This window comes from bacterium (genome assembly GCA_028821235.1).
In the GTDB taxonomy this organism is placed as follows: Bacteria; Actinomycetota; Acidimicrobiia; order Spongiisociales; family Spongiisociaceae; genus Spongiisocius.
In genome coordinates this window covers 1-57031 of record JAPPGV010000161.1, presented here as the reverse complement: position 1 = coordinate 57031, position 57031 = coordinate 1, and the positions used below count along the sequence as shown (strand labels likewise).

Genomic DNA, 57031 nt, shown 5'->3' with positions numbered 1-57031 from the left:
CGTCGGCGTTGACCACCAGGTAGGACGGGCGGGCCGGCGCCAGGAAACTCCACTTGACACCTGCCGGGAACCCGGCCCCGCCCCGGCCCCGCAACATGGAGGCCTTGATGTCGTCGGTGATCTCGGCAGGGGTCATGCCAGGGTCGCCGAGCACCCTGCGGAGCGCGGAGTAACCCCCGGTGGCCTCGTAGGTGGACAGCGCGTGGCTGTTGAGCGGGTGGCGGTTCATCCGGTCGGTGAGGATCATCGGGAGGTCGCCGTTCCCCACCGTGCTCGACGTGTCCAGGTCGGGAACGTGACCGTTGGACGGAACCGCCGTTCCCAGGGACGCGCAGGCCGGAACCGGTCCGGCGACACCCGCCGGTTCGGGTATGGCCCAGGGGAACGCAGTCCGCCCGCCGAACCTGTCCTGGAGCTCGTCGCCGGTCACCGCCTCGGGCTCCTCGGACCGGAGCCAGCGCACCATCTCCCTCGCCTTGGCAGGCGTGACCCCCTCCACGAACTCGTAGTTGACCTGGACCGCGGGAGCCCCTCCGCAGGCGCCGATGCACTCGACGTGCTCGGGGGTGATGGCTCCGTCGCGGTCGGTATGGCCGGACGGGACCCCGGCCTCGGACTCGACCGCATGGAGCACCGCGTCGGCGCCGTCGAGCCAGCACGAGATAGACGTGCAGACCGATACCAGGTACTTGCCGACCCGGTCCCGCTTGTACATCGTGTAGAAGCTGGCCACCGCCACCACCTGGGCGGGGGTCACGCCCACCAACTCCGCCACCCGGCGCATGCCGTCCTCGGTGAGCCGGTCCGCGCCCCGGTCCAGATCCTCCTTCATGGCGATGTAGAGAAGAGGCATGATCGCGGAGCGGCGCCGGGGGTAGCGTGCGATGACCTGCCGGGCCCGTTCCTCGGCGGCTTCCGACCAGGCGTAAGTCATCTCCGCCTACCGGTCCACATCGCCCATCACCGGGTCGAGCGACGCTATGCAGGCCACGGTGTCGGCCACCAACGAGTCCGCCATCATGATCGGAAGAGCCTGGAGGTTGGAGAAGGAGGGCGCCCGCGTGTGCATGCGCAACGGCGCGCCGCTTCCGTCGGACACCAGGTAGCAGCCCAGTTCCCCCCTCGGCGCCTCGATCGCCACATAGGTCTCCCCGGCGGGGACCTTGAACCCTTCGGTGTATATCTTGAAGTGATGGATGAGGGCCTCCATCGACTCGTCGATGCGCTGCCTCGGAGGGGGTGACACCTTGCGGTCGGCGGTCTTGTAGTCACCGCGGGGCATGGTGTCCACCACCTGTTCGATGATGCGCAACGACTGGTGCATCTCACCGATCCGGACCCGGTAGCGGTCGTAGACATCCCCGCGGCTCCCGGTCACCACGTCGAACTCGTAGGCTTCGATGCCCGAATAGGGCTGGGACTTGCGCAGATCCCACGGCACTCCCGCCGCCCGTAGGGTCGGGCCGGTGACGCCGTAGGCCAGGCACTCGTCCACCGTGATTATCCCGACTCCGCGGGTACGGCCCAACCAGATGGGGTTCTCCTTCAGGAGGTCCTCGTAGTCCCGCATGGCCAGCGGGATCCTCTCCAGGATCTCGGCCACGTCCTCCTCCCACCCGTCCGGCAGGTCGGCCGCCACGCCGCCCGGACGGATGTAGTTGTGGTTCATCCGCAGGCCGGTGGTCTTCTCGAAGAAGGCCAGGATCAACTCCCGTTCCCGGAAGCCGTACATCATCATCGAGAGCGCGCCGATGTCCATACCGTTGGTGGCGGTGGCGACCAGGTGTGAGGACACCCGGTTCAGCTCGGTCATCAGGATCCGGATGGCCTGGGCGCGCGGCGGGATCTCCACGCCCAGCAGCTTCTCTGTCGCCAGCGAGTAGCAGAGCTCGTTGTGGAGAGGCGCCAGATAGTCCATGCGGGTGACGTTGGTGCCGCCCTGGAGGAAGGTCAGGGTCTCGGCGGTCTTCTCCATACCGGTGTGGAGGTAGCCGATGATCGGCTTGACCCTGCGGACGATCTCACCTTCCAGTTCGATATTGAGCCTCAGCACCCCGTGGGTGGAAGGGTGCTGGGGTCCCATGTTGACGATCATCCGCTCGTCGTCGTCAACGGTGTCGTCGACCACCCAGTCGTCGACGACGCGGGAGCCCCGCTGCTCGACGCTCCTCTCGACCGTCTCGTCGCGCTCCATCTCCTGAGCGCCCTCGTCGGTCCCGGCCACCATCCACTCCGAGACCTCGGGGGCTTCGGTGCCGGACACCCAGATGTCGGTGGTGGCGGTCGGCTCAGCCATCATGTCACCCGGGGCGAGGCTTTGAACTGGACGGGGACGGCGCCCACCTCGAAGTCGCGGCGGAGAGGATGGCCCATCCAGTCGTCGGGCATCAGGATGCGGGTGAGATCGGGATGGCCGGCGAAGCGGATGCCGAACATGTCGTACGCCTCACGCTCGAGGAAGTTAGCGCCGGGATAGACCGGAACCAGGGACGGCACTTCGGGATCACCTTCCGGGACCGGCACGAGTATGCGGAGGCGGCGGTTGTGCCGCACGGACAGCAGGTTGACCACCACCTCGAACCGGACCCTCCGCTTTCCCAGATAATCGACCACGGTGATGTCCGAACACATCTCGAATCCGTGGTCGCGGGCCGCCCCGGCGAGCCTGGCCAGATCCTCGGCCGGCACGCGGATGACATGATCGCCCACGGAGTGGCCGGCCTCGGCGGAGGGAACCGCTTCGCTGAGGCTCGCCAACACCTCGTCGGCGGCGGCCGGAGGACCGGGCGAGCTGTCGCCGGACATCAACGAGCCAACTCCCCCGACACCACCTTGTCCTGCAGGGTGAGTATCCCGTGCATCAGCGACTGGGGGCCCGGCGGGCATCCCGGTACGTACACGTCGACGGGGACGATCTGATCGACGCCCTGGACCAGGGCATAGTTGTTGAACATGCCTCCGGTCGAGGCGCAGGCACCCATCGAGATCACCCATTTGGGATCCGCCATCTGGTCGTACACCTGGCGCAGGACCGGGGCCATCTTCTGCGACACGCGGCCGGCCACCACCATCAGGTCGGCCTGGCGGGGAGACGCCCGGAACACCTCCATGCCGAATCGGGCCAGGTCGTTGTGGGCGGTGCCGGTGGCCATCATCTCGATGGCGCAGCAGGCCAGGCCGAACGTGGCGGGCCACATCGACTGCTGCTGAGACCACCGCATGGCCTTCCCCAGCGTGGTGGTCAGGATCTGCGGAGGAGAGGTCAGTTGAGCCATCAGGCCGCCGGCTCGCCCACCGGGGCATCCGCGGACGGCCGGTACCGGGCGCGCCGCGAGACGTTCCAGTCCAGCGCGCCGCGCTTCCACACGTAGCCGAGGGTCTCGACTATCAGCAGGGTGAAGATGGCGATCGCGGCCACCCCGCCCCAGCCCAGCGTCCCGAACACCGACGCCCAGGCGAACAGGAAGATTATCTCGACATCGAAGATGACGAAGAGGATGGCTACGAGGTAGAACTTGACCGGGAAGCGCTGGATCGGCTCGGCCTCGGTGATGATGCCGCACTCGTAGGGCTCGAGCTTCTCAGCAGTCGGGCGCTTGTACGAGATGAGGTAGGAGACGATCAGTGACACGCCGGCGAACAGCAGCGCCAGCACCAGCATGAGTGCTATTGGGAGATAATCGGAAAGATCCACGCCACCTCCGCGAGAAGCCAATCCTACGAACAGCCGCGATGATCGCCAAAACGGAGCCGCCATACCGCAGCCGAGCGAACGGCCGACGCACCGCAGCGGTGACCTGGCGGCGTCTGATGCCCGTCCGTGTCATCCGGGAACATGGAGAACCGGCTCAAATACCGGGTTCTGTCACAGGCTCGTGGCACGATGGTGGTGATGTGCGGTACCCATGACACCACCCCGGTGATCCGCCACGGCGTGGCGGTCGCCACCTGCCGGAAATGCGGGACGGTGACCTTCCGCAACCGGGACTCCTTCGGGGGCATGGCGGCGCTCTTCGCCGACTACCGCCTGGTCGGCCGGGTGGAGGCGATCGGCGCCCCGGCCGGCGAGGTCATGGCCTTCCGGCCCCCCGACTCCTCCGACCGATCCACTATGGACGCCATACCGCCGCACCGCTGGTTCAGGGCGAACGAGCACCTGTGGGTGTGCCAGGACGGCTCGGTCCTGCTTCTCGCCCACCGTTTCCCGCTGGTGTCTCGAATGCTGGGGGCCTGACCCGCCCCGGTCCCTTGCCGCGGAACTGGGTGCGGTACATCCGGGCGTAGAGGCCGTCCTCCTCCAGCAGGACCTCGTGGGTGCCCTGCTCGACCAACCGGCCACCGTCGAGCACCAGGATCCGGTCGGCGGCGCGGATCGTCGACAGGCGGTGGGCGATGACGAGCGAGGTGCGGCCCACCATCACCCGCTCCAGAGCCTCCTGGATCAGGGCCTCGGACTCCGAGTCGAGATGAGCGGTGGCTTCGTCGAGGATCAGGATGCGCGGGTCCTCGAGTATCACCCTTGCCAGGGCGATCCGTTGCTTCTCCCCGCCGGAGAGCCGGTAGCCACGCTCCCCCACGACCGTCTCGTAGCCATCCGGCAAGCCGGCCACGAAGTCGTGGATGTTGGCGGCCCGGGCCGCCGTTACAAGTTCTTCCTCCGTGGCGTCCGGCTTGGCATACCTCAGGTTGGCTGCGATCGAGTCGTGGAACAGGAAGGTCTCCTGGGTGACCACGCCCACGGAGCGCTCGAGCGACTCGGTGGTGGCGTCCCTAACGTCCACCCCGTCGATGCGTACCGAGCCCCTGCTCACGTCGTAGAGCCGGGGGATGAGGTAGCTGACCGTGGTCTTTCCGGCCCCCGACGGCCCGACCAGGGCCGCCACCTCGCCCGCCTCGATCCGGAAGTCGGCATTCTCCAGCGCCCAGCGCCGGGTGGGAGGCTGCTGGGACGGGGGAGGCTCGTCCGGCTGGCCGGGCCTTGCTATAGCCGTCAACCCGACCGGTTCCGTCTCCAGGTACCGGAAGGACACCCCGTCGAACTCCACCGTCCCGCTCACGGGCCGGAGGTCGGTGGCGTCCCGACGCTCCACTATCTCCTGGCGGAGGTCCAGCACCTCGAAGACCCGCTCGAACGACACCAGGGAGGTGGCGAACTCCACCCGGGCGTTGGACATGGCCGACAGGGGCCCGTACAGCTGCACCAGGAGGCTCGAGAACATGATGACCGTCCCGAGGCTCATGGAGCCCTGGATGACCAGGTACCCGCCTACCCAGAACACGGCCGCGGTACCGATGGCGCCGACCAGCCCGAGCGCGGCGAAGAACCACCTCCCCACCACCGCGGACCGGACGCCGAGGTCGCGGACCATCCCGGCCTCGGCGGAGAAGCGGGCCATCTCCTCGTTGCGGCGCCCGAACAGCTTGACCAGCAGGGCGCCGCTCACGTTGAAGGTCTCGTTGAGGATGGCCGCCATCGCCCCGTTGTGCCGCATCTGGCGCCGGGTGATGGCGCGGAGCATCTGCCCGACCCGCCGGGCCGGGTAGACGAACAGCGGCAGTGCGGCCACCGCCAGGAGGGTGAGGCGCCACTCCGCCTGGAGCATCACCGCCAGGATGGCCACCACGGAGACCACGTTCGACACGATGGTGACGAACGTGCCGGTGATGGCGGTCTGGGCGCCTACCACGTCGTTGTTGAGGCGGGACACCAGCTCGCCGGTCTTGGTCTCGGTGAAGAACCGCAGCGACATGCCCTGGAGGTGGGTGTACAGGGCCCGGCGCAGGTCGTAGATGATCCCCTCCCCCGCCTTCGCGCTCATCCACCGCTGGAGCGCGCCCACCGACACGCTGATGAGCGGCACCACCACCATGGCCACGCCCAGGAGGGTCAGCCGCCGCACATCGGCGGCCGGAATGGCGTTGTCGACCAGGTCCCGGATCAGGAGCGGCGGCACCACCGTGAGGCCCGATACCACGAGGATGGTGACCAGGACCCCGGCCAGCAACATCCGGTAGGGCTGACCGTAGGCGAAGACACGTCGTAGTAGCGCCCGATCGATCTCGGGACCGCGCTGGTCCCGGTCGTGGCGCACGTACGACCACCATCCCCCACCGAAGTCGTGAAAGATCGGGACCTCCTGCTGTACACGTCGATCTTAAGAGCGACGCCGATCTAACGTGCTGAGCCGCTCACTTCCCCCCTCACATCCGCTGTGGAACTCAGACGCGTATAGCCTGATTACCGAGAGCCGGCGGGGTCAGGCGCGGGCGTCGATGACCCGCAAGGGGCCGTTCCAGGCAATCATTTCCCGGTCCATCGTGATGAGGTCGCATCCGGCGAGTATCGCTGTGGCGACGATCATGCGGTCGGCGGGGTCGCGGCCTGCATATCCCTCTCCTGACAATTGCCCGGCGCGCATGGCCATACGTGCGTCCAGCGGGATCACCCGGATTCCGTTCTGAATGACATACCGGTACAACTCTTCGGCGTCAACGCTGATTCTGCCTTTCTCTGCGAGCGTGGCGACTTCCAAGAAGGTTATGGAACTGAGGGCTGCCTCTCCATTAGCGGCGGCGGCGTCAATCAGCTTTGTTGCTGCCCGGCTCACCTCGTGCTTACGATGCTGGTCCGATCGCAGGACAACGTTGGTGTCCAGCAGCAGGCCCGGCATCAGCCGGTCACCTCATGGGTGGGGCACCAATCGGCACCCCATTCTGCTTCGCCTATGTTGTCGATATCTGCGCCCGGCTCTACTTTGACGATCTCACCAAGCCGGTCCCAAAAGCTCGTAGGCTGCTTCGGGCAGGGCGTTATCGAGGCCACCGGACGTCCGTTCTTTGTGACGGTGATGGGGTTGCCGGTTTCCTCTACTTGGTCCAAGATGCGAGAGCAGTTCGCCCGAAACTCCGAGAATGGGATCGAATCGGGCACCGCTGAGGACTTGGCGGCGGTTGACACGGGACGCCTCCCTGCTGATCTGTACTACTCGATTGTACTATATCGGCAGGGTCGGGCTAGCCGGATTCGAACCGGCGGCCTCCTGCTCCCAAAGCAGGCGCGCGGACCGAACTGCGCCACAGGACCTCAAGTCCATCAGGGCCGAGAACCGGGTCGGCTCAGCGCCGCCTTCGAGGTGTCGTCACTCGAATAGCCAGCGAGGGCATCGCTCCGGTCGCGGCTCTCGGTCGGACCGCACCGGGTCCCATCACTACTGTTCGGCGAGTGCGGCTTCGAGGATCTTGGCTTTGTCCAGGCTGCCCTGTTCCCCGACGGTGACGGAGACTCCGTCTATCCGCCCGGTGAAGGCGAACGGGGCTACGTAGTCCGGGCAGACCGACAGGCCTCTGTCCAAGCCGCAGTTGAGACTGCCGTGGGCGGGGAAGACCCAGGGGATGGTCATGCCGATGCGTCCCTTGACGGGTTCGGCCTCCCCGACGATCAACCGCACGTTGCCTCGATGGTCCGCTTCTCTCCTGTAGATGACCGACACCCTCACCGGGCCATCGCCCTCCGGCAGGGGGGCGGTCACCCGGTATTCCCGAATGCCGCACAGGTTGTAGACGAAACGCGCCTCTCCGTCCTTGACGAAGAGGGTATAGCCGCCGAATCGGTTGCCGTGGGCGAAGATGACGCCCTCGGTCACTCCGGAGGGGCAGGGAGAAACCGTGGTGACGATGTCAAAGTCCCGGTTGAGGGTGTTGACCGCTCCCCGCGCGAAGACTGGTTGGGTGTTGGGCAGGTACTCGAATGTGTCCCGGTCGGGGCCGACTGAGGGTCGGGGATCGGGCCAGCGCTCGTGACCGCGGTCGTCGATGGGGAGAACGTTGTACCGGCCGGCCTCCACCCACCAGCGGTCAACCAGATCCTGGACCATGTCAGGATGCTCAGCGGACAGATCATTGGTCTCGTTGGGGTCGGCCTCCATGTCGTAGAGGAACCAGCGGTCCTGGTCGAAGTCGCCCCGGCTGCTCATGGGAGGATGATCGGCCACCGCCTTCCAGCCGTCGTAATAGATGGCGCGATGTCCCAGCATCTCGTAGTACTGCACCCGCTTGCGGGACCGGGCGTCGGGCTCCAGGACGCTGTACCACATGCTCACGCCCTCGATCTCGGATTGGGGTACGCCATCGATACTTGACGGAGGCTCGATGTCGAGTGCCTCGAGGATGGTGGGCATCACGTCGGTTACGTGGTGGTACTGGCGCCGGATCTCACCGGCGGTCCGGATCCGGTCCGGCCACCGGACGATGAGGGGATCGGCGATCCCACCCTGCCATACGGACCGTTTCCACTCCCGGAAGGGTGTGTTGCCGGCCATCGACCAGCCCCGGGGGTAGTGATTCATGTAACCGGGCCCGCCGATCCGGTCGATGTGCTCCAGGAGCTCGGGGAACTCCGGGGACAAGGCGTTGTACATGGCGTACTCGTTGATGATCCCGTGCTCCTGGCCCTCGAGGCTGGCGCCGTTGTCGGACAGGAACACGATCATCGTGTCGTCAAGCCGGCCGATGCGGCGCAGGAACTCCACCACCCGCCCGATCTGCTCATCGGTGTGCGTGACGAAACCGGCGTAGACCTCCTGCATCCGGGTGTACAGTCGTTTGTGGTCGTCCGACAGCGTATCCCAGGCCGCCACTCCCCAGTTTCGCTCCGGGAGCTCCACCGATTCCGCCATCAGCCCCAGCTCCTTCTGGCGGTCCAGCACCCGCTGCCGTTCCAGGTCCCAGCCGTCGTCGAAGACACCCCGGTAGGCGTCGGCGTACTCCAGCGGTACGTGGTGGGGAGAGTGGCCCGCCCCGTAGGCCAGGTACAGGAAGAACGGCTTGGCGGGGTTGGCCGAGTGGGCGCCCGCCAAGTAGTCGATCGCCCGGTCGGTCAGGTCGACGCTCAGGTGGTAGCCGTTTCCGCCGGGACGGTCGACGAACTGGTTGTCCTGGGCGAGGGCGCCCGGGTGCCAGTGGTCGATCATCCCCATCAGGAACCCGTAGAAACGCTCGAATCCCCGCCCGAGGGGCCAGCGGTCGAACGGGCCGGCCGCCGTCTGCTCGTAGTCAGGCGTCAGGTGCCACTTGCCAACCGCGAAGGTGTTGTATCCGCGATCCCGCAGGATCTCCGAGAGCATCCCGTGCGTGGGGGGCATCACCGCGTTGTGGCCGGGATACCCCAAGGCCAGCTGCGGGATGCTGGCCATGCCGCAGCTGTGATGGTTCCGCCCGGTCAGCAACGCCGCCCGCGTCGGTGAGCACAGGGCGGTGGTGTGGAAAGCCGAGTAGCGGATCCCGTCGGCCGCCAGCGCGTCAATGTTGGGTGTGCGGATCGACGACCCGTAGCACCCGATCTGTCCGAAGCCGACGTCGTCCAGGAGGATCACCACCACGTTGGTCCGGCCGTCGGCAACGGGCGAGGATTGCGGCCAGCGAACCTCGGACTCTTCTCTCGTCTTTCCGACTCTCTGAGGACCGCCCATCACCTGCTCCAATCAAGCCTCGCCGGGGTCGGGGGGCTCCTACCGGCCGTCCTGGGCTGCCGAGTCATCTTCGAGTATCCAGATGTGCTCCTTGGGCAACTCGACGAACACCTGGTCGCCCGTGTTGAGAGTGACGGACGGCGGGGCGTGGACCGTCCATGTGGTGTCCGCCAGCTGCACGAAGACCTGGGTATGGGTACCCATGTATATCGCCGAGGTCACCGTCGCCGGAAGGTTGTTCTCCCCGCCCGGCCGGTTCGACAGCTCCAGGGTCTCCGGCCGCGCCGTGACGACGACCGGCCCATCGCCGGTGGCGGCCACGTTGTGGCCCACTGCGAGGTCGCCCGCGCCTGTGCTGACCACGTCGCCGTGGCGAGTCCCAGGCAGGAAGTTCTGGCTGCGGAAGAAGCTGGCGATGCCGGCCGTGCGGGGATGGCGATAGAACTCGTCCGGCCTGCCGACCTGCTGCAGGGTCCCGTCGAACATCAGGGCGATCCGGTCGGCGAGCATGACCGCCTCCTCCTGGTCGTGGGTAACGAAGATGGCGGTGATCCCGAGATCTCGTTGGATCGAGCGGATCAGGTGGCGCATGGTGATGCGCAGGTTCGCGTCGAGGTTGGCGAGCGGCTCGTCGAGCAACAGGACCTTGGGATGGGTGACCAGGCCTCTGGCCAGCGCCACCCGCTGCTGCTGGCCTCCGGACAGTTGGTGCGCCTTGCGGGTGCCGAAGCCGGACAACTCGACCCGTTCCAGCATTTCCTCCACCCTCCGGTTGATCTCGTCCTTGCCCATGCCGGCCATCTTGAGGCCGAAGCCGACGTTCTGGGCCACGGTCATGGTGGGGAACAGGAGATGCTGCTGGAAGATGAGCACCGCACCTCGCCGTTCGGTTGGGACCTCCACCACCGATGACCCGTCGAACAGCACATCCCCCGTGGTAGGGCGGGCCAGCCCGGTGATCATTCGCAGGGTGGTGGTCTTGCCACACCCGGAAGGACCGAGCAGGGCAACCATCTCCCCCGAGGCGATTTCCAGGTTCAGGTCCTTGACCGCCCACTTGTCACCGAAGGCCCGTCCGAGATGGACGAGAGACACATCCGTCATACCTTGCCGAAACCTCCCATCACGGTCGAGCCGCGCCCCAACGACCTAGAGGTCAGGATCAACACCATGACCGCGGGTGCGACGAAGATCAATGTAATCGAGGCCGCCACCGCGGCATTGCCCTGCCCGAGGAACGGGAAGAGCACCATCGGCAGGGTGATCAGAATTCCGCTGCCGATCAGAACCGTGGTCACGTACTGCGACCACGAGATCAGGAACGTGAAGAGGCAGGCCACGAGCAGTCCCGACGAGATGGCGGGCAGGGTGACGTACCGGAACACCCGTATCTTGTTGGCGCCGAGGGTCCGGGCCGTCTCCTCCAGGGCCGGGCTGTAGTTGGCGAACACGCTGGACATCACCAGGACGAAATACGGTGTGGCCGGTATCAAGTGGACCAGCGACACGCCCAGGACGGTCGCGGTGAGGCCCAGCCTGATGAACACGATGTGGATCCCCATGGCGGCTACCAGCGCAGGCACGATGATCGGCATCATCAGGATCCACTCCACTACCCGCTTGCCGCGGAACTGGTGCTGGCCCAGGGCTCGGGCTGCGGGCATACCGACCAGGAGCGCCAGAGTGGTGGTCAGCAGCGCGATGCGTAGGCTGTTTCCGAGCGATTCGAACACACGTGACGTGTCGTCGATGGTGTAGGTCCAGGCGTCCAAGCCCCACTCACCGGGAACAACGTCGGGATAGTGCCAGCGGAAGGCGAAGGACCTCAGCAGCAGCGACACACCCGGCAGCACCACCGACACCACGATGACGGTTACGGTGGCCCAACGCAACCAGTTGATCTGCCGCCGCCCGGGCATCCGTCGTTCGCTCACTGCCTGGTCCGGACCCGGGGCAGGCCCGGGAGCATCTGGCGAGGTCATCGGATCCCCACCGCCCGTTTCACGTCGACCTCGAGTAGCGGGCCAGCCGCCTGTATGCGATCAGCAGGAGGACCGTGATGACGGCCAACACGATGGCAATGGCCATCCCCTTGGGCCGCGATGTCAGTTCGGGACGCTGAAACTCCCGGAAGGCTTGAACCGGAAGGGTGGTCGGGAAGCTCTGTCCGAGCAGGAGCGGGATCTCGAAGTTCGCGAACGTGAAGGCGAACACGATGATCCACGTGGAGACCACCCCGGGCATGATGAGAGGCAGCAAGACGTGTACGAGCCGTTGCCGCTTGGTAGCTCCCAGGGTCTGGGCCAACTCCTCGTACTGGGGACCGACGCTCTGGAGGATGGCGAGCACCACCAGGCCTACGAACGGTATCTCCTTCCACATGAACGACAGCATCACTCCGATGCTGGCGTTGTCGTACAGGATCGCCGGGAAGTCGCCCGGAGCGTTGATCAGTCCCAGTGCAGCTCCTATGCGAGACAGGAGACCACTCTGGGCGAACAGCAGGATGACGGCGCTGGCGGCCACCAGGTGGGGTACGGGGAGAGGAATCTGGAATAGGAACGTCGCCAGACGGCTACCCGGGAAGCGCTGCCTAAGGACGAGAGCCGCGCCGACGGCGAAGACGGTCGACAGCAGCGTGACCGAGAAGGCGATGCGGAACGTGGTCCACAGCGAGACGAGGAAGTTCCGGTCGGTGACCGCGTCCACGTAGTGGCGGAAGGTGAACTCGGTGAGGCCGGCGGCCGGGAAGTAGCCGAGGCTCTGCATGAGACCCGCGACCAGCCCCCCGAGGAACAGCAGGAGGATCACCGCCATCGCCGGCGTCAGCATCAGCGGGATCTTCAGCCGCTCCCTCAGGGGCGTCTGGCGTCGTTCAAGCGTCATGGGACCGAGCTCGGTCCCCGACGGAGGTGGCGTGGGGCCGGTTGCCTGAGCGGGCGCCGGCCCCACCGTGCTGCTCACCTCTTGACTAGGCCTCGAGGACGTTCTCGATCCAGCCCGCCTCCATCTGCGTTGGCCAGGAGGCGTGCGGCTCGGGCAATCCGGCCGCGGCTAGGACGTCGAAGGGAAGGGTTGCCACTCCCCGGTCGTACGAGTTGAGGATGTCACGCTCTTCCTGTGTCCAGGTCGTGGTGTCTGTCGGGAGCCCCCATCCCCACTGCTCCGGGTTGGCCTGGATCAGCTGGTTCTCGGTGCTGAGTATGTGGTTGGCGACGATCATCGCGCCCGCCGGGTTTGAGGCGTTCTTCGGGATCGTCACGTAGTTCTTGTTGGTGAGCGTCCCCGTGTCCATCACCCAGGTGCGGATGGTGTCCGGATACGTGCCGTTGTTGATCAGGGTTGACGGCCGCCGCGGGTTTAGCGACATGCCGAAGTAGACCTCGCTGTTAGCCAGCAGGTCCTGCAGGGCCCCGATACTGGTCGGATAGGTGTCGCCGCCGCGCCACAAGTCGGGCTCGATGTCGTTCAGGTACTCCCACACCTTCGGCGCGATGCTGTCGAACACCGCCTGGTCGAAGGGTTGCTGGAACACCGAGTAGTCGTCGGCCGCCCAGTAGAACATGTGCTTCACAAAGCTCAGGCCGTGGAAGTCCGGCGGGGCCATGTAGGTGAACAGGCCCGGGTTGGCGTGAACCCACTCCGCCAGTGCCTCGAAGGTCCTGGGCGGTTCCGGCACGTAGGCCGAGTTGTACACGAAGACCATCTGCGCCGATCCCCACGGCGATTCGAGGCCATCGACCGAGACGCCGAAGTCGTAGGCGATCGAAGGGTCGTCCCAGTTGACATGCGCCGCGTTGGGGATCCCCTCCGACCACGGTCCGAACAGGAGCTCAGCTTCCTTCAGGGTCTTGAAGTTGTCACCGTTGATCCAGATCATGTCGACGCTGCCGCCTTCGGTCACCCCGGCCTGGTGCTCGTTGAGGACCAGGTTGACGGCTTCGACGGTGTCGCCGAGCGGGACCCGGTTGAGCGTGACGTTGTAGCGCTCCTTCACGACATCGCCGATATACGTGTCGACCCAGGAGTTGAGGTTTTCGTTGCCGCCCCACATGTGCCAGTTGACCGTGGTGCCGTCGGCAGCAGCGAGTACGTCATCCCAAGTGTCGTACATGGGAACGTCAGCCATGGTTCCCATCATCTCTTCTTCCATCGCCTCGGTGGTGGTCGGAGCTTCCTCTTCCATCGCCTCGGTGGTGGCGGGAGCCTCTTCCATCGCTTCGGTGGTGGTCGGAGCTTCCTCCGCCATGGCTGCCGTGGTGGTTGTCGCTTGGGTCGCGGCGGCCGTAGCCGGTGTGCTGTCTTCGTCGGACCCGCACGCGGCCGCTACTAGCGCCAAGACTGTGAAAAGTAGTAGAACGGAAAGGTGTTTCCGGTTTCGGGCAATCATCAGATCCTCCCTCCGAAGTGATTGCACATGGGTGCAAGCCTGAGCGGGGATCCAGACCCCCTGAGCCTGTCCCCAAGGACCGTAGATACACCTGTCATGGGTGTCAAAGGGGCGGCGACCAGATGACGACCTCTCGGCTCGGGATTGCCCACCGAGGGAGGAGGTCTTGAGTCCGCGAGCCCTGAGCTGAGCGTGCGCCATGCGCGGGCGGCGGAGTAGGCTCGCCGAGTAATGGACGGCGGTGGAACAGAACGGAAGCCGCGCACGGGCGGTGCGACCGAAGGTAACGGCCGCAGGCCGGACGTGCTGCTCATCATGTTCGACGACATCGGCTTCTCGGACCTGGGGTGCTACGGATCCGAGATCGCCACGCCCAACCTCGACGCACTGGCCGCGGGCGGCCACCGCTACAACAACTTCCACGCCACCACGCTGTGCTCGCCGTCGCGAGCCTGCCTGCTGAGCGGCCGAAACCACCATGCGGTGGGCATGCGGATGCTCACCGGGACCCGTTACGACTACCCCAGCGGCCAGGAGCGGGTCACCAGGAGGGCGGCACTCGTCTCCGAGGTGCTGCGCGAGTCCGGGTGGAACACATTTGCGGCCGGGAAGTGGCACCTGCTCCCGGCCGACAGCCAGGGACCGGCAGGGCCCTACGGCGACTGGCCGCTGGCCCGGGGTTTCAACGGTTTCTACGGGTTTCTGGGGGGCGCGGCCGACCACTACTACCCCGAACTGGTGCGCGACAACCACCACATCGAGCCTCCGGCCAGGCCGGAGGACGGATACCACCTGACCGATGACCTGATAGACCGTTCCTCACGGTTCGTCTCCGACCATATCGCCCACCGCCCTTGGGACCCGTTGTTTCTCTACCTTCCTCTCGGCGCTGCCCACGCACCGCACCATGCGCCCCCCGAGTACATGGAGAGGGTCCGCGGGCGATTCGACGCCGGCTGGGACCGGATCCGTGAGGACAGGTACGAGCGGCAGTTGGAAGCAGGCATCATCCCGCCCGGTACCGAGCTGCCCCCGAGCAATCCCGATGTTCGCCCGTGGGCGAGCCTCACCGCGGAGGAGCGTCTGGTGTCGGCGCGCCTCCAGGAGGCCTACGCCGCCTTCATCGAGCACACCGACGCAGCGCTCGGACGCCTGTTCGACCACCTGAAGCGGGTGGGCCGCTGGGACAACACGCTCATCTTCGTGTGCTCCGACAACGGGGCGGCCATGGACGGCCGGGACATCGGGGCCTTCGGGCGCATCCACTTCTTCAACGACATCGAGCCCGGGGCAGCGGACATCATCGATCGGATCGACGAGATCGGAGGTCCCACCGCCGACTCGCAGTACGCAAGGGGCTGGGCACAAGCCTCCAACACGCCTCTCAAGTGGTACAAGCGCTACACCCACGGCGGAGGCATCAGGGTTCCGTTGATAGTCCGGTGGGGGGACCGTATGGCCTCCCCCGGCGCCGTGCTTGATCAGTTCCACCACATGATCGACATCGCACCCACCATCTACGAGGTGGCGGGAGTGGAGCCGCCCGCCGAGTACCTGGGGCGTTCCCAGTTGCCGATCCACGGCAAGAGCATGGCCTACACGTTCGGTGATCCGACCGTGCCAAGCCGCAAGGGCCCGCAGTACTTCGAGATGACCGGTCACCGGGGGATCTGGGCGGACGGATGGAAGGCGGTCACTCGCCACACGCCCGGCGATCCCTATGCGACGGAGGAGTGGGAGCTCTACCACCTTGACGAGGACTTCTCCGAGTCCAATGACCTCGCCGCCTCCGAGCCCGAGAGGCTGGCTGAACTGGACCGCCTGTTCTGGCACGAGGCGGAGGCGAACGATGTGCTGCCGCTGGACGACCGCTACATGGAGCTGTTCTGGTCCTACAGCATGGACGAGCGCTCTCCGCTCTACCGGCGGCGGGTCGACTACTACCCACCCCTCAGCCACGTCGAGCGGGCCGCCACACCCCCGATCGAGCATTGTTCCTACCAGATCGAGGCTGTCGCTTCCGGTGAGATGGAGGGTGTGATCGTCGCCTACGGCCACCCGACATCCGGCTTCGTGCTGTACATGAAGGACGGGCGCCTCCACTACGAGTACAACGCGGCGGGGCCGGTCATAGCCCACAGCATCTCCGTGCCGGACGGCGACCCCCTGACGTTAGGGTTCGACTTCGACCTTGTCGGCGAGAGGGCCGGCCGGGGTCGTCTGACCGCCGGTGACCACCAAGGCGAGTGGTTCGACTTCGACCGCGTACTGATCTGGATCTCCCTGGCCGGTATGGACGTGGGCCGTGACGAGTACGGTCCCATCAGCACTCGCTACGAAGCGCCATTCCCGTTCCAGGGTGAGCTCCGGCGCGTGACCTTCCACCTCGGAAGCGAGATCAACGCACCCCGCCGGCGCGACGACTACTAGCGACCCACCCGGACTCAGGGGACAGGGTTCCCCGGCCGGTAGGCATCGAGGAAGACCTCCCTCCCCAGCCGGGAGGACTCGTAGATGGCCGCGATTATGGCCAGAGACACCCGGGCGTCCTCACCGGTGAGCACCGGATCACGATCCTCGCGGATGGAGGTTGCCGGAGGAGTCCATGGGTAGCATAGAGATACCGACAGGGCCGCTCGCGAGGGCACGATGACGATGGCGTACACCGACTACGAGATTCGGCGCCAACTTCGCCTCGGCGAGGACAGCGCTTGGGAATTCAAAGATGTTGATTTTCGCGCCAGCGACCCCGCGCGGCACCATCGCGACAGTTGGGCCGACGAGATCGCCGCTTTCGCGAATGCCAGGGGCGGCGTCCTTCTGCTCGGCGTCACCGACGCGGGCGATGTGCCAGGAATGTCCCGCTACCAACTGGACAAACTCGAGGGCCTGGTCAGGGAGATCTGCACGGACTCCATCAAGCCACCGGTCAGGATCGAGACGTTCCGAAGGGAGCTGGATGAACGGCCGTTCCTCCTTGTCTCCATACCGGAAGGGGACGCGCAATACGACAGCCCTGGGGGCAGCTTCGTGCGCGTGGGCAGTGCCAAGCAGCCCATGTCGCCCGACGAGCGGATGCGCCTGGCGCAAAGGCGCGGCCAGGCTCGGTTCACCGGTTTCGACGAGCAGATGGTCGCTGGCACGGGCTTCTCAACCCTCGACAAGGACCTGTGGAAGCCCTTGCTCAGCGCTGAGGGCTTGCGCGACCCCCGGTTGGGGCTCGAGAAGCTCGGACTATTGCGTACCGACAGCCACGGCGCGGTTCTGGCCACCGTGGCGGGCATTCTGGCGTGCACCCGGCAGCCCCGAGAGTTCGTTCCGGGCGCGGAGGTCACGGCCGTTCGCTACAAGGGCGTTGACCGCTCATCTGCGCAGATCGACGCACAGGACATCGTCGGTCCGATCAATAAGCAGATCACCCAGGCACTCGCGTTCGTCATGCGAAACATGCGTGTCGGTGCGCGCAAGGACCCCGCTCGGGTGAACCTGCCCCAATACAGCTCGCGAGCGGTCTTTGAGGCTCTGGTGAATGCGGTCGTGCACCGTGACTACTCGATCCGAGGCAGCAGAATCCGGTTGTCGGTCTTTTCTGATCGCCTTGAGTTGAGATCTCCGGGCGGACTTCCCAACAATCTGACCGTCGAGAGCATGATGGAGCGACAGGTGACTCGTAACCAGGTACTCGCCTCAATCCTGGGCCGCATGAGCGTCGGTGGGGTCGAGGGTACCGGAGGCCGGCAACACTTCATGGAGCGCCGTGGCGACGGTGTTTCTATCATCAGCCGCGAGACCAGCGAGTTATCCGGGAAGGACGCACAGTTCCGGCTCATCGATAATTCGGAGTTGTGCATTACTCTCCCCGCCGCCGAGGTTCACGCGGACCCGGCCACTGTGGTGGTCACGGTGCGTAGCGGCGGATCACCGCTCGCCGGCGCGGATGTGCTGGCACTGTTCCCGAACAACACCTGGAAGCGGGACCGCACTGACGCTGAGGGCGAGGCGCGCCTTGACCTGCACTCCGTTCACCTGCCAATGACGGTGTTCGTGGCTCGAAAGGGCTACGCGGCACATGTCGAACGAGGCTGGTTGCCGATGGAGCGAGCGCTCGCAGTCGAGTTGACCCCCAATGCGGATGGCGGTTCCGTCGTGTTCGCAGAGTCGACCGGTCACGTACCGGGTCTAGCCGGCCGGCTCAATCCGATTCTCGACGCCAGCTACCGGACGTACCTCTATGCCTCCAACATCGCCATCAACGGCGGACAGCAGCAGCCGGTCCCTTTCGTCCCCGGAGATGAAGATCTGCACTTGATGGACGCGGACGGCAAGTCGTTGCTCGTGCGGGTCGTGGCCATCGCAGGACGGTCGTCGGTCCTCGATTACGGCCCCGTCTGAGACTCAGGGGACGGGGTTCCCCGGCCGGTAGGCATCGAGGAAGACCTCCCTCCCCAGCCGGGAGGACTCGTAGATGGCCGCGATTATGGCCAGAGACACCCGGGCGTCCTCACCGGTGAGCACCGGATCACGATCCTCTCGGATGGCGTCGACCATGTCCTGGAGCTGGATCCGGTGGCGGGTCTGCGGGTAGGCCCAGGGATCGTCGATGTCGGTCAACCCGAAGTCCGGGTCCACCTCCACCCGATCCTCGTCACCCTCTACATCCCAGACAAGGAACCTGTCGTACTGGGCGTTGGCGACCACGGTGCCCAGCTCGCCGTGCAGCTCGATCCGGGACTTGAGAGCGGTCCGGACCGAGGAAGTGCTCTCGATGATCCCCATAGCGCCGTTGGTGAAACTGACCACCGCGGTAGCGGTGTCCTCCACCTCGATGTCGTGGAACTGGGTAGCCACCCGGCCCATCACAGACCGCACCGGTCCCATCAGATGCTGCAGGAGGTCGATTATGTGGATGGACTGGGTCATCAGACAGCCCCCGCCCTCGAGCGCCTCGGTTCCCCGCCAGGCGGCAGAGTCGTAATAGGCAGCCGTCCGGCTCGACTTGTCAACCGCGTCGCTCAGGAACACCCGCCCCAGACGACCCGAGTCGACCGCCTCCTTGAGGGTGCGGGCCACCACACCGAAACGCATCTGGAAGACCACCCCGAGCTTGGTGTTGTTCGCCCGGCAGACGGCGATCATCCGATCAGCCCTCTCCAGCGTGGTGTCAAGGGGCTTCTCCACCAAGGCATGCTTGCCGGAGTTCGAGGCGGCGATCGCCACCTCGGCGTGCAGACCGGTGGGAACCGAGACGACCACCACATCGACATCATCGTGTTCCACCAACCGCCGGTAATCGGTGAACCAGTGCCTGGCGTCGTGGGCCTCGGCGAATCCCCGGACGTTGGACTCGTTCCGGCTGCACACCGCCACCAGCTCGGCGCCGTCGACGAAGTCGAGCTCCTTGGCCATGAAGCCACCCGACATACCGGTCCCGACCAGGCCGAAGCCTATGTTGCCGTCTCTCACCGCATCGCCTTCCCGGCCCGAGTGTACCGGCCGGGCCGTACCGCTCCCGGTCGGCCGGGTGGTGTGGTGATCACCCGCCCCGCGGCGTCGGGGGACTAATCATCCCAACTGGCGCCCAGACCCGCCTACGCTCTGGTAACCATGCGAATCCTCTTGCTGAACGGCCCCAACCTCAACCTCCTGGGCACGCGCGCCCCGGAGGTCTACGGCTCGGACACGCTCGAAGACGTGGCCGAGCAGTGCCACGCGCACGCGGCCCGGCTCGGTCATCGCCTCGAGGACTTCCAGTCCAATCACGAGGGAGAGTTGATCGACGCCATTCACGCCGCGCGGGAGACCGCTGACGGGATCGTTTTCAACCCCGGCGCCTTCTCCCACACCAGCTATGCCCTCCACGACGCCATAGAGGCGGTCGGGATCCCCACCGTAGAGATCCATATCTCCAATGTTCGGGAACGCGAGCCATGGCGGCGCATCTCCGTGACCGAGCCGGCCTGCGCGTACCAGATCTTCGGCCGGGGCGTCACCGGCTACCTGGACGCCATTTCCCATCTCCACTACCGGGCGGCCCATCCCCCTCTCATCCTGGCCTACGGGCCGCACCCCGACCAGGTGGCCGATCTGCGGCTTCCCGATGCTCCCGGACCCCACCCGGTGGCGATCCTGGTCCACGGTGGCGGATGGGCGGACCCCTACACCCGTGACCTGATGGACGGGGCCGCGGTCGACCTGGCCGCGAGGGGAACGGCCACCTGGAATATCGAGTACCGGCGGATCCCACCGGTGGGCGGTTGGCGGGACTCCATGGCGGACGTTACCGCCGCGGTCGGCGCCCTGTCCTCCATCTCCGGCGACCATCGCCTCGACCTGGACCGGGTGACGGTGATCGGGCACTCCGCCGGCGCCCAACTGGGATTCTTCGCCGCCAAGACCGCCTCCGTGCGTCCGGCCGGCTTCGTCACGCTGGCGGGAATGCTCGACCTGGAGAACGTCGGTTCCGGTTTCGACGGGCTCATCTCGGCCTTCCTGGGCGACGACCGCCACGCTCGCCTCCCGGCGGTCGACCCCATCCGTGCCCTTCCCTCCGGTGTCCCGACGGTGGCGGTGCACGGCCTCATGGACCGGTCGGTAGCGCCGGAGCAGAGCCGCCGCTTCGTCAAGGCGGCCTTGGCGGCCGGCGACCGATCCCACCTGGTCGAGGTACTGGAGGCCGACCACATGGACGTGATCTCGCCCCTCGCCGCCGGATGGGAGGAGGTGGCGCACGCCTGCCTGGGCGCCTAGCCGGCGCCCTAGGCGAGGGCCGCCTCCCCGAAGATGCCCCTCACCTCGGCGTAGAGCGAGGACGACAGTTCCACTTTCTCGTCGAGCTGGAAGACCTTCCGACTCTCCCCGGCGGTGAGGTCGATGTAGACCGGCGCCGGCCCCGGATGGTTGGACACCACCTGCTTGAGCTCGCGCAGCGACTCCATGAAGGCATCCTGATCCGTTAGCGCCCGGCGGGGCTCCAGGCGCAGCCTGAGGTCGCTGTCGGGGACGAGCTTGGGTCTGGTGATTCGGAAGGCCCGGACCTTCACCTCATCCCGGTTGCTCAGCCTGCCCTCCACCACCATGATGGCGTCCTCCTCCAGAATCTCGTCGGCCGAGGCCAGGGTCTTCGCAAACACCACCACCTCGACCGAGCTGTCGAGGTCCTCGATGTTGAAGTAGGCCATCTGCTCCCCCGAGCTGGTGTAGCGGCGGGTGATTCCGCTGACGATCCCGCCGACCCTCACCCGCTCCCCGTCCGCCAGCGCCGCCAGCCCGGACACGGTCGCGTTGGTGTGCTGCGCCAGGGCCCGGCCCAGACCGTTCAGCGGATGGTCCGATACGTAGAGGCCCAGCATCTCCTTCTCGTGGGCCAGCAGGACGAACTTGTTCCACTCATCCTCCGGAATCGCCACCTCGTCGAACTCCGGAACCTCGGCTTCCCCGCCGAACAAGCTGAACTGACCCGCCTCCTCGTGCCGCCTCCGCGCCAGCGTACGCTCGATCATCAACTCCGCCACCTCGTTCAGGCCTCTTCGGGTGTGCCCCAGGTCTTCGAAGGCGCCCGCCCTGATCAGCGAGGCCACCACCCGCTTGTTGAGGGCCGTGGCCTCCACCCGGTTGGCGAAGTCCTGGAAGTCCGCGAAGGCGCCCCCGGCGTGGCGGGCCTCGATGATCTTCTCCACCACCGCCGACCCGACGTTCCGCACCCCGGAGAGTCCGAACACGATCCTGCCGTCCCGGACGGTGAAGTCGCTCTCGGAGGCGTTGACCGACGGCGCCGACACCTCCAGCCCCATCACTCGGCACTCGCTCAGGTACAGGCGGTTACGGTCCTTCTCCCGGTGCGACGACGTGAGCAGGGCGGCCATGTATTCGGCCGGGAAGCGAACCTTGAGGTAGGCGGTCTGGTAGGCCAGCAGGCCGTAGGCGGCGCTGTGCGACTTGTTGAAGCCATAACCGGCGAAGCCCTCGATCGAGTCGAACAGCTCTCCCCCGAACTCCGGCGTGTTGCCGCCCGCCACCACGCCGGCCACGAACTTGTCCCGTTCCTGCTCCATGATGGCGGGGATCTTCTTGCCCATGGCCTTGCGGAGGGCGTCGGCGTCGGCCATGGAGTACCCCGCGATGTCGCGGGCGATCTGCATGACCTGTTCCTGGTAGATCATGAGGCCGTAGGTCTCGCTCAGCACGCCCTCGGTGGCCGGATGGGGATAATCCACCTTGCTGCGCCGGTTCTTGCGGTTGGCGTAGGCGTGGTGCCAGTCGTTCGACATCGGGCCGGGCCGGTACAGGGCCACGAGGGCGATCATGTCCTGGAATCGGTCCGGCCGTAGGCTCCTGATCAGGGAGCGCATGGCGGTACCTTCCAGCTGGAAGACACCGATGGTGTCGCCTCTGCAGAGCATCTCGTAGGTGTCGGCATCGTCCAGGGGGACCCGGTCGATGTCGGGCCGGTCCCCGGTGCTCCGTTCGATCAGGTCCAGCGTCCGGTCGATGGTCGACAGCGTGCGCAGGCCGAGAATGTCCATCTTGAGCAGGCCCAGCTTCTCGATGGCATGCATCTCGTACTGGGTGACCACCTCGGCGTCCTCGCCCTTGCGCTGCACCGGCACCAGGTCGGTGAGCGGCCGGGGAGCGATCACCACCGCCGCGGCGTGGATCGAGTCCTGGCGGCGGAGCCCTTCCAGACCCCGCGCGGTGTCCAGGACCAGGCGGGCGTCCTCCTTGTCCCGGTAGTCCTCCCGCAGCCCGGCGGCGTTGGCATACCACTCCTTGGTGATCCCATCGGCATCGTGGGCCGGGGGGTTGAAGCAGATGTCGAGCGATGCCTCCCGTCCCAGGACCGGATCCGGCATCAGCTTGGCCAGGCGGTCCCCCATCGCGTACGGGAAACCCTGGACCCGGGCCGAGTCACGAATAGCCTGCTTCCCCTTGATCGTGGAGAAGGTGACGATCTGGGCCACGTGATCGGATCCGTACTTGTCGGCCGCGTACCGGATGATGTCGCCCCGGAAACGCTCGTCGAAGTCCATGTCGATGTCCGGCATCTCGCGCCGGCCGGGGTTGAGGAAGCGCTCGAAGATCAGGCCGTACCCGATCGGGTCCAGATCGGTGATACCCAGCGAGTAGGCCACGATCGACCCGGCCGCCGAGCCCCGCCCCGGGCCGACCCTGATCAGGCGCGACCTCGCGTAGCGCACCAGGTCCCACACGATCAGGAAGTAGTCGGGGAAGCCCATGTCCTCGATGATCCGCATCTCGTGCTCTATGCGCTGCCCGACCTCGCCGCCGGTCCGGCCCTCGTAGCGGCGGCGAGCGCCCTCGGTCACCAACTCCCGCAGGTAGGACATGGCCGTGTGGCCGTCCGGGACCGGAAAGTGGGGCAGGAGCAACTGGTCGAAGTCCAGATCCACGTTCACGCGCTCGGCGATCAGGAGCGTGTTGTCGCACGCATCGGGATAAGTGTCCTCCGGGAACCGGTCCCGCATCTCCCGAGGGGTCTTCAGATAGAACTCCTCGCCCTCGAAACGGAGGCTCCGGTCCGGGTCCCCCATGGTCGACCCCGTCTGGATGCAGAGCAGGACATCGTGGGCGGCCGCCTCGTCCTGGCGGGTGTAGTGGGCATCGTTGGTGGCCAGGAGCGGAGCGCCGACCCGCTGCGAGATCTCCACCAGGTCGGGGAGGATGCGCTGCTGGCTCTCCAGGCCGAGGTCGTGGAGCTCGATGAAGAACCGGTCCCGGCCGAAGATGTCCTGGTAGAGGCCGGCTGCCTCCACGGCTTTCTCCAAGTCCCGCCGGCCGCCACCGTACCCGTCCTCTCGCGGCGCGTCCGGGGCCAGCAGCGTCGGCACATGACCGGACAGGCAGCCACTGGTGGCGATGATGCCCTCGGCATACTCGGCCAGCAGCTCGTGGTCCATGCGGGGCTTGTAGTAGTAACCCTCCAGGAAGGCCCTGCTGACCAGCTTGACCAGGTTGGAGTAGCCGGTCTGCGTCTCGGCCAGCAGGGTGATGTGATGGCGGACGTTGTCGGGCCCGGTGGGCCGATCGAAGCGGGAGCCGGTGGTCAGGTAGCCCTCCACGCCGAGAATCGGCTTGATGCCTGCCGCGGTGGCGGCCCGGTAGAAGTCGACCGCGCCGTAGAGCACGCCGTGATCAGTCAGGCCCAGCGCCGGCTGGCCGTCTGATACGACCGCCGCTACGGCGTCTTCGATCCGCGCTGCGCCGTCGAGCATCGAGAACTCGCTGTGCACGTGGAGGTGGACGAAACCGTTACTCGCCATGCCCCATCCTTGACCGCTATCCGTCGACCGGTCAGGGGCACCCAGCGATCCGAAACACTAGCGAACTCCGGCGCGTCAACCTGGCTTGTTCGGGATTATTCCCGCGGCACCTCTCCCTCGGCGGGCCTACCGAGGGCTTCGAGGCTCGACCGGAGATCGGAGGTAAGGGGCACCTCCACGTCGAGGTCCTGGCGGGTGACCGGGTGGACGAGACCGAGCCGGTGGGCATGGAGCCATACGCGCCCCGGATCGACGCCGGCCCGGGCGGGCCGCCCGTAGACCCGATCCCCCACCACCGGCCGGTCGATCGAGCCCAGATGCACCCGGATCTGGTGGGTACGCCCCGTCTCGAGAGTCACCTCCAGCAGGCTCAGCACGGGACGGTCCCACGTGGCCAGCCAGCGGTAGTGCGTGACGGCGGGCTTGCCGCCGGGACCCACGAACCGTCTCGTCCGCCGCCGATCGATCGGCGCCTCGATCGTCCCGGAGGCGACGGCGAAGCCGCCGTGGGTGAGCGTGAGGTAGCGGCGGCGCACCTCCCTGGCGGCCATCGCCTCGGTCAGGCGACGGTGCGCGAGCGGGTGCCGGGCGATGAGGATGGCCCCCGAGGTGTCCATGTCAAGGCGGTGAACTATCCCCCACCGCGGGTACTCACCAACCCCCTCGACCTCAGGCCACCGATGGAGAAGCGCCGAGACCAGCGTCGCCTCGACGTGTCCGGGCCCCGGATGGGTGACCATCCCCGCGGGCTTGCCGATCACCGCCAGGTAGCGGTCCTCGTAGCGGACGTCCAACTCGACGGGATACGGTCGCAACGGGGCGGTCTCGGGAGGCACGAACCAGAGGCCGTCACCGGCGCCGAGCCGGGTGCTGGGCCGGCCTCCACTGTCCGGCCCGGCTGCTGTCAGCCCCGCTCCGCCGGACTCGATCATCCGCCTGGCTCTCGCCCTGCTCACCCCGGCCAGCCGGGCCAGGATCAGGTCGAAGCGGGCGCCGTCCAGGGATTCGGGGACGGTCAGATGCGTCTGGCCGCCCATACGAGGATCACCACGCCCACCGTGATGGAGGAGTCGGCAACGTTGAAGGTGGGCCAGAAGCTGAAGTCGATGAAGTCTGTGACCGCGCCGGACATCCATGGTCCGCCCAGGAGCCGATCGACGAGGTTTCCGATCGCCCCGCCGAGCACCAGACCCAACCCCACCAACTCGGTGGTGCTCCTGGTGCGCTCCACCATTACCAGGATCAGGAACGCCACCACGACGGCGGCCAACCCCAACCAGGACCCGTAACCCTGGAACAGGGAGAAGGCCGCCCCCGAGTTCTCGGTGACCGCGAGCCGGAACCAGCCGGGAATGATCACGAGGTTCTGGTCGGCCAGCGCCGTTCGCGCCCAGAGCTTGCTGATCTGATCGGCTACCAGAACGGCCCCGCCCAGGAGGCCGGCATTGATGCGTCGGCTGCTCAGCGCCGCCGCGACGCGCACTTCACGCACAGGCTGGTCTGCGGAAGGGCCCGCAGGCGCGCCACCGGGATGGTGCCTCCACAGACTCGACACTCGCCGTAGGTACCGTCCTCCAGTGCCTGCAGCGCGCTGCGGACCTGGCCGAGCAGGTCACGGCTGTTGCGGTCCACCGACAACTCCTTCTCGAACTCGAAGGCCATCGAGCCGCCATCGGCCGAGTCCGGATCGGGTCTGCGCTCGGCCGCGGTCTCGGCCATCCTGACCTCGCTCCGCTCGGCTTCGTGGTCGGCGATCACCGAGACGAGGCTCCGCTCCTTCTCCTCGAGGAGCCTCTTGAAACGTGCGAGTGTGGACTCGGCCAGCTTGCGGCGAGATGCCATACCGCTCTTCCTCCGGGCGCGACTGTGGGGCCGACTGAAGGTAGCAGGTCCGTGACCCAGCCGCAGGCATCGCTCCGGCCCGCCGGCCGGGTTCCGTCACCACCAGCAGCTACGGGTACGATGGCGCCCGCCAGCTATTCCCAGGATCATGCCAGGTAGCCAACCCGACTCCCCGCCGGTCTCCGACTTCACCCGGGTGCCTCCCGGTCTCGACCTCCCGGCACTCGACGCGCGCATCCTGGAGCGTTGGGACGAGACCGGCGCCTTCCACGCCTCCGTAGAGATGCGACCGCGCGAGCACGAGTACACGTTCTACGACGGACCCCCGTTCGCCTCCGGGAGCCCCCATTACGGCCACATCCTGGCCGGGATCATCAAGGACATCGTCCCTCGCTACTGGACCATGCGAGGGCACCGGGTGGAGCGCCGCTTCGGCTGGGACACCCACGGCCTGCCGGTCGAGATGGAGGTCGAGCAGCAACTCGGCATCTCGGGCCCCCGCCAGATCGAGGATCTCGGCGTGACCGTCTTCAACGACGCCTGCCGCCGGATGGTCGAGGTCACCACCGCTGACTGGGAGGGCATAACCCGCCGCATCGGCCGCTGGGTCGACTTCAGGAACGACTACAAGACCATGGACCCCGAGTTCATGGAGAGCGTCTGGTGGGTATTCCGGGCCCTGTGGGACAAGGGCCTGGTCTACCGGGCCTTCAAGGTACTTCCCTACTCGTGGGCCGCCGGGACCACCCTGTCCAACTTCGAGGTGAGCCTGGGCGGCTATCGCGACCACCCCGATCCCGCCATCACGGTCCGCCTGGAGATCCTCGAGGCCCCTGACCCGAGCGGGCCGGCCCGCCCCGGCGACTACCTGACCATCTGGACCACCACTCCCTGGACGCTTCCCGGCAACCTGGCGGTCGCGGTCGGCCCGGATATCGAGTACGTGGCGGTCGAGGACCGCGGTGACCGCCACTGGGTGGCTGCCCGCCGGGTGGAGGAGGTCTTCGGCGAGGCCCGCCGGCCGGCTGCGGTCGCCTCCGGCACCGAGCTGCTCGGCGTGCGTTACCGGCCGCCCTTCGCCTACTTCGAGGATCGGCACACCCGCGGGGCCTTCCGGGTTATTCGCAGCCCCTCGGTGACCACCGACGAGGGGACCGGCCTGGTCCACATGGCGCCCGCCTACGGCGAGGAGGACCTCTACGCGCTGGCGGACGCAGACCTGGATGTGATCGTCGATCCCGTCGACCTCGAGGCGAGGTTCACCGCCGCCACCCCCGACCTGGCCGGGGTCCATGTGTTCGAAGCGGCCGACGCCATCATCGGCCTGCTTCAGGAATCGGGAGCGCTGCTGAAGAACGAGCGGATCGTCCACTCCTACCCCTTCTGCTACCGCACCGATCAGCCGCTCATCTACAAGGCCATCCCGACCTGGTTCGTGCGCGTCGAGGCGATCCGCGACCGGATGGTGGAGCTGAACGGGTCGATCCACTGGGTGCCGGGGCCGGTGGGGGCCAACCGGTTCGGGAACTGGCTGGAGGACGCCCGGGACTGGGCGGTCTCCCGCAACCGGTTCTGGGGGAGCTGCATCCCGGTGTGGGAATGCGATTCCTGCGGCCATCAGGAATGCATGGGTAGCCGGGAAGATCTGGCCGAACGGACCGGCGTCTGGTTGGAGGACCTCCACAAGCACGTGGTGGATGAGGTGACCTATCCGTGCCCGTCATGCTCGAACGGGGGCGTCATGGTCCGCGTGCCCGAAGTGCTGGACTGCTGGTTCGAGTCCGGGTCGATGCCTTACGCCCAGTATCACTACCCCTTCGAGAACGAGGAACGCTTCCCGCGGACCTTCCCAGCCGACTTCATCGCCGAGGGTCTCGACCAGACGCGGGGATGGTTCTACACCCTTCACGTGCTGGCCGCCGCCCTGTTCGACGAGGTGGCTTTCCGCAACTGCGTTGTCAACGGCATGATCCTGGCCGAGGACGGGCGCAAGATGTCGAAGCGCCTGAAGAACTACCCCGAGCCCTCCGCGGTTCTGGACCGGTACGGGGGAGACGCCGTCCGGGCCTACCTGATCGACTCGCCGGTGCTCCGCGCCGAGCCACTCCGCTTCTCCGAGGCGGGGGTACGCGAGGTGGTGCGGACCGTGATACTGCCGTTCTGGAACGCCTATTCCTTCTTCACCACCTATGCCGAGGCGGACGGTATCCGGTTCCAAGACCTCCGGTCGGCGCCCGCCCCCGCCGACCGGCCCGAGATCGACCGCTGGATACTGAGCGTCCTGCAGTCGCTGATCCGGCGGACCAACGAGTTGATGGAGGGCTACTACCTGTACGCCGTGGTGGGCCCTGCGCTCGGCTTCGTCAACGACCTGACCAACTGGTACGTCCGAAGGTCCAGGCGCCGGTTCTGGCGGGCTCGTGAGGGCAACGAGGCCGACAAGCAAGCCGCCTTCGCCACCCTCTACGAGGTGCTGGTGACCTTCAGCCGCCTGCTGGCGCCCGTCCTGCCCTTCATAACCGAGGAGATCCACGCCGGCCTGGTCCCGGAAGCCTCCAGCGTCCATCACACCGACTACCCGGTGGTGGACGAGGGCGCGATCGACGAGGACCTCGAACGGACGATGGACGTGGCCCGCACGGTGGTGACGCTCGGGCGGTCGCTCCGTTCGGATCACTCGATCGGCGTTCGCCAGCCGCTGGCGCGGCTGGCGGTCATCACGCGCGATCCGGAGGTGACGGCCGCGGTTCGTCGTCACGGCGCGGTGATCGCCGAGGAGTTGAACGTCAAGGAGATCGGCACCCGTGATGACGAGCTGTCGGTGGTCGAGTTGGCGGCCAAGGCCAACTACAAGCGCCTCGGTCCCCGCCTCGGCGCCGCGGTCCGGGAGGTCGCCGCCGCGCTGGCCGCCCTGCCCTCGGAACAGGTGGCGTCCCTGCTCGAGGCCGGCGGGATGACCGTCGCCGGGCACGAGTTGAGCGCCGACGACGTGGTCATCACCAGGAACCCCCGTCCGGGATTGGCGGTGGCATCGGATGGCTCGCTGTCGGTGGCGCTCGACACGGTGCTGACCGGCGAGCTACGGAGCGAGGGCCTGGCCCGCGAGGTGGTGTCACGGATCCAGCGCGCCCGACGCGACCTCGGGCTCGAGGTGACCGACCGGATCCGGCTCCGGTACCACACCGAGGACGACCTCCTCTACGAGGCCATCGACACCCATGCCGACTTCATCGCCGGCGAGGTGCTGGCGGTGGCGATCCTCTCCGGACCCATGGAGGGCGGGACCAGATTCGAGATCGGCCAGAGCACCCTGTCGGTGCGCCTCGAGAAGGCCGGCTAGCCCTCTAGCCGAATCGGCGGGGCGAGAAAGGATCCAGCTCGAGGTCGGTGGGTCGGTCGCAGACGGTCTGGGCCACCAGCCGGCCGGTCACCGGCCCGAGCGACAGGCCGAGCTTGCCGTGCCCGACGGCGTAGGTGACGTTGCGCCAGCCGGGCGACCGACCGATTATGGGAAGCCCGTCGGGCGTAACCGGTCGCAGACCGGCCCATCTCTCCAGCACGGTGAGCTCGGGATCGAGCCGCACGCGGGATCGGACGTTCGCCTCGATCTGCGCCAGCCGCCGGAGCGAGGGCCGGGTATCGAGGCGCCCCAGTTCCAGCCAGCCGCTCATCCTCAGCAGGTCTCCCATCGGGTTCACCGCCACCCACCTGTCTCCTATCAGGAGGTTGGTGCGAGGGCCCCGGCGAGGCGCCGCCACCGTCATGCTGTATCCCTTGCCGGCCTGTATGGGTACCGACTCGCCGAGCAGCGTGGCCACCCCGGGGGTCCACGCGCCGGTGGCTATCACGACCTCGTCAGCCGCCAGGTCGCCCCGCGAGGTCACCAGCCTGTCCACCGCGCCGTCCGAGGTCCGGAAGTCCAGCAACGTCGTCCGGGGGACGAACACCACCCCGCGTCCCGACAGCACCGACACGATTCCGGCCATGAAGCGGGCGGGATCCAGACCGGCGTCGTCCACGCACCGGAACCCCCCGATGATGCCCTCGTCCAGCGCCGGCTCCCGCTCGCGGAGTTCGGCGGCGCCGTATCTCTCGATGGCCACGCCGTGACGCTCCATCGTGTCGGCCTCGTGCCGCGCCGCGGCGAAGGCCCCGGGGTCTCCGTAGACGTGATAGAGCCCGAGCCGGCGGTAGCCGCACTCGATCCCGTCCCGTTCGATCCACTCCACCGCCAGGTCAGCGCTCAAGAACCCGAGGGCGCGCAGGGCGACAGCCCCGGCCTCGGCTGCACGGGAAGTGCATTTGAGCGCGAACCGGACCATCCAGCGCAGGTACGACGGGTCGACGGACGGACGCACCGTCACCGGCCCGGTGCGCCGGATCATCCCCCGCACCACACCGGACAGCACGCCGGGGGCGGCCATGGGGATCAGATGACTCGGGGTGATCAGCCCGGCGTTGCCCGCGGCGCTACCGCGTGCGATCGGTCCCCCGTCGATCACGACCACCTGGCGGCCGTGCGCCGCCAACTCGTACGCTACGCACAACCCGACCACGCCGCCCCCGATCACCGCCACGTCGGCGCGCCGGGGCAGGGATGTCACGGGAGGCGACCCCTCGGAGGACGGAAGCGGCATCTGGAACCCCTCGGCGGACCGCTGTTCAACGCGGGACGGGACCGTCCTGCTGCGCTCCGGGGGTCATCGCGGCGCGGAATTGGTCCAGCAGGTGTTCACCCGCCTCCAGCACGTTCTCGACCATCTGCTCCGATGTCCGGGCGGCCTCGTCGATCATGTCCCGAACCCGGGCCACCGCCTCATCGGCCTGGACGGTCACCACGGTCCGGGCCTTGCCGGAACCCTCGGCGATCCGGTTCTCCCGGCATTCGTCGAGCGCCGTCCGCAACCGGCCGACCTCACGCTGCAGCCGATCATGTTGGCCCTCGTACTCGGAGATCGTCTTGACCACGATCTCGAGAAAGGCGTCCACCTCGTCCGCGGCGTATCCGCGCAGGGCGACCGAGAACTTGACCGCCTGGACCTCGTTCGAAGTTATCCGCATACCAGCCTCGTCATCCGCATATGATCCTCGCCACGATCATTATCGCCACTATCAGGATGATCGGGGACAGGTCCAGCCTGACCCCACCCACAGGAATGGCGGGAAGGGACCGCCGGAGCGGCCGGAGCGGCGGATCCACGATCCGCGAGAGCACCGCCACCGCGCGGCCGACCGGGTGATCCCCGGGAACCTCGACCCAACTCAGCACGGCCCGGGCGACGATCGCAACCACGTAGAGCTGCAGCAGATTGCAGATCAGCCGGATCAAGCCCGCCTCAGACGTCGATGTCGTACAGGCCCAGGGAGGCCAGGCGCTGTAGCTCCTGCCGGGTGATCGTCACCCTCGGAGGGCGCACCAGCAAGACTCCCGCGGCCGGTTTCTGGATCGTCCCCTCCAGCGCGTACACCAGTCCGCACAGGAAGTCGACCAACCTCCGTACCGTCGGAGGATCGAGGCTCTTCAGGTTCACCACCACCGGAACCTGTTCCCGGAGCACGTCGGCGACCTTCCTCACGTCATCGAAGCCGCGGGCCTCGAGTATCTCGGTGTAGCTGGCCGAGATGACGGCCGCCTCCGGACCCCGCACGATGACATCCGAGTCACCCCGGGCGGAAACCACCGCAGGCCGCTGGTAGGGGGGGACCGGCTCGGCGATCCGTGAGCTCCGGTCTCCCGATGTGGGTGGCTGGTCGTCCACTATGCGGAACTGGCTCCGCGGCGGAGGCCGGCGGCTGGGCATATCGGGCCTGGTTCCATAACCAGGGTTCAGGGCGGGCTCTCCTTCGTCCACGAGACCCATCCATGTCAGCAGTTTGTTCATGGCGCTCATTTCTGTACCGCGACGGCTCAGACCCCAAAGATAGCCCGTCCGATGCGGACGATGGTGGATCCTTCCTCGATCGCCACCTCGAAATCGTCCGTCATCCCCATGCTAAGGGCCATCGGCCGCTCCAACCGGGCGGACAACTCGTCCCTGATCTCACGCATACGGACGAAGTAGGGCCGGGAATCCTCGGGTATGGCGCCCATCGGAGGTATCGCCATCACCCCGGTCAGCGGGACCCCCGCCGACTCCCACCGCTCGAAAGTCTCGACCACGAGTCGGGGGTCGACTCCAGACTTCTGGGGCTCCTGCCCGATATTGACCTGGAGCAGGGTCGGTGGGGGCCGGTCCTCTCCCCGCAGCCACGGCTTCACCAGCCGGTCCCGGTCGAAGGAATGCAAGAGCGACACCAAGGGCCGGACGATGCGCACCTTGTTGGTCTGGAGCGGACCCACGAAGTGCCACTCGAGGTTGCTCGGGAGCCGGCCGGCCTTCGACGCCAACTCCTGCCCCCGGTTCTCCCCGAACACCCGATGTCCGGCGGCGACGGCTTCCTCCAGTACGGCGGGTGGGCGGCCCTTGCCGATCGCCACGATCTTCACGTCGTCGCGGTCCCGGCCCGAGCGGCGCGCAGCCTCATCGACGCGCCGGACGACCTCGCGGAGACGGGCGGCAACGCTCACGGTATCCATCCCAGGGCCGCCAGCCGGTGCTCGGTGCGGTCGGCCCGGAACGAGAACCAGCCCTCCTCGCAGCGAGTACACGCCTCGACCGACCACCATTCGGCCTCCGGGACCTGTTCCCGGACGGCGGTCGCCAGATCCACCGTCGTCATGCCGCCGATGGACTTGACGTGGCGGTCATGGAACAACCCGGCGACCTCCGGCCCGACCTCGAAACAGCATGGCCCGATCAGCGGGCCCGTGGCCGCCCTCAGCACCGGGCCTGGCCGCCTGCCCAGGCCCTCCAGACGGCGGGCTGCCGCAGCCACCACGCCTGCCACCACCCCCCTCCATCCGGCGTGAGCGACACCCACGGCATCCTCGGTCTCGAGGACCACGCCCACGCAGTCGGCGGTCATCACCGCCAGCGGGAGATCCCGGATGCCGGAGACCAGGGCATCGCCCGGGCCGGCGCGGCCCGGTTCGGTAGCGGTCAGGACGTCCGATCCATGAACCTGCCGGAGCGAAGCCCATTCCGCCCGGATCCCGAGCGTCCCTGACACTTCCCCGCGATCGCCGGACAACATGTCGCCCGCCGCGGCCGTGGTGAAAGCGGCGCCGCGGAACCCGGGAGGCCGGATCAGCATGGTCAACCCGCCGGGGTCTCCCGGCGTCTCCGGGTGCCCTCTATTCCCGGAGCCAGTCGGGGATGTCCAGCGGATCATCCTCGTCCGAGCGGAAGACGGTCTCCGATCGGTCGGAGTAACGGGAGCGCGCGCCCGGCCCGGACGGACCGGCGGAAGGCGACCCCACGCCGGCGGCGATGACGGTGACACGTACCTCCTGGCCGACCGACTCGTCGGACGTGGCCCCGAAGATGATCTGGGCGTCGGACTCGGCGTGCTCCTGAACGGCCATGGCCGCCTCGCTCACCTCCGCCAGGGTCATGTCGGGCGGGCCGCAGATCGAGAGCAGGACGCCCTTGGCCCCGTCCATCGTGGTTTCGAGCAGGGGGCTGGACATCGCCTGCTGGGCTGCCTGCAGCGCCCGGCTCTCGCCCGATGCCCGTCCGATGCCGAGCACGGCAGCACCTGCTCCGCCGAGAACCGTCTTGACATCCGCGAAGTCCACGTTGATGAGGCCCGGCGTGGTGATTATCTGGGCGATGCCGTTCACCCCGTCCGTTAACACCTGGTCGGCCATCGCGAAGGCCTCCATCATCGTGGTGGAGCGATCGGCCTCCTCGAGCAGGTTGTCGTTCGGGATGACGATCATGGCGTCAACCGCCTCCCTGAGCGCGGCGATGCCCTGCTCGGCCAGCTTGGAACGGCGATGGCCCTCGAACCCGAAGGGCCTGGTGACGACCGCGACGGTCAACGCATCGAGGTCGCGGGCGATGTCGGCCACCACGGGAGCAGCGCCCGTTCCGGTCCCCCCGCCCTCGCCGGCGGTCACGAATACGAGATCCGAGCCGGCCAGCGCCTCCTCGATCTGTTCCCTGTTGTCCTCGGCGGCGGTCTTCCCCACCGACGGGTCCGCGCCGGCGCCGAGTCCCTTCGTGAGCTCGCCACCGATGTTGAGCTTCACATCGGCGTCCGACATGAGCAGCGCCTGGGCGTCCGTGTTCACGGCTATGAACTCCACTCCCCGGATTCCGGCCTCGATCATCCGGTTGACGGCGTTCGTACCGCCGCCACCTACCCCGACCACCTTGATGACAGCCACGTAGCTACGGAGGGGGCTTTCGTTGATAACGGTCATTGGGTGCGTCGTTCCTTCCATTCACCGCTTCGGCATTGGCAGTCCGCTCCGGACGGACCCAATCCTACAGGCAAAGTTTCGCGTTCTAGTGGAGACTCGGAAGCATACGCCATCCGATTCCTTAAGGTTCTAGATAAATCTCTGCTTCTAGTTGAGATTTAAGGTATTCGAGTCCGGGCAGGGTATTACCGACCGACTTCCAGGGCCGGACTGCAGGACGGCTCGGGGCTGTGACATCGATGAGGCCGACCGGGGCGGTGTCGAGGATCGTGAGTAGCGAGGTCGCCTTCGCCGCCATGTCGCTCGGCAGGCCGAGCCGGGCTATCCGATTACCCACCCAGACCCAGAGTTCGCCATCGCTGGCCTCGAAGAGGCTCCGCTCGGCCAGGTGACCGGGCAGGGCTGCGATGAAGTCCAGCGCTCCGCTCACCTCCGGGGCTTCGATCCTGACGCCCAGGCCGGGGTCATCGGTGACCACCCGTATCTGCGGGAGCCTGGTGGTGGGCGTGGACGCATATGCGAGCACCACTCCATCGTCGGCCAGAACGCCCCACCTGTCCCCCAAGTCGATCCAGGCGGTGTCCACCCGCTCTCGCAACACCACTTCGACGCGGGTGGGGAACACGAGCTTCACGGAGGCGGCTGCGATCCTGGGGTCCTCCATGAGGTCCGATTCCACCGTGGATGCCCGGATGGTGACCAGCGGCCTGCCTTCGACCACCCCGCTCCGGTGGAGTATCTCCTCGACCGGCACCCGCACCGCGCCGCTGACTGCCACTTCCTCGACACTCATGAACGGGGACACCAGGAACCACGCCACACCACCGGCACAGGCCATGATTACCAGCATCCAGATGGACCTCCGGATGCGAGCCCGAGCCTGCTGTTCGGCGACCTCCTGGCGCCGACGTTTGATGCGGGGCTCGATGGTCAATCCCGGTTTCCTCTAGGCCTTGCCCCATCCTGCGGAAACCCGATGAACCTCACCTCCGGTTCCAGCAGGATTCCCGTCCTGTCGAGTACCAGTTGCCTCACGTCCCGGACCAGGCCGAATACATCCTGCGCCGTGCCCCCCGGATCCACGACGAAGAAGTTGGCGTGCTTCGGCGAGACATGTGCGCCACCACGGCGCATTCCCTTCAGCCCCAGCGCGTCGATGATCCGGCCGGCGCTGTCACCCGGTGGGTTGCGGAACACGCTACCGGCGTTGAGGGTTCCGCCGGGCTGATGATCGCGCCGCCAACGGATCGCCTGCCGCATCAGCGCCGCGATCCGCTCCCGATCCCCGTCACGCACCGAGAAGGAAGCATCCAGCACGACTTCATCGGGGCCCAGATTGCTGGTCCGGTAGCCAAGCCCGAGCCCGCCGGCCTCCCGTTCGATCACCGACCCCGAACCGGCATCCAGGATCGACGCCGACCTGATCACGTCAACGGTCTCCACGCCGAAGAATCCGGCGTTCATGCGAACCGCCCCTCCCACCGAACCGGGAATGCCGACGTAGAACTCCAGCCCGGCCAGGGACTCGTCCGCCATCCGCCGAGCCAGCACGGGCAGGCTGACGGCCGCACCCGCCCTGACGATCCGCGCCTCCCGATCCACCGCCACCTGCCTGAACCCTGCGCCCAGCCGGATCACCAGACCGGGGAATCCCTCGTCGGACACCACCAGGTTGCTTCCCCGTCCCATGACGACCATCTCGATCCCGCGCGCCCGGGCCGCGAGCGACACCGACCGCAACTCCTCCACCGAACCGGGATCGCAGAACCAGCGGGCCGGCCCGCCCAGCTTGTACGTGGTGAGCCGGGACAGCTCCACCTCCGCCCGGACACGGCCTCCGGCGACGAGTCCATCCCAGCCCTCCATCAGCGCGCCGCCAGCCGGTCGACCAGGCGGTCCGGCAGCGTGGTGATGTCACCGGCGCCCAACGTGAGGACCAAATCATGCGGCCGGACCTCCCCGGCGACCAGATCCGCCGCCTCCTCCAGGCCAGGGACGTAGCTCACGGCCCGGTGCCGGTCATCGACCGAGTCGGCCACCAACTCGCCGGTGACTCCCGGCCGGGGCGCCTCACGGGCCCCGTAGATGTCGGTCACCACCACCCGGTCCGCCCCGGCGAGCGCTTCCCCGAACTCGGAAGCCAACGCCGCCGTCCTCGAGTAGAGATGGGGTTGGAACACCACCCAGAGCCGGTTCCGATCCACCGGGGCAAGGGCCTGGATGTCTGCCTTCACCTCGGCGGGATGGTGGGCGTAGCTGTCGATGATGGTCACCCCGCCCACCGTGGCCCGATGTTCGAGCCGGCGGCGCACCCCCTCGAAGCGCGGCAGGCTCTCGATGGCAGCTGCCAGGTCATAGTCGAGCTCGGACAGCAGAGCGAGCACGCCACAGGCGTTGCGGGCGGTATGCAGGCCGGGCCTGCCCACCGTCACCGATCCGGGAGGGAACCGGCCGCCGAGCCGGAAGGACACGGACCCGGGACCGGGCTCGACATCCGAGATCCTCCAGACCGCATCGGGGGACGTGCCGTACCCGGGCCGCCCGGTCCGCTCAGCCAGGCGTCGTCCGCCCGGGTCGTCCACCCCTACCACCACGGGACCGTCGACTCGGTCGACTACATCCCGGAAGGCATCCTCCAGGTGCTCCTGCGTCCCGAAGTGGTCCAGGTGGTCGGAGTCGACATTGGTGACCACAAGCCCGGCCAGGACCAGATGGGCGAAGGTTCCGAACGCCTCGTCGGCCTCGAGAATCAGGAGGTCCGCCTCGCCGAGGTGGGCGTTGTCACCGGAACCCCCCAGGTCACCGCCCACGATGAAGGACGCGTCTATCCCCAGGGCTCTCGTCGCTGTCACCGCCAGGGCCGTGGAGGTGGTCTTGCCGTGCGTGCCGGTGAAACCGAGGGTCGGAATCCGACCGGTCATCTCGTGGAGCAGGCGCGGACGATCCCACACCGTGACCCCGGCCTCTCCCGCTGCCACCAACTCCGGGTCCGTAACGGGAACGGCCGATGAGGCCACTACCAGGTGGCACTCCGCCATCCGGTCGGGACGGCTCCCGACCCAGGTCTCCACGCGGTGCTCGTCCAACCCTTCGAGGCCGGCACCCCCGACCAGGTCGGATCCCGACACGACGTGACCCATGGCCGACAGCAACTTGGCGAGCGGGCCGATCCCGGCGCCGCCCGCCCCCACTAGGTGGACTCGTATGACCTCATCGAGCCGCGACATCCGCGCCATCCATCATCATGGTGGCAATGGTGGCAGCAGCACCCGGCCTGGCTGCGTCAATTGCGGCCCGGCGCATCCGGTCACGCCGCTCGGGGTCGGCCAGCAAGTCCTCCAGAATCCCGCCCACCGAACCCAACTCGGCATCGTCCACCAGCACCGCGGCGCCGGCTTCGACCATGGATCGGGCGTTGGCGAGCTGGTGGCGACCGGCGAACGAACCGGGTACGAGGACGCTGGGGGTGCCGGTGACGGCCGCCTCCATCACGCCTCCCCCGGCCCGGGCGATCACCACGTCCGAGACGCCGTAGAAGAGGTCCATCCGGTCCTCGAAGCCCAGCACCCGCCTCGTCACCGAGGGCGAGTCCCCGGCGGTGGATACCTGATCCTGGTTCCGCGCGCCCGCGAGGTGAACGATCTGGATGGGTTCCCCCTTCCAGTTCGCGGACAGGGCGGTGACCGCTTCGTTGATGGAGCCGGCGCCGAGGCTCCCTCCCATCACCCCGACCGTGTCCACGCCGGAAACCAGTCCGTAGCGCGCCAGCGCCTCGGCCCGGACGGAAGCCTTGTCGAGCGTGGTGAGCGCTGACCTCAGCGGGTATCCGACCACCTCCCCGGCCAATCCTCTCGTGTCGGGAAACGAGACCAGGGATCGGTCTGCCCAGCGGCCGGCGAGGCGATTCGCCAGCCCGGCCCCGGCGTTCTGCTCGTGGACGTAGAGCGGCACACCGGTTCGCCGGGCCGCAATGGCGACCGGCACCGTGACGTAGCTTCCCATGCACAGCACGGCCCCCACCTTGCGGTCCCCGAGCTCCCTCGCCACGGTCCGGGCAGCCTCCCACACGAGCCGCGGGATGCGGAGGTTGCGGAGCGACATGCGCCGCTCCAGGCCGTGTATACGTACCCGCAGCAGGGGGTAACCCGCCTTCGGGACCAGGTCCACCTCCATCCGGTCCCCTCCGATGAACAGCACGTTCTCCCGGCCGACTCCCGCGGCGACCAGCTGCTCGGCCACCGCCAGGCCCGGAAAGATGTGCCCACCGGTGCCCGCCGCGGCGATGGCGAACGTCACCGTTTTCGCCGTTCCTGCACCGGATCGGGTACGTGAGGGGCGTTGCGCGCCACGTTCACCAGGATCCCGACCCCGGCCATGGCCACCAGCATCGCGCTGCCGCCGACCGACACCAGGGGCAGGGCCAGGCCGGTGACGGGAATGGCGCCCACCGCACCCCCCACGTTGACCAGCGACTGCACCCCGAGCCAGGCGGTGATGCCGCTGGCGAGGAGTCGGGCGAACATGTCGCTGGTCCGGTAGGCCACCCAGACGCCGACCAGTGACAGGCCGGCCAGGGCCACCAGCAGGGCTGTCGCCCCGATGAAACCGGTCTCCTCACCGATGATGGTGAAGATGAAGTCGGTGTAGGGATTGGGCAGGTATGACCAGCGGGACCGGGAGGCGCCCAACCCGACACCCAGCCAGTGGCCGCTTCCGAGGGCGATGAGGCTCTGGATCATCTGGAAACAGGCGTCGCTCGGGTCGGACAGCGGGTCCAGGAAGCACAGGAATCGCTGGCGGCGGTATTGGAGCGAGTACGTGGCGTACCCGATCACCGCCAGTCCCGTGGCTCCGATGCCGGCGATGTACCGGAACGGCACCCCGGCCGCGATCATCATGACCCCGGCCGCGCCCGCCACGATGATGGCGGTCCCCAGGTCGGGCTGCCAGACGATCAGGGCACAGGTACCGCCCACCGCGAACACCATCGGACCCATCCACTGGCTCGCCTCGTCGAGGCGATCTCTTCGCCGGGCGAGAACGGCGGCCAGGAACACGATCACGGCCAGCTTGGAGAACTCGGAGACCTGGACGGTCAGGTCGCCGAACTCCAGCCACCGGTTGGCGCCTCCCCTCCTCACGCCGACCATCAGGGTCACCACGAGGCCTGAGAACGAGAGGCCCAGGGCATACGGGGCGATCCGCCGGTACCAGTTGTAGGGGACCATGGCCATGATCACCATGGCGCAGACCCCGACGGCCACCCACTGCGCCTGCCGCCTGAAGACCGCCAAGCGATCCGACTCCTGGATGATCCCGGACGCCGATGAGGCCGACAGGGTGGCTCCCAGCCCGATCACCAGCAAACAGGCGGCCAGTACCAGGACGAACACCACCACCCTGGTTCGGGACAGAGCGATCTCGTCCCGGCGGCGCGCCCAGGCGCGGAGGTCCGCGATCGACGACAGCCGGTTGCTCATTCAGCCACCCCCGCGGATGCCGGCGCCCGCCGGTCCCGCCCGGCGCGGACCCGACCCAGGTACTCGTCTACGTGCTGGATGAAGACGTTCCCCCGGTGCTCGTAGCAGGTGAACATGTCGAAACCGGTGGTGCCCGGCGAGAGCAGGACGGTATCCCCGGCCCGGGCCTGGTCGGAGGCCATCCGGACCGCCTCCTCCATGGATCCGGCCAGGGCGGTGGGCAGATCCGCGGCCATCTCCACCAGGTCGGGACCGCACTCCCCGATCGCCACCATGTAGCGGACGTTGGGCGCCCGGACGAGCGGGGAGAGGTCCAGGCCCTTCCGCACTCCGCCTGCGATGAGCACCACCGACGGATAGGAGCGGATGGCCGCCATGGCCGCGTGCGGGTTGGTGGCCTTGGAGTCGTCCACCCATGTCACGTCGCCGAGCGAGCCCACCACTGTCCGCCGGTGGTGCCGGTGGCGGAAGCGGGACGCCACCCTGGCCACCGCCGCCGGGTCGGCGCCCAGTTCGACGGCGGCCACGGCCGAGGCTGCCAGGTTCACCCGGAAGGAGTAGTCGAGGTCGGGAATCTCCCGGATCGGCGCCGGGCCGCCGGGAAGCATCAGGCCACCGGCGGCGAACCCGAACGGCCCTTCGGGACCCGGGCCGGGCTCCGCACCGGTCACCGGCGCCTTGCGGCCGGGCGCCCCCAACGCATGGGCGACCGCGCCCGCATCCCCGATGTCGTACACCAGGAGGTCCTCGTCGGTGAGATGGCGGGAGATGCGGCCCTTGGCCAGCCGGTACGCGACCAGCGATCGGTGCCAGTCCACATGGTCGTCCGCCACGTTCATGAACACCGAGACCCGCGGCGCCAGGGAGTAGGTGTACTCGAGCTGGAAGCTGGAGATCTCGAGGACCGCCACCTCGCAGGTTCCAGGTAGGACATCGCTGATCGGGACTCCTATGTTGCCGGCCGCCACCGCCCGGATGCCCGACGCGGCCAGCATCTCGGTGGTCTGGCGGCACACGGTCGTCTTGCCGTTGGTGCCGGTGATGGCGATCACCGGACAGTCGAGATGCCGCACGGCCAACTCGACCTCGCTCCAGATCGGTATCCCCGCCGCGCGGACATCCGTCAGCGGCGCCAGATGAGGCATGAACCCGGGGCTGGCCACCACCAGCGAGACGCCCGCCAGCATGGAGGGGTCCCACTCCCCGGTGGCAATCTCCACGCCCGGTGGAGCGTCATCGAGAGCGTCGGCGCGCCGGTCGTAGACGCGGTGCCCCATCCCGAGCCGAGTCAGCAGGCGCGACGCGGCCTGCCCCGAGATGCCCGCACCCAACACCAGCGTGCGCATCAGGAACCTCCCACCGGTCCCACGGCGAGGAAGTCCCCGTAGAAGATCCCCAGGCCGAGGGCCACGCCGATGGCGGCGACTATCCAGAATCGGGTGATGATGGTGGTCTCCGGCCAGTCCTTCATCTCGAAGTGATGGTGGATGGGCGCCATCCGGAACACCCGCCGTCCCCCGAACCACCGGAACCCCGCCACCTGGATGATCACCGATAGGGCTTCGATCACGAACAGGCCGCCCAGGATCACGAGGAGCAGGTGGGTATTCGTCAGCAACGCTATGGCCGTGATCCCGCCCCCGAGGGCCTGGGACCCGACATCCCCCATGATTATCCGGGCGGGACAGGCGTTCCACCAGAGAAATCCGAGGGAGGCGCCCATGATTGCGGACGCCACGGTCGCCAGACCCAGGCTCCCCTCCACGTTGTAGATCTCGGGGTGCCGGAATATCCAGAAGGCGATGATCATGTACGAAGCCGCTACCAGCGCCACCGATCCGGATGCCAGCCCGTCCAGGCCGTCGGTGAAGTTGACCGCGTTGGCGAAGCCGGTGAGCAGCAGGAGAACCCAGATGGCAAACGCCGCCGCTCCCAGATCGAGGGCCGTGGGCCGGGTGAAGGCGAGGGCCGTGGAGGCCCCGCTTGCCACCGCACCCCACGTGAAGAGCCCGGCCACCGCCAGCTGCCCGATCAGCTTGGCCGTGATGCCCAGACCCTTGTTGCGGAACCTGGAGAGCTTCTGGTAGTCGTCGATGAAGCCGACCACGCCCATGCCGACGATGGCGCCGATCACGAGCAGTCCGGAGGTTTCGAAGCCGGTATTGACCAAATCGACTCCCCGGTCGTCGAACCGGACCCGGAACTGCGACACCGCATAGCCGCACAGGATGGCGGCGATGATGACGATGCCGCCCATCGTGGGCGTGCCCGACTTGTGCATGTGGCCTTCCAGCTCCTGCTGGATGAACTGGCCGATGTTCAGCGCCCGGAACAGGCGGATTGCGTAGGCGGTGCCGAAGATGGCCACCCCGAAGGCCACCGTGCCGGCGGTGAGCATGGCGATCATCGGAAGCCGCCCGTGAGACCGTCCGCAAGCATGACCGCTATCCCGACCGGACCGCTAGCCAGGAAGCAGCGACTTCCCGGTCATCGAACGGAACCACCCGCGCACCGAAGTCCTGGTACGTCTCGTGGCCCTTACCCAGGATCAGCACCACGTCGCCGGGAGAGGCATGGTCGATCGCCAGCCGGATGGCCACGTGCCGGTCCACCTCCGCCAGCACGCGGGCCCGACCGTCCCGGGTTCCCGCCACCACCTGCTCGACCAGCGAGGCAGGATCCTCGCTACGAGGATTGTCGGAGGTGATCACGGCCAGGTCGGCCCGGGCCGCAGCCGCGCCCAGCAGGGGGCGCTTCGTGGCGTCCCGATCTCCGGCGCCCCCGACCACCACGATCACCGAACCGCTGCTGTGGGCGCGGGCGGTTCGTACCACGGACTCGACCGCCTCGGGGCTGTGGGCATAGTCGACCAGCACCTGGAAGGGCTGACCCATGTCCACCGGATCGAGCCGGCCCCTGACGCCGGCCATGGCGGCAAGACCTGCTCTGATAGGGCCGAAGCCGATACCCACCTGGTGGGCGCACGCCGCCGCCAGGGCCGCGTTGTGGATGTTGTGAAGACCTCCGGGACGCACCTTCAGCGCCACCTCCCGACCTCCGATCCCGCAGCGGAAGCGGGCTCGGGACAGGTCCGGGTCAGGAGAGTTGATCGACACATCGTGGCCGGGCCCGCGGCCGACCGTGACCACGGGCCGGGTAGCCGAGCCGGCCAGACGCTGCCCGGCGGCGGTGGTCACATCGATGACGTGAACCGCGGCGCGCCCGTCGAACAGGCGGGCTTTGGCCCGGTAGTAGTCCTCCATGTCTCCGTGGAAGTCGAGATGGTCCTGGGACAGGTTTGTGAACGCGGCAACCCTGAAAATGGTCCCCTCGACCCGGCTGAGGGCCAGGGCATGCGAGGACACCTCCATCGCCACCGTGGAGACCCCGCTGTTCACCATTCTTCGAAAGAGACGTTGCAAGTCGGCGCCCTCCGGTGTCGTGTGCGAGAGGACCTCGTCGACCCCCTCCACCGTAACCCCCAGCGTTCCTATCCTCCCGAACGATCGACCCGCGGCGCGGGCGATCGCCTCCAGCATCACCGTAACCGTGGTCTTGCCGTTGGTGCCGGTCACGCCGATGATCTCCAAGCCGCGGGAGGGCTCACCATGCACCATGGAGGCGGCCACGCCGAGCACCCGGCGGGTATCGGGGACGCGGATCTGGGGAATCGCGACCGGCGGTATCCAATCCTGCACCAGGGCGGCGGCCGCTCCCCGCCGGGTTGCATCCTCCACGAATCGGTGCCCGTCCACGACCCGGCCGGGGACCGCCACGAACAGGAACCCGGGGCCGGCCCTGCGGCTGTCGTGGGTCACGTCATCGATCAGGATCGATCGGTCGCCCCTCAGGTCACCGCCGATGCGGGCTGCCAGGTCGGCAAGCGTGAGCCGGTCATCAGGCATCCGGTCGCACTCCCATCTGGTGGAGAGACGCCTCCATGATCCGGGAGAAGGCCGGAGCGGCCACCGCGCCGCCGGTCCGTTCGGCAACGGTCGAACCCACTTGAGGCGAGTCGACCACGACCACTATCACCAGGCGCGGGTCGTCGACCGGCGCCATCCCAACGAAGCTGGAGACGTAGTCGGCGGTATACGCCCCGACGTCGAAGTCGAACCTCCGCGTGGTACCGGTCTTCCCGGCCACCGTGTACCCGGGCACGGCCGCATTGGTACCGGTGCCGCTGTCCACCACGGACTTGAGCAGGAGGCGCACCGTCCGGGCCGTGTCCTCCGTTATCACCCTGGTCCCGGGTGCCGGCTCGGTCTCCTGCAGGCCGTCTCCATCCGCCCAACCGATCATCAGGCGGGGTCCCAGGCGTACGCCCCCGTTGGCGATGGTGCTGTAGACCGAGGCCATCTGCAGGGCGGTGACCGAGAGCGAATACCCGATGGAGGCGGACGCCGGGCAGGTCGGGCAGCCGTGCGGGAGGTTGACGGCTCCACCGGCTTCGCCCGGGTAGTCGATGCCTGTGACCTGTCCGTACCCGAACGCCTCCAGGTACGACCGCAGGTTGTCCACGCCGAGATCACGGCCGATCTTCACCATGCATACGTTCGAGGACAGGCGGACGCAGTCCCTGACCGTCATCACCATCGGTTCATGGGGGCTGAAATCCCGGTAGCAGCCGAACTCCTGCTCACCATCGCCGTCACAGGTGCCCTCGACCACCTCGAACTCATCCTGCACCAGGTACTGGGTGTCCCAGGCCACCACTCCCTCATTGAGGGCGGCCGCCACCGTCACCGCCTTCTGGGTGGAGCCGGGCTCGTAGACGGAACGGATGGCCATGTTGACGAGCCGGCCCGACTCGATATCGTCCTGGGTCCTGGTGGTGGGGTCGAACGCCGGCGCCACCGCCATGGCCAGCACCTCGAAGGTGGCGGGGTCCATGGCCACTGCGATACACCGCTCGGCCTGGGCAACCGCCAACGTCTCCACGCACTCCCGGTAGGCCATGAACTGGATCTCCCGGTCGATCGCCAGAACCAGGTCGGCGCCCGCCACGGCGGGCTCTATCTCGGTACGGCCCTGCGGGATCAGCTGCCCTCTCGCCGCCCGTTCGGCGAGCACCCGTCCGGGAATGCCCGTCAGCAGGTCGTCGTACTCGGCTTCGACACCCTCGATGCCCTCCGAGTCTATGTTGACGAACCCCACCACATGGGCAGCGAGCGGTCCGTAGGGGTATACCCGCTTGGGCTCGGGCAGGAGGTGGATCCCCGGGAGCTCGAGATCCTCCACCTGGGCTGCGGTGTCGGTATCGACCTGGCGGGCGAGGAACTGGAAGGTGGTGTCCGAGTACAGCTTGTCCCGGAGCGCGTGGATGTCGATGTCGAGAAGCTTGCTCAATACGGAGGCCGTGCCCGCCGGGTCGTCGATCTGGCGCGGGTCCGCATAGATGGAGCGGGACTGGGAAGTGATGGCCAGCTCCCGATTCTGCCGGTCGAAGATGGTGCCCCGTACCGCCGCGGTCTCCTCGACCCGGATGAGTTGCCGGTCGGCAGCCTCCCGGTACACGGCCGCGTCCACGACTTGAACCTGGTACAGCTGGTAGCCGATGAACACCCAGCAACCGACGAAGATGAGAGCTATCGACAACAAGCGCACGTCGGTCGACTGCTTGACGAGCCTCCGCGGCTTGTTGGTCGCCATCGGCTCAGCCTTCGCCGATCCGGGTCGAGCCTCCGCTGTCTTCGATCGGAGCAGTCTCTGCCGCGGACACCGGGATCACGTCTTCGGGCAGCACCATTCCGAGCATTCTCTCTGCGATCGGCACGATCTCCCACGGAGACTGGAGCGCTCTCTTCTCCTCCTCCAGGTGCGCCTTACGTTCCAGCTCCACCTGTATCTGCGCCTGCGTATTGCTGATGTCGTACATCACCTCGTCGACCGCGGTCCGCAGGAAGATGAACGCCAGGAACGCCGCCACCGCCACCACCGTGTAGATCACCCAGGTGAGCGGGCGCCACCACGTCGCTCCTCCCCCGGACAGGACCCGGAGACCCGCCGGAGCGGGTGCGGCGACCGGATGCCGGCGTGCGGTCACGCCACCTTCTCCACAGCGCGGAGACGGGCGCTCCGGGCCCTCGGATTGCGGAGCACCTCTGCCTCACCGGGCTTGACGGCTCGGCGCGCTAGAGCCGTCAACTCGACCGGCGGGGCGACAGGAAGCACCGGGCCGGGTTCCCGGCCCTCCCCCCGCCGGAACCGGCGCTTGACGATCCGATCCTCGAGCGAGTGATAGGCAATCGCCACGCATCTACCCCCCGGGCGGAGTGCTTCGATACCGGAGTCCAGCCCTGCTGACAGTGCGCCCAACTCCTCGTTCACGGCCATCCGCACCGCCTGGAAGGTCCGGCGCGCCGGATGCCCGCCCGATCGCCGGGTGGCCGCGGGGATGGCCCGCCGGACCACCTCCGCCAGCCGGGCGGTCGTCTCGATGGGCCGATGCGCGACGATCGCTCCGGCGATACGCCTGGCGAAACGCTCCTCTCCCAGCGAGCGGATGATCCTCCCGAGCTCGGCCGGAGAGGCCTGGTTGACGATCTCATGGGCTGTGCGAGCGGCATCCGGACCCATTCGCATGTCGAGCGGACCCTCATGGCGGTACGAGAAGCCACGCCTGCCCTCGTCGAGTTGATGGCTCGAGACACCGAGATCGAGCAGGACTCCGGCTATCTCGTCCAGACCCTGGCTCGCCAGGATCCGGTCCAGTTGTCCGAAGTTGCCCACTACGAGCCTGAGCCGGCCGTGCTCAAACATGCGGTCGACGGCGGCAGGATCGCGATCGATGCCGAGAATGCTGACCGAGTCGTCGAGCCTGGCGAGAAGAGCAGCCGTGTGACCTCCTCCGCCGAGGGTCGCATCGACGATCACCCCATCCTTTATGGGCGAGAACAAGCTCACAACCTCCTCCAGCATCACGGGTACATGGAACGGCCTACCGCTCACCGGCTTCTTTCCTGGTTCCTGACCCATTGCCAGCCCTCCGATGCTTTCTTACCTAAGGGACTGCGGGCGGAGTAGGGACAATCCAATGGGTGTCCGGAGGGCTGGCAATGAGCAGGTCATCGTGCCGGTGGGGGTTGTCTCGTGTCAGTCGTCGATCTGTGGTGATTCCTCCTGTCCTCCGGAATAGGCCGCCATGGCCGATGGCTGGTAGCGGGCCCACGCCTCCGCGGCCCAAATCTCGGCGTACTCGCCCGCGCCTACGAAGATCACATCCTGCGAGAGCCCGGCATACTCGCGCAACCGCATCGAGAGCTGTACCCGACCGGCCGAATCCAGGTCGGGCCGGGTGGCGCCCGAGAAGAAGGCCCTGACCTCTGCCCGACCCGCGGCACTGGCCTCGTCGAGCTCCCCGAGTGCTCTCTTTCTCTTCTGCCACACCTCCCACGGAAACACGTACAGGCAGCGGTCTCGACCCCTGGTCACGTAGAAGTCGCCGTCGAGCAAATCGCGGTATTCGGCCGGGAGCACCACGCGACCCTTGCCGTCGACCTTCCGCGACAACTCGCCTAGAAACTCCTGGCGTCGTTCCTTCATCGCTCCGCTCGTAGTACCGTCCGCTGTCGATCAGGGGAACTGGGATCCGAAGTCTACCACTTCCTCCCACTCGACGACACTATTCTTACACAAATTGACACCAGCCGGAAATCGGTGGGTCATGCACGTCCGGATCGGCCGGGCGTACCGCCCGGCCGGCGTGGAGAAGGTGCCCGGGAAGGGCCGAAGCCCGGCGGGCTAGGATGAGAACCGGTGTCAAGATACGCGGAACGGCAACGGTCGCTCCGGCCTGGCACCACCCGAGAGAACCGGCCGGCTAATCCCCTGAGGACCCCATGGCGACCTCACAGATCGAGCAACAGGTGATGTTGCGTCTCAATTCGGCCGAGGTTCGCTATACCAAGGGACGGCGTCTCCTCGTCCAGGCCTTGCAGCAATCCGACGGCCCACGCTCGGCCCGGGATCTGCACGGGGACCTGGAGGAAGCGGTGCCCATGTCCTCCATATACCGCACCTTGACGACCATGTCCGACCTCGGCATCCTGGTCCCCCACCATGGCAGGGGCGGGAACATCCGCTACGAACTGGCGGAGTGGCTGATGGGGCATCACCACCACCTGATATGCAGGTCATGTGGAACCATCGACGACATCGAGTTGACCGAGCACACCGAGTCGATAATCGACTCGCTGGTGTCGGCGGCGACCGAGGAGAAGGGATTCACGGCCGCCGGCCATTCCTTCGAGATCGATGGCGTTTGCGCCTCCTGCGCCGGGTCCGGTTAGCAACACCGGATAGCCGGGGCGGGCGTTCCGAGCCGCCCTCCCGGACACGTCCCGCGGGCCCGAAAGCAGCCCCGCCGGCTTGGTATGGTTACCCCGAGCTGAAGAGGTATCCGGTTGGCAGAGCGAGCACTGGTTCTGAACGCAACTTACGAGCCGCTCTCCATCGTGAGCGCCCGGCGCGCCATAGTGCTGGTACTGCGCTCCAAGGCGGACACCGTGGCCGCAACCAACCTGGTATGGAGGAGCGCGGACCACAAGTTCGAGGTCCCCTCCGTGGTCCGGCTGCGCGACTACGTGAAGGTCCCCTACCACCGCCGCGTCCCGCTCACGAGGACTGCGGTCTTTGCCCGGGACCACCACCGGTGCCAGTACTGCCGCTCGCCCGCCGAGAGCCTCGATCACGTGGTGCCCAAGGCCCGGGGCGGCAAGCATACGTGGGAGAACGTGGTGGCCTGCTGCCGGCGCTGCAATGTCCGGAAGGGAAGCCGGCTGCCCGAGCAGGCCGGCCTCAAGCTAACCCGGACCCCGGTCACACCCAGCTACCAGGGATGGCTGTACGCCGCCCTGAGCAAGTCCAGGGACCCGCAGTGGGTCCCTTACCTCCTGGCCGAGCCGGCCTGACGGCGCCGGAGACGGTCGGCGCCCGTGATAACCTTGCCGACCTCTTGAGATCGAGGTAACCGACATGCCCGCAGCAACATCCGCGATGCTCGCGCTGGGAACCCCGGCGCCCGGCTTCGACCTTCCGGACACGGTGAGCGGCGACCGGCTCAGCCTCCATGACGTTGCCGGTAGCAAGGCGCTGGTGGTCATGTTCATCTGTAACCACTGCCCGTACGTGGTCCACATCCAGCAGGGTCTCGCCGAGTTCGGCCGGGACTACGCCGAAGCCGACGTGGCCATCGTCGGTATCAGCGCCAACGACGCCGAGAACTATCCGGACGACGCGCCCGACCTGCTCGGGAGGGTGGCGCGCCGGCGCGGCTACCGGTTCCCGGTGCTGTATGACGAGACCCAGGAAGTGGCCAAGAGCTACACGGCGACCTGCACTCCGGACTTCTTCCTCTTCGGCCCGGAGCGGACCCTCGTCTATCGAGGACAGTTCGACCGATCACGGCCGGGGTCGGGTGTACCGGTTACCGGGGAGGACTTGCGAGCCGCCCTTGACGCCGTCCTCGAGGAGCGGCAGTTAACCGAGAAGCAGTATCCCTCCATGGGGTGCTCCATCAAATGGAAGCCGGGCAACGAACCTAGTTTCTAGTTGTTAGTTGTTCTTCTCTGATACTAAGAACTAGAAACAAGCAACTACCAACTATAAACGGCGCAGGGCTCGGCGCCACCGGAGGAACTCCTCCACCTCCCTCTCCGTCGGGATGGCATCGGGCCGGCCGTAGGCGGTCAGCATGCGCCAGTCGAGGTAACCGGGCTCGGGCCGGGGCACGAACGGAGCCTTCCTGAACCAGCCGGGAGCGGCCGTCGCCGCCGCCAACCGGACCGCTTCCCACGCAAGCGACGGATGGTGGACCGCCACCCTGACGAATATGGTGCCCATTCGCCCGGCCACGTAGCTGCCAGGCACGACTCTCAGATCCCGACAGCCTCGTCGAGTTGGTCCTGGACGGATTGAAGGCTCTTCCCGACGTGGTGCAGGAACTGGTCTCGATTCAGCTCGAACAGGGTCTCGTCCCGGTCGACCTTGCGGGTCAGCTCTTCCAACTCCATGAAGAAGGACAGCTGACCTTCCTGGAGGAGATCCAGCAAGTTGTCGGTCTCAACGGAAAAGACGGTTGCACCGTCGGTCACGAGCTTCACGTCTCTCGGATCAACCCCCTGGCGCTGCAGGTAGTTCCAAGCCCGCCCGATCCGCTGGAGCGACAGACCGTTGGCCTTGAGCGTGACCACCACCCGCAGCATCACCAGGTCCCGGAACGAGTACTTCCTCCGCTTCCCCGGACGACCCTCCGTGCCCTGGATGGAGGGCTGCACCAGGCGCAACTTGTCCCAGTATCGAAGTTGGGATGGGGTGGCTCCGGTCAGTCTCGAGGCATCCTCGGAATTGAAGCCTTCTTGCAACAACTTATCTCCCTGGGATCTCCGGGGCACCAGTGCTACCGGAGTCTCTTAAGCCGTGTCGTACCGTGCCCGCAACCTGGCAGAGGCAACTGCGATGTCAAGCTCAATTGGTCGAAGCCTCCGCCGCGAGGGGTCCGCGAATCCTAACCTGTACGAGCGCTCAGCGCCCAAATGGCCAGCGGGAGTTTCGGCCATTCGGCAGAAAATCCCGCATCGGCTGACCCGGCACCCGGGTCGTTAGCCGGAGGATGCGGATCAGAGTCGCCGTCGACAGCAGCAGGACGCAGAACCCCCCCACCGCAAGCACGGTGTTGAAGGAAAAGGTGACGAGTAGGACCAGCGAGCCGATCACGACTCCGGCAACCGCTACGCGTAGATACCACTGGGGAATGCGGTTCAACGAGGAAGTGCGTTTGGTGAACTCCGGGTCTTCGGCTTGAAACTGGCGCTCGATCTCGTCGAGGATCTGCTGCTCCCGCTCATTCAATGGCATCGAAGCTGCTCCGGTCCGTGTCCATCGCTATGCAGTATACGCAAGCCCGGAGCACTGCGTAGCCCGCAGTCCGACCCGTGCTGCAACGATGTTCAGGGACCACGAAGTCGCGAGCATGTCGCAAAGCGTGGAGGACTCACGCGCCGTGTTCACACCGTATTCACAGGGTGAACCTCCTGGTGCGCGGAGGCCCGGAGCGGATCGGACAGTACGCTGGATGGATGGTATCGGTTGTGCATCTGGTCAGGCACGGCGAGGTCGACAACCCTGACCAGGTCGTGTACGCCGACCTGGCCGGATTCGGATTGAGCGAAGGGGGGCGGCGCCAGGCCACCTGGGCAGGTACTCATCTGGCAGCGCATCCGATCGGCGCCGTCTACGCGTCGCCGCTGGCTCGGGCCCGCGAGACGGCGCAGGTCATCGCCCTCCCGCACAGGCTCGAGCCGCTCGTGCTGCCGGAGGTGACCGAGTGGGCGTTGATGAGCAGGTGGGCCGGCCTGCCCTGGGCGGATCTGGACATCCATTTCCCCGGGGAGCTAGGCGCCTACCTGAACGACCCCGTTGGGCTGGACTTCGCTCCCGAGTCGGTTACGGAACTGGCCCTTCGGGTCGGGAGAGCGGTCGACCACCTGGCCGATCGCCACTCCGGGCAAGAGGTCGTGGTGGTGTCCCATCAGGATCCGATCCAGGCAGCCCGGCTGCAGCTGACCAAGCAGCACCTGGGCCGGCTCCATCAGGACAAGCCTCGCCATTGCGAGGTGATCAGCCTGTCACGATCCGCAGGATGGCGCCAAGCCTCTCGAGTAGCTCCTGATTGTTAGACCACGTCTCCGGTGCGGAGTTGCTCGATCAGGGCGGTGTCCGTCTCGAACGCCAACTCGGGCAGGTCATCCAGCGCGAACCAGCCGATGTCGGAGGCGTCCGACCCGGCGACCGCCTCCCCGTCGGTGGTGGTACCCGCGAACCAAATGCACACGCTCACCTTGGCCGGATCGTGGAAGTTGGTGGCCACGAACACCGGGGGGCCTATCGTCGCGACCAGACCGGTCTCCTCGAGAAGCTCCCGCGCGGCGGCATCGCGCACGTCCTCGCCGTAGTCCACGTAGCCGGCCGGAATCGACCAGCGCCCGGACCGGGTGGCGCCCGGCCCGCGCTCGACCAGAAGCACCCGGCCGGCATGGTCCCGCAGGAGCACCGCGGCCGCCAGCTGCGGGGCCCGGAATTCGATGCGGCCACAGTCCGGGCACACCCCTCGCTCCCGGCCGTACATCTCGGCCCGGTCGAGCTCGCCCCCGCAAGCAGGGCAGAAGACGGCCTCTCCGGGCCACTCGCCCTCGTAATCCGCTACCACGCCGGTCATCGTACCGGTCGGCTTCTGTTCGAGGAGGCGGTGCGCCAGAATGGGACCATGCCGTATAGGGTGCCGCTGGCCGCGGTTCTCGTCCTGCTGAGCGGGCTGCTCTGGGCCGCACAGGTCCTGTTCGGAACGTCACCCTGGAAAGCCGGCGCCGCCTCGCTGGTGACCATCGGGCTCGTGATCGAGGCCGCGGTGCTCGTGGTGGCCATGCTCCTGTCGCCAGGACGATGGGTCCGCATCGCGCTCACCGTGGTCGGAGCCGGCTGGGCGCTGACGGCCCTCCTGACGCCGATCAGCATCCTCTGGGGTCTGGCGCTGTCGACCGGCGCGGCGGGAGCCGGGCTGGCGTGGACACGGTCGCTCGACGAGTGGTTCCATCCGGTGAAGCCGGACCGGGTACCGACGGTGGCCACGGTCCTGGCGCTCGGCCTGGTGTGGATACCCGGCATAACCGGCCGGTTGGGAGCGCCCGAGGTCACGGTCGGCGGCTGGGTCCTGGTGGGGTTCGGGCTGGTGGCGGGATGGGCCTACGCCCGGGCCCTCAACGGATCCCTCTGGGTGGTCCGGCTGGGCGTCCTGCCGCTGGGCGTCCTCGCCTCGCTCGGACTGGTCCCCTGGGCGGCGGCGTTGCTGGTAGCGGCTTCAGCGGTGCTCACCTACCTGGCGTGGACGCCGGACGCCCGCATGGCCACCGAGCCTCCGCAGCCACGACGGGGCAAGTCCGTATCGATCCTGCCCGAAGTGACCCCGCCGGGGCTCATGGAGGCGGCCGGCTACAGCCGATCGGGCCGGCCCCTGGACGAGCCCGACTGAGGATGGTCCGCCTGCGCTACACCTTCGCGGTGCCGGTCGGGCTGGCCGCGCTGATCGGAGGTTTCATCGGCGGGACCGTCGCCCGTGTGGGATGCCTCGATAGCTCATGCGACACCCTGTCCGTCCTGCTGGTCGCAGCGGTGTCAGCGCTCGTGGCCGCCACCGGGGTCGGGATCGTGGTGGTTCTGGCCGACCGATCCCTGAGGGAATGGAGGTCGGAAAGCCGGGATACACCCGGCGGTGACCTCTCTGCCCCCCAGGATGCCCGGGAGACGGAAGCCGTCGACCGGCCCGGTGCCGAGCGCGGCCGGCGAGGATCCCTGTGGGACATGACTCTGGTGGGGCTGGTGGTCGGAGCCGGCGCGACCTTCGTGCTGGGCGCGGTGGCGCTCGGCGTGGGCGCCTTGATGGGGCGTATCCCCCTCGTCCTCTGGCTGCTCCTCGCCCTGGCCGCGGTGTCGCTGGTGGGCACCGTGGGCCTGGCGATCACCCTCATCGCCCTGCGCGCCCGCCGCAGTCAGTAGTTTTCTAGCCCGGTCCGAAGATGAGCACCACGTTGTGCCCGCCGAACCCGAACGAGTTGGTCATGGCGTACGCCACCTCCGCCTCGCGCGGCTCGTTGGGAACGTAGTCGAGGTCACAGTCGGGATCGGGCGTGGTGTAGTTGATGGTGGGCGGGATGATCCCTTGGTTGATCGCCTGGATACAGAAGATCGACTCCACGGCGCCGGCGCCGCCCATCAGGTGTCCGGTCATCGACTTGGTGGAGGAGACCGGGACGGCCCGGGCCGCCTTCTCACCCAAAGCCAGCTTGATCGCTTGGGTCTCGGTGACGTCGTTGGCCTTGGTCGAGGTGCCGTGGGCGTTGATGTAGTCCAGTTGCTCCGGCTCCATTCCGGCCGAGGCGAGGGCAGCCTCCATCGCCCGCGCCGCCCCTTCCCCGCCCGGACGGGGCAGGGTCACGTGATGGGCATCGGACGTCATCCCGTACCCGATCACCTCGGCATGGATCCGAGCACCCCTGGCAAGTGCGCGTTCACGATCCTCGAGTATCACGCACACACCGCCCTCCGACATGACGAAGCCGTCCCGATCCGCATCGAACGGGCGGGAGGCGCCGGTCGGATCCTCGTTACGGGTGCTGAGCGCCTTGCTGCTGTTGAATGACCCGATGCCGAATTCGCAGATGGTGGCCTCGGCTCCGCCTGCCAGCATGACATCGGCGGCGCCCCGCCGGATCAGCTCGGCGGCGTCGCCGATGGCGTTGGCCGATGCCGCGCACGCCGTCACCACGCAGGTCACCGGCCCGCGCATGTTGAAGCGGATGGAAGCCAACCCGGCCGCCTCGTTGGGGATGATCATCGTGACCGCCAGCGGGCTGATCCGGGAAGCCCCCCGGTCCAGCATCACCTTGATGTGGTTGTCGAAGGACAGCATCCCCCCGAGGCCGGATCCGACCACCACCCCGGCCCGGTGGGAGTCCGAACTATCGGCCACGAAGTCGAGGTCTGAATCGTCCATGGCCTGCTGGGCAGCGCATATGAAGAGCTGTGCCGAGCGGTCGAGCCGGCGGGCCTCCCTCCTGGGGATGACGAGTTCCGGATCCCAGCCCCGGACCTCACCGGCGAATTTGGTCTGGACGCCGGAAGGATCGAACTGGGTGATAGGACCGATCCCGGACTCGCCGGCCAGGGCCGCCTTCCAGGTGTCTTCGACCGTGTGACCGAGCGGCGTGATGGCGCCCATACCGGTCACCACCACCCTCCGGGCCTCCGCGCGCATGGACGACCCCCGAATAACCCTCTTACGAGGAGAGCTTGGCGACCACCAGATCGACCGCCTCGCCCACCGCCGTTATGTTCTCGGCCTCCTCGTCGGGAATCTTGACGCCGAACTCGTCCTCGAGGGCCATCAGTAGCTCGACCACTCCCAGCGAATCCACCTCGAGGTCCTCCTCGAAAGTCGCCGCGTCCGTGATCTTGTCGGCATCGAGGCCTAACTCGTCAACGAGCAGATCCCGCATCTTGGCCTGAACTTGCGAGCGATCCATGTTGCTTGTCTCCTTGATGTGATTGCGTTGCGGGGTCCCGACTCAGAGGACGAGACCGCCGTCGACGACCAGAACTTGGCCGGTTATGTACGAAGCGCCGTCCGAGACCAGAAACGCCACGGCCGAAGCTATCTCCTCGGCCCGGCCGATCCTGCGGAGGCTGGTCGTAGAGCGTACCTGCTCCAGGAACGAGTCCGGCAGACCGGACGTCAGTTCGGTAAGCACAAAGCCCGGCGCGACCGCGTTTACCGTAACCCCTCTGGAACCGACCTCCCTGGAGAGGGACTTGGAGAAGGCGATCACCCCCGCCTTTGAGGCGGCGTAGTTGGTCTGGCCCGGATTGCCGACCAGGCCGGACACGGAGGCGATCGACACGATCCTCCCCCACCTCTCCCTCAGCATTCCCCGCAGCACCGCCTTGCTGCACAGGTAGACGGACTTCAGGTTTATCTCCAGCAGCCGGTCCCAGGCGGCCTCCTCCATACGCAGCAGCAGGTTGTCGTCCGTGGTACCGGCGTTGTTGACCAGGACGGTCGGACGGCCGAACCTGTCCTCCACTTCCGACAACAGCCTGGTCACGTCGTCCGCCCGGCTCACATCCGCGCGGAAGGCGGCTGCCGAGCCCCCCGCTTCTCCGATGCTCTCCACCACCTCGTCGGCCGGCCCGGGCCGGCTCCGGTAGTTGACCGCCACCGTGTAGCCCTGGCCGGCCAGGGATAGAGAGATGGCCCGCCCGATCCCTCGGGAGCCACCGGTCACCAAGGCCAGCCTGCTCATTCGAGCTCAAGCCTCCCGAAGGACTCGAAGTTGGCCGCCAGCAAGTCCCACACCGACTCCTCGGTACCGGGAAGCTCATCATCGACCTCGCTGACGGGCGTGACCCGCTCGCCGAACCGCACCGCGGCTGCCGCCCACGTGAGACCCCCACCGAAGGCCGCGAACACCAGGTTGGCGCGGGGAGGAACCCGCCTGGCCTCGATGGCCTCGGTCAGCGCGATCGGGATGGTGGCGGCGCTGGTGTTCCCGTAGGCATGGATGTTGAGGAAGACCCGGGCGGGATCCAGCCTGAGCCGCCGCGACGTGGCGTCGATGATCCGCTGGTTCGCCTGATGGGGAATGAGGAGGTCGATGTCGTCGAGATCCCATCCGGCCTCGTGTACCACCGCCTCCGAAGCATCCGCCATGGCGGTCACGGCCCGCCGGAACACGTCCGATCCCTGCATCACGATCCGGGGAGGTGTGACGGCGGAGCCGGGCTGGACGGTGCCGTCCCCGTTAACGGACAGGAGATCGGCCATGTTTCCGTCCACCCCCAACTCGGAGCCGAACACTCCGGCCTCGGTATCGGTCGGCTGGAGGACGACCGCTCCCGCCCCGTCACCGAACAGGATGCAGGTGGCGCGGTCCGTGTAGTCGAGCACCCAGCTGAGCCGTTCCACGCCGACCAGCACCACCGTGTCGGCGACCCCGGCCCGAACCAGGGCGTCGGCGGTCACGTAGGCGTATACGAACCCCGAACAGTTGGCGTTGAGGTCCATGGCGCCGGCGTTGACCGCTCCCAGCTTGGCCTGAACGTAGGAAGCGGAGGCGGGAATGATCGACTCGGGGGTACAGGTCGCATTGATGACGAGATCGATGCTCTCCATCTCGACGCCGGCCGCGGCGATGGCGCGGCGAGCGGCCAACTCGGCCATGTCGCTGGCGGCCACGTGGGAGATGCGGCGCTCCTTGATGCCGCTGCGAGAGGTGATCCACTCGTCGCTGGTGTCGACCAGCCGCTCGAGGTCGGCGTTGCTGAGGACGGTCGGAGGAAGGGCCTTACCCCAACCGGTGATCTCGGCGTACCTCATCCATCCCTCTTCTCATGGCGGCCGACCTGGTTCGCCGGCAGGCATCGATACGACAGGGAAGCCCCTTCTTCGGATGGATGGGCAGACCGGCAAGGCCTCGCGCAGGCAACTCTAGTGGTCTGTCTGTGAAGTGGCGGTGTGGTATGGCGTCGGCAGCGGTGTTCCTCGCAAGGCCCGCTGACGAAGGCGTTCCCGCAGCGGTACGTTGAGGAAGCGGAACGCAGCGACGGGGCACCGGTGGCCGCCAGAGCACGCCTGGCTGTTTCGCAGGCAGACCACTTTCGCGTCTGTCTGTGGAATGGCGGTGTGGTATGGCGTCGGCAGCGGTGTTCCTCGCAAG

The 57031-nt window shown here is 67.2% G+C and carries 55 protein-coding genes and 2 pseudogenes (1 of these 57 cut by a window edge); 12 read left to right on the top strand and 45 right to left on the bottom strand.

Features of this window, described 5'->3' with window-relative positions:
* From nuoF to OXK16_16725, 5 genes and pseudogenes are all read right to left on the bottom strand, one after another.
* Window positions 1-934, bottom strand: partial view of an NADH-quinone oxidoreductase subunit NuoF gene (gene nuoF, locus OXK16_16745; GenBank protein ID MDE0377588.1) — the 5' portion only. It extends 1082 nt beyond the left edge of the window; 934 of the gene's 2016 nt are visible here — the first part of the coding sequence; the start codon lies at window positions 932-934; its stop codon lies beyond the left edge, outside the window.
* A gap of 6 nt (window positions 935-940) precedes the next feature.
* A complete protein-coding gene (nuoD, locus tag OXK16_16740; protein ID MDE0377587.1) occupies window positions 941-2296 on the bottom strand; it encodes an NADH dehydrogenase (quinone) subunit D in 1356 nt (451 codons plus the stop codon).
* A complete protein-coding gene (locus tag OXK16_16735; protein MDE0377586.1) occupies window positions 2296-2805 on the bottom strand; it encodes an NADH-quinone oxidoreductase subunit C in 510 nt (169 codons plus the stop codon). The genes nuoD and OXK16_16735 overlap by 1 nt, the downstream gene beginning before the upstream one ends.
* A gap of 5 nt (window positions 2806-2810) precedes the next feature.
* A pseudogene (locus tag OXK16_16730) lies at window positions 2811-3275 on the bottom strand (NADH-quinone oxidoreductase subunit B).
* Window positions 3275-3694, bottom strand: a complete 420-nt coding sequence (locus OXK16_16725) for an NADH-quinone oxidoreductase subunit A (GenBank protein ID MDE0377585.1) — start codon at window positions 3692-3694, stop codon at window positions 3275-3277. The pseudogene OXK16_16730 and the gene OXK16_16725 overlap by 1 nt, the downstream one beginning before the upstream one ends.
* A 126-nt stretch (window positions 3695-3820) precedes the next feature.
* On the opposite strand from OXK16_16725, the gene OXK16_16720 reads away from it, so the two are divergent.
* A complete protein-coding gene (locus OXK16_16720) occupies window positions 3821-4234 on the top strand; it encodes a hypothetical protein (GenBank protein ID MDE0377584.1) in 414 nt (137 codons plus the stop codon).
* On the opposite strand, the gene OXK16_16715 is transcribed toward OXK16_16720, so the two are convergent.
* The 8 genes from OXK16_16715 to OXK16_16680 form a co-directional block, all read right to left on the bottom strand.
* Window positions 4140-6092 (bottom strand): ABC transporter ATP-binding protein, encoded by a 1953-nt coding sequence (locus OXK16_16715; GenBank protein MDE0377583.1) that lies wholly within the window; start codon window positions 6090-6092, stop codon window positions 4140-4142. The two genes, OXK16_16720 and OXK16_16715, sit on opposite strands and share 95 nt — an antisense overlap.
* A gap of 165 nt (window positions 6093-6257) precedes the next feature.
* Window positions 6258-6671 carry a PIN domain-containing protein gene (locus OXK16_16710; GenBank protein ID MDE0377582.1) on the bottom strand — a complete coding sequence of 138 codons (414 nt, stop codon included), beginning with the start codon at window positions 6669-6671 and terminating at the stop codon, window positions 6258-6260.
* Window positions 6671-6931: a type II toxin-antitoxin system Phd/YefM family antitoxin gene (locus tag OXK16_16705; protein MDE0377581.1), complete on the bottom strand. Its 261-nt coding sequence runs from the start codon at window positions 6929-6931 to the stop codon at window positions 6671-6673. Before OXK16_16705 ends, OXK16_16710 begins: the two co-directional genes overlap by 1 nt.
* 277 nt (window positions 6932-7208) lie before the next feature.
* Window positions 7209-9467, bottom strand: coding sequence for an arylsulfatase (locus OXK16_16700; protein MDE0377580.1), 2259 nt, complete (start codon window positions 9465-9467; stop codon window positions 7209-7211).
* 39 nt (window positions 9468-9506) lie between these two features.
* Window positions 9507-10571 carry an ABC transporter ATP-binding protein gene (locus OXK16_16695; protein ID MDE0377579.1) on the bottom strand — a complete coding sequence of 355 codons (1065 nt, stop codon included), beginning with the start codon at window positions 10569-10571 and terminating at the stop codon, window positions 9507-9509.
* Window positions 10568-11401 (bottom strand): ABC transporter permease subunit, encoded by an 834-nt coding sequence (locus OXK16_16690; protein MDE0377578.1) that lies wholly within the window; start codon window positions 11399-11401, stop codon window positions 10568-10570. The genes OXK16_16695 and OXK16_16690 overlap by 4 nt, the downstream gene beginning before the upstream one ends.
* Before the next feature lie 67 nt (window positions 11402-11468).
* A complete protein-coding gene (locus tag OXK16_16685; protein MDE0377577.1) occupies window positions 11469-12353 on the bottom strand; it encodes an ABC transporter permease subunit in 885 nt (294 codons plus the stop codon).
* Between the two features lie 85 nt (window positions 12354-12438).
* Window positions 12439-13806: an ABC transporter substrate-binding protein gene (locus OXK16_16680; protein ID MDE0377576.1), complete on the bottom strand. Its 1368-nt coding sequence runs from the start codon at window positions 13804-13806 to the stop codon at window positions 12439-12441.
* A 282-nt stretch (window positions 13807-14088) separates the two neighbouring features.
* Here OXK16_16680 and OXK16_16675 point away from each other — a divergent pair, with 282 nt between their 5' ends.
* Both OXK16_16675 and OXK16_16670 read left to right on the top strand, forming a co-directional pair.
* Window positions 14089-16287 (top strand): arylsulfatase, encoded by a 2199-nt coding sequence (locus OXK16_16675; protein MDE0377575.1) that lies wholly within the window; start codon window positions 14089-14091, stop codon window positions 16285-16287.
* Between the two features lie 225 nt (window positions 16288-16512).
* Window positions 16513-18249: a putative DNA binding domain-containing protein gene (locus tag OXK16_16670; GenBank protein ID MDE0377574.1), complete on the top strand. Its 1737-nt coding sequence runs from the start codon at window positions 16513-16515 to the stop codon at window positions 18247-18249.
* Window positions 18250-18252: 3 nt separating this feature from the next.
* Here the strand turns inward: OXK16_16670 and OXK16_16665 are convergent, their stop codons facing one another.
* Window positions 18253-19320, bottom strand: coding sequence for a Gfo/Idh/MocA family oxidoreductase (locus tag OXK16_16665; GenBank protein MDE0377573.1), 1068 nt, complete (start codon window positions 19318-19320; stop codon window positions 18253-18255).
* Between the two features lie 141 nt (window positions 19321-19461).
* On the opposite strand from OXK16_16665, the pseudogene aroQ reads away from it, so the two are divergent.
* Together aroQ and OXK16_16655 are read left to right on the top strand one after the other, a co-directional pair.
* Window positions 19462-19875 (top strand): annotated as a pseudogene (gene aroQ / locus OXK16_16660) (type II 3-dehydroquinate dehydratase).
* 57 nt (window positions 19876-19932) lie between these two features.
* Window positions 19933-20604, top strand: a complete 672-nt coding sequence (locus OXK16_16655; GenBank protein ID MDE0377572.1) for an alpha/beta hydrolase — start codon at window positions 19933-19935, stop codon at window positions 20602-20604.
* 8 nt (window positions 20605-20612) lie between these two features.
* Here OXK16_16655 and dnaE read toward each other — a convergent pair whose 3' ends face one another.
* The 4 genes from dnaE to OXK16_16635 all read right to left on the bottom strand — a co-directional run bounded on the left by dnaE (window position 20613) and on the right by OXK16_16635 (window position 25976).
* Window positions 20613-24134 carry a DNA polymerase III subunit alpha gene (dnaE, locus tag OXK16_16650; GenBank protein MDE0377571.1) on the bottom strand — a complete coding sequence of 1174 codons (3522 nt, stop codon included), beginning with the start codon at window positions 24132-24134 and terminating at the stop codon, window positions 20613-20615.
* Between the two features lie 95 nt (window positions 24135-24229).
* The gene (locus OXK16_16645) at window positions 24230-25171 is read right to left on the bottom strand and encodes an RluA family pseudouridine synthase (protein MDE0377570.1); all 942 of its coding nucleotides are present in this window, start codon (window positions 25169-25171) and stop codon (window positions 24230-24232) included.
* On the bottom strand, window positions 25150-25626 hold the full coding sequence (lspA, locus tag OXK16_16640; GenBank protein ID MDE0377569.1) for a signal peptidase II: 477 nt from the start codon (window positions 25624-25626) through the stop codon (window positions 25150-25152). Before lspA ends, OXK16_16645 begins: the two co-directional genes overlap by 22 nt.
* Window positions 25596-25976 carry a TraR/DksA C4-type zinc finger protein gene (locus OXK16_16635; protein ID MDE0377568.1) on the bottom strand — a complete coding sequence of 127 codons (381 nt, stop codon included), beginning with the start codon at window positions 25974-25976 and terminating at the stop codon, window positions 25596-25598. Before OXK16_16635 ends, lspA begins: the two co-directional genes overlap by 31 nt.
* Window positions 25977-26124: 148 nt before the next feature.
* Here OXK16_16635 and ileS point away from each other — a divergent pair, with 148 nt between their 5' ends.
* Window positions 26125-29316 (top strand): isoleucine--tRNA ligase, encoded by a 3192-nt coding sequence (ileS, locus tag OXK16_16630; GenBank protein ID MDE0377567.1) that lies wholly within the window; start codon window positions 26125-26127, stop codon window positions 29314-29316.
* 4 nt (window positions 29317-29320) lie between these two features.
* Here the strand turns inward: ileS and OXK16_16625 are convergent, their stop codons facing one another.
* The 19 genes from OXK16_16625 to OXK16_16535 form a co-directional block, all read right to left on the bottom strand.
* On the bottom strand, window positions 29321-30580 hold the full coding sequence (locus OXK16_16625) for an FAD-dependent oxidoreductase (protein ID MDE0377566.1): 1260 nt from the start codon (window positions 30578-30580) through the stop codon (window positions 29321-29323).
* Window positions 30581-30638: 58 nt separating this feature from the next.
* Entirely contained in the window at window positions 30639-31037 is a 399-nt protein-coding gene (locus OXK16_16620) for a DivIVA domain-containing protein (GenBank protein ID MDE0377565.1), read from the bottom strand.
* A gap of 10 nt (window positions 31038-31047) precedes the next feature.
* Window positions 31048-31305, bottom strand: a complete 258-nt coding sequence (locus tag OXK16_16615; GenBank protein MDE0377564.1) for a YggT family protein — start codon at window positions 31303-31305, stop codon at window positions 31048-31050.
* Between the two features lie 7 nt (window positions 31306-31312).
* Window positions 31313-31858, bottom strand: coding sequence for a cell division protein SepF (locus tag OXK16_16610; protein ID MDE0377563.1), 546 nt, complete (start codon window positions 31856-31858; stop codon window positions 31313-31315).
* A gap of 26 nt (window positions 31859-31884) precedes the next feature.
* Window positions 31885-32544: a YggS family pyridoxal phosphate-dependent enzyme gene (locus OXK16_16605; GenBank protein ID MDE0377562.1), complete on the bottom strand. Its 660-nt coding sequence runs from the start codon at window positions 32542-32544 to the stop codon at window positions 31885-31887.
* Entirely contained in the window at window positions 32541-33170 is a 630-nt protein-coding gene (locus OXK16_16600; protein MDE0377561.1) for a polyphenol oxidase family protein, read from the bottom strand. Before OXK16_16600 ends, OXK16_16605 begins: the two co-directional genes overlap by 4 nt.
* Before the next feature lie 40 nt (window positions 33171-33210).
* Window positions 33211-34284, bottom strand: a complete 1074-nt coding sequence (ftsZ, locus tag OXK16_16595; protein MDE0377560.1) for a cell division protein FtsZ — start codon at window positions 34282-34284, stop codon at window positions 33211-33213.
* 121 nt (window positions 34285-34405) lie between these two features.
* Window positions 34406-35218, bottom strand: coding sequence for an FtsQ-type POTRA domain-containing protein (locus OXK16_16590; GenBank protein ID MDE0377559.1), 813 nt, complete (start codon window positions 35216-35218; stop codon window positions 34406-34408).
* On the bottom strand, window positions 35215-36150 hold the full coding sequence (gene murB / locus OXK16_16585) for a UDP-N-acetylmuramate dehydrogenase (protein MDE0377558.1): 936 nt from the start codon (window positions 36148-36150) through the stop codon (window positions 35215-35217). Before murB ends, OXK16_16590 begins: the two co-directional genes overlap by 4 nt.
* Complete coding sequence (gene murC, locus OXK16_16580; protein ID MDE0377557.1) at window positions 36150-37511, bottom strand: UDP-N-acetylmuramate--L-alanine ligase; 1362 nt, start codon at window positions 37509-37511, stop codon at window positions 36150-36152. Before murC ends, murB begins: the two co-directional genes overlap by 1 nt.
* Window positions 37495-38580, bottom strand: coding sequence for a UDP-N-acetylglucosamine--N-acetylmuramyl-(pentapeptide) pyrophosphoryl-undecaprenol N-acetylglucosamine transferase (locus OXK16_16575; GenBank protein ID MDE0377556.1), 1086 nt, complete (start codon window positions 38578-38580; stop codon window positions 37495-37497). Before OXK16_16575 ends, murC begins: the two co-directional genes overlap by 17 nt.
* Window positions 38577-39764 (bottom strand): putative peptidoglycan glycosyltransferase FtsW, encoded by a 1188-nt coding sequence (locus OXK16_16570; protein ID MDE0377555.1) that lies wholly within the window; start codon window positions 39762-39764, stop codon window positions 38577-38579. The genes OXK16_16575 and OXK16_16570 overlap by 4 nt, the downstream gene beginning before the upstream one ends.
* On the bottom strand, window positions 39761-41110 hold the full coding sequence (gene murD, locus OXK16_16565; GenBank protein MDE0377554.1) for a UDP-N-acetylmuramoyl-L-alanine--D-glutamate ligase: 1350 nt from the start codon (window positions 41108-41110) through the stop codon (window positions 39761-39763). Before murD ends, OXK16_16570 begins: the two co-directional genes overlap by 4 nt.
* Window positions 41110-42171: a phospho-N-acetylmuramoyl-pentapeptide-transferase gene (gene mraY / locus OXK16_16560; GenBank protein MDE0377553.1), complete on the bottom strand. Its 1062-nt coding sequence runs from the start codon at window positions 42169-42171 to the stop codon at window positions 41110-41112. Before mraY ends, murD begins: the two co-directional genes overlap by 1 nt.
* A gap of 37 nt (window positions 42172-42208) precedes the next feature.
* A complete protein-coding gene (locus OXK16_16555; protein ID MDE0377552.1) occupies window positions 42209-43669 on the bottom strand; it encodes a UDP-N-acetylmuramoyl-L-alanyl-D-glutamate--2,6-diaminopimelate ligase in 1461 nt (486 codons plus the stop codon).
* Window positions 43662-45416 carry a penicillin-binding protein 2 gene (locus OXK16_16550; GenBank protein MDE0377551.1) on the bottom strand — a complete coding sequence of 585 codons (1755 nt, stop codon included), beginning with the start codon at window positions 45414-45416 and terminating at the stop codon, window positions 43662-43664. Before OXK16_16550 ends, OXK16_16555 begins: the two co-directional genes overlap by 8 nt.
* 4 nt (window positions 45417-45420) lie before the next feature.
* Complete coding sequence (locus OXK16_16545; GenBank protein ID MDE0377550.1) at window positions 45421-45810, bottom strand: hypothetical protein; 390 nt, start codon at window positions 45808-45810, stop codon at window positions 45421-45423.
* Window positions 45807-46715 carry a 16S rRNA (cytosine(1402)-N(4))-methyltransferase RsmH gene (gene rsmH / locus OXK16_16540; protein MDE0377549.1) on the bottom strand — a complete coding sequence of 303 codons (909 nt, stop codon included), beginning with the start codon at window positions 46713-46715 and terminating at the stop codon, window positions 45807-45809. The genes OXK16_16545 and rsmH overlap by 4 nt, the downstream gene beginning before the upstream one ends.
* Window positions 46716-46859: 144 nt before the next feature.
* Window positions 46860-47309 carry a cell division/cell wall cluster transcriptional repressor MraZ gene (locus OXK16_16535; GenBank protein ID MDE0377548.1) on the bottom strand — a complete coding sequence of 150 codons (450 nt, stop codon included), beginning with the start codon at window positions 47307-47309 and terminating at the stop codon, window positions 46860-46862.
* A gap of 296 nt (window positions 47310-47605) precedes the next feature.
* Here OXK16_16535 and OXK16_16530 point away from each other — a divergent pair, with 296 nt between their 5' ends.
* From OXK16_16530 to OXK16_16520, 3 genes are all read left to right on the top strand, one after another.
* A complete protein-coding gene (locus tag OXK16_16530; GenBank protein ID MDE0377547.1) occupies window positions 47606-48055 on the top strand; it encodes a Fur family transcriptional regulator in 450 nt (149 codons plus the stop codon).
* A 114-nt stretch (window positions 48056-48169) separates the two neighbouring features.
* Window positions 48170-48676: an HNH endonuclease gene (locus OXK16_16525; GenBank protein MDE0377546.1), complete on the top strand. Its 507-nt coding sequence runs from the start codon at window positions 48170-48172 to the stop codon at window positions 48674-48676.
* 64 nt (window positions 48677-48740) lie between these two features.
* Window positions 48741-49316 (top strand): thioredoxin family protein, encoded by a 576-nt coding sequence (locus OXK16_16520; GenBank protein MDE0377545.1) that lies wholly within the window; start codon window positions 48741-48743, stop codon window positions 49314-49316.
* A 51-nt stretch (window positions 49317-49367) separates the two neighbouring features.
* On the opposite strand, the gene OXK16_16515 is transcribed toward OXK16_16520, so the two are convergent.
* From OXK16_16515 to OXK16_16505, 3 genes are all read right to left on the bottom strand, one after another.
* Window positions 49368-49634 (bottom strand): hypothetical protein, encoded by a 267-nt coding sequence (locus OXK16_16515; protein MDE0377544.1) that lies wholly within the window; start codon window positions 49632-49634, stop codon window positions 49368-49370.
* A gap of 5 nt (window positions 49635-49639) precedes the next feature.
* Window positions 49640-50128 carry a MerR family transcriptional regulator gene (locus tag OXK16_16510; GenBank protein MDE0377543.1) on the bottom strand — a complete coding sequence of 163 codons (489 nt, stop codon included), beginning with the start codon at window positions 50126-50128 and terminating at the stop codon, window positions 49640-49642.
* A gap of 160 nt (window positions 50129-50288) precedes the next feature.
* Complete coding sequence (locus tag OXK16_16505; GenBank protein ID MDE0377542.1) at window positions 50289-50621, bottom strand: DUF3040 domain-containing protein; 333 nt, start codon at window positions 50619-50621, stop codon at window positions 50289-50291.
* A 221-nt stretch (window positions 50622-50842) separates the two neighbouring features.
* On the opposite strand from OXK16_16505, the gene OXK16_16500 reads away from it, so the two are divergent.
* Window positions 50843-51442 (top strand): histidine phosphatase family protein, encoded by a 600-nt coding sequence (locus tag OXK16_16500; protein ID MDE0377541.1) that lies wholly within the window; start codon window positions 50843-50845, stop codon window positions 51440-51442.
* Here the strand turns inward: OXK16_16500 and OXK16_16495 are convergent.
* Window positions 51439-51981, bottom strand: a complete 543-nt coding sequence (locus tag OXK16_16495; GenBank protein MDE0377540.1) for an NUDIX hydrolase — start codon at window positions 51979-51981, stop codon at window positions 51439-51441. The two genes, OXK16_16500 and OXK16_16495, sit on opposite strands and share 4 nt — an antisense overlap.
* A 48-nt stretch (window positions 51982-52029) precedes the next feature.
* Between OXK16_16495 and OXK16_16490 the strand changes: the two genes are divergently transcribed.
* Complete coding sequence (locus tag OXK16_16490; GenBank protein ID MDE0377539.1) at window positions 52030-52791, top strand: hypothetical protein; 762 nt, start codon at window positions 52030-52032, stop codon at window positions 52789-52791.
* A 2-nt stretch (window positions 52792-52793) separates the two neighbouring features.
* A complete protein-coding gene (locus OXK16_16485; protein MDE0377538.1) occupies window positions 52794-53315 on the top strand; it encodes a hypothetical protein in 522 nt (173 codons plus the stop codon).
* Window positions 53316-53319: 4 nt separating this feature from the next.
* Here OXK16_16485 and fabF read toward each other — a convergent pair whose 3' ends face one another.
* Genes fabF through OXK16_16465 form a run of 4 tightly spaced genes read right to left on the bottom strand, consistent with a single transcriptional unit; the run spans window position 53320 to window position 56691 of the window.
* Window positions 53320-54573: a beta-ketoacyl-ACP synthase II gene (fabF, locus tag OXK16_16480; GenBank protein ID MDE0377537.1), complete on the bottom strand. Its 1254-nt coding sequence runs from the start codon at window positions 54571-54573 to the stop codon at window positions 53320-53322.
* Between the two features lie 22 nt (window positions 54574-54595).
* Window positions 54596-54841: an acyl carrier protein gene (acpP, locus tag OXK16_16475; GenBank protein MDE0377536.1), complete on the bottom strand. Its 246-nt coding sequence runs from the start codon at window positions 54839-54841 to the stop codon at window positions 54596-54598.
* Window positions 54842-54883: 42 nt separating this feature from the next.
* Entirely contained in the window at window positions 54884-55618 is a 735-nt protein-coding gene (fabG, locus tag OXK16_16470) for a 3-oxoacyl-[acyl-carrier-protein] reductase (protein ID MDE0377535.1), read from the bottom strand.
* Window positions 55615-56691 carry a ketoacyl-ACP synthase III gene (locus tag OXK16_16465; protein MDE0377534.1) on the bottom strand — a complete coding sequence of 359 codons (1077 nt, stop codon included), beginning with the start codon at window positions 56689-56691 and terminating at the stop codon, window positions 55615-55617. The genes fabG and OXK16_16465 overlap by 4 nt, the downstream gene beginning before the upstream one ends.
* Between the last annotated feature and the right edge of the window lie 340 nt (window positions 56692-57031).

Coding starts and splice junctions, on each gene's coding strand:
- nuoD (MDE0377587.1), bottom strand. CDS start 2,296: ATGGCTGAGCCGACCGCCACCACCGACATCTGGGTGTCCGGCACCGAA.
- OXK16_16735 (MDE0377586.1), bottom strand. CDS start 2,805: ATGTCCGGCGACAGCTCGCCCGGTCCTCCGGCCGCCGCCGACGAGGTG.
- OXK16_16710 (MDE0377582.1), bottom strand. CDS start 6,671: ATGCCGGGCCTGCTGCTGGACACCAACGTTGTCCTGCGATCGGACCAG.
- OXK16_16700 (MDE0377580.1), bottom strand. CDS start 9,467: ATGGGCGGTCCTCAGAGAGTCGGAAAGACGAGAGAAGAGTCCGAGGTT.
- OXK16_16695 (MDE0377579.1), bottom strand. CDS start 10,571: ATGACGGATGTGTCTCTCGTCCATCTCGGACGGGCCTTCGGTGACAAG.
- OXK16_16685 (MDE0377577.1), bottom strand. CDS start 12,353: ATGACGCTTGAACGACGCCAGACGCCCCTGAGGGAGCGGCTGAAGATC.
- OXK16_16675 (MDE0377575.1), top strand. CDS start 14,089: ATGGACGGCGGTGGAACAGAACGGAAGCCGCGCACGGGCGGTGCGACC.
- OXK16_16670 (MDE0377574.1), top strand. CDS start 16,513: ATGGCGTACACCGACTACGAGATTCGGCGCCAACTTCGCCTCGGCGAG.
- dnaE (MDE0377571.1), bottom strand. CDS start 24,134: ATGGCGAGTAACGGTTTCGTCCACCTCCACGTGCACAGCGAGTTCTCG.
- OXK16_16645 (MDE0377570.1), bottom strand. CDS start 25,171: ATGGGCGGCCAGACGCATCTGACCGTCCCCGAATCCCTGGACGGCGCC.
- OXK16_16635 (MDE0377568.1), bottom strand. CDS start 25,976: ATGGCATCTCGCCGCAAGCTGGCCGAGTCCACACTCGCACGTTTCAAG.
- ileS (MDE0377567.1), top strand. CDS start 26,125: ATGCCAGGTAGCCAACCCGACTCCCCGCCGGTCTCCGACTTCACCCGG.
- OXK16_16620 (MDE0377565.1), bottom strand. CDS start 31,037: ATGCGGATAACTTCGAACGAGGTCCAGGCGGTCAAGTTCTCGGTCGCC.
- OXK16_16610 (MDE0377563.1), bottom strand. CDS start 31,858: ATGAACAAACTGCTGACATGGATGGGTCTCGTGGACGAAGGAGAGCCC.
- OXK16_16600 (MDE0377561.1), bottom strand. CDS start 33,170: ATGCTGATCCGGCCTCCCGGGTTCCGCGGCGCCGCTTTCACCACGGCC.
- ftsZ (MDE0377560.1), bottom strand. CDS start 34,284: ATGACCGTTATCAACGAAAGCCCCCTCCGTAGCTACGTGGCTGTCATC.
- murB (MDE0377558.1), bottom strand. CDS start 36,150: ATGGAGGGCTGGGATGGACTCGTCGCCGGAGGCCGTGTCCGGGCGGAG.
- murC (MDE0377557.1), bottom strand. CDS start 37,511: ATGTCGCGGCTCGATGAGGTCATACGAGTCCACCTAGTGGGGGCGGGC.
- OXK16_16570 (MDE0377555.1), bottom strand. CDS start 39,764: ATGAGCAACCGGCTGTCGTCGATCGCGGACCTCCGCGCCTGGGCGCGC.
- murD (MDE0377554.1), bottom strand. CDS start 41,110: ATGCGCACGCTGGTGTTGGGTGCGGGCATCTCGGGGCAGGCCGCGTCG.
- mraY (MDE0377553.1), bottom strand. CDS start 42,171: ATGATCGCCATGCTCACCGCCGGCACGGTGGCCTTCGGGGTGGCCATC.
- OXK16_16555 (MDE0377552.1), bottom strand. CDS start 43,669: ATGCCTGATGACCGGCTCACGCTTGCCGACCTGGCAGCCCGCATCGGC.
- OXK16_16550 (MDE0377551.1), bottom strand. CDS start 45,416: ATGGCGACCAACAAGCCGCGGAGGCTCGTCAAGCAGTCGACCGACGTG.
- OXK16_16535 (MDE0377548.1), bottom strand. CDS start 47,309: ATGAAGGAACGACGCCAGGAGTTTCTAGGCGAGTTGTCGCGGAAGGTC.
- OXK16_16530 (MDE0377547.1), top strand. CDS start 47,606: ATGGCGACCTCACAGATCGAGCAACAGGTGATGTTGCGTCTCAATTCG.
- OXK16_16520 (MDE0377545.1), top strand. CDS start 48,741: ATGCCCGCAGCAACATCCGCGATGCTCGCGCTGGGAACCCCGGCGCCC.
- OXK16_16505 (MDE0377542.1), bottom strand. CDS start 50,621: ATGCCATTGAATGAGCGGGAGCAGCAGATCCTCGACGAGATCGAGCGC.
- OXK16_16500 (MDE0377541.1), top strand. CDS start 50,843: ATGGTATCGGTTGTGCATCTGGTCAGGCACGGCGAGGTCGACAACCCT.
- OXK16_16495 (MDE0377540.1), bottom strand. CDS start 51,981: ATGACCGGCGTGGTAGCGGATTACGAGGGCGAGTGGCCCGGAGAGGCC.
- OXK16_16490 (MDE0377539.1), top strand. CDS start 52,030: ATGCCGTATAGGGTGCCGCTGGCCGCGGTTCTCGTCCTGCTGAGCGGG.
- OXK16_16485 (MDE0377538.1), top strand. CDS start 52,794: ATGGTCCGCCTGCGCTACACCTTCGCGGTGCCGGTCGGGCTGGCCGCG.
- fabF (MDE0377537.1), bottom strand. CDS start 54,573: ATGCGCGCGGAGGCCCGGAGGGTGGTGGTGACCGGTATGGGCGCCATC.
- acpP (MDE0377536.1), bottom strand. CDS start 54,841: ATGGATCGCTCGCAAGTTCAGGCCAAGATGCGGGATCTGCTCGTTGAC.
- fabG (MDE0377535.1), bottom strand. CDS start 55,618: ATGAGCAGGCTGGCCTTGGTGACCGGTGGCTCCCGAGGGATCGGGCGG.
- OXK16_16465 (MDE0377534.1), bottom strand. CDS start 56,691: ATGAGGTACGCCGAGATCACCGGTTGGGGTAAGGCCCTTCCTCCGACC.